The 53,688-nt window shown below is 71.6% G+C and carries 42 protein-coding genes and 1 tRNA gene; 17 read left to right on the forward strand and 26 right to left on the reverse strand.

Annotated features, from left to right (window positions below; all coding sequences use genetic code 11):
* Window positions 1-250: 250 nt before the first annotated feature.
* Together ispG and F0L46_RS05540 are read right to left on the reverse strand one after the other, a co-directional pair.
* On the reverse strand, window positions 251-1,525 hold the full coding sequence (gene ispG, locus F0L46_RS05535; RefSeq protein ID WP_240539882.1) for a flavodoxin-dependent (E)-4-hydroxy-3-methylbut-2-enyl-diphosphate synthase: 1,275 nt from the start codon (window positions 1,523-1,525) through the stop codon (window positions 251-253).
* Window positions 1,526-1,606: 81 nt separating this feature from the next.
* Window positions 1,607-2,110, reverse strand: a complete 504-nt coding sequence (locus tag F0L46_RS05540) for a Fur family transcriptional regulator (RefSeq protein ID WP_149816060.1) — start codon at window positions 2,108-2,110, stop codon at window positions 1,607-1,609.
* A gap of 125 nt (window positions 2,111-2,235) precedes the next feature.
* Here F0L46_RS05540 and F0L46_RS05545 point away from each other — a divergent pair, with 125 nt between their 5' ends.
* Window positions 2,236-3,021, forward strand: a complete 786-nt coding sequence (locus F0L46_RS05545) for a 3-hydroxybutyrate dehydrogenase (RefSeq protein ID WP_149816061.1) — start codon at window positions 2,236-2,238, stop codon at window positions 3,019-3,021.
* A gap of 376 nt (window positions 3,022-3,397) precedes the next feature.
* Window positions 3,398-4,435 carry a patatin-like phospholipase family protein gene (locus F0L46_RS05550; protein WP_240539883.1) on the forward strand — a complete coding sequence of 346 codons (1,038 nt, stop codon included), beginning with the start codon at window positions 3,398-3,400 and terminating at the stop codon, window positions 4,433-4,435.
* Window positions 4,436-4,612: 177 nt separating this feature from the next.
* Here F0L46_RS05550 and F0L46_RS05555 read toward each other — a convergent pair whose 3' ends face one another.
* Complete coding sequence (locus F0L46_RS05555; RefSeq protein ID WP_149816063.1) at window positions 4,613-5,500, reverse strand: peptidylprolyl isomerase; 888 nt, start codon at window positions 5,498-5,500, stop codon at window positions 4,613-4,615.
* A 322-nt stretch (window positions 5,501-5,822) separates the two neighbouring features.
* Between F0L46_RS05555 and secA the strand changes: the two genes are divergently transcribed.
* Window positions 5,823-8,642 (forward strand): preprotein translocase subunit SecA, encoded by a 2,820-nt coding sequence (gene secA, locus F0L46_RS05560; protein WP_149816064.1) that lies wholly within the window; start codon window positions 5,823-5,825, stop codon window positions 8,640-8,642.
* A gap of 263 nt (window positions 8,643-8,905) precedes the next feature.
* On the forward strand, window positions 8,906-10,105 hold the full coding sequence (locus tag F0L46_RS05565; RefSeq protein WP_149816065.1) for a GNAT family N-acetyltransferase: 1,200 nt from the start codon (window positions 8,906-8,908) through the stop codon (window positions 10,103-10,105).
* A 494-nt stretch (window positions 10,106-10,599) separates the two neighbouring features.
* Here the strand turns inward: F0L46_RS05565 and F0L46_RS05570 are convergent, their stop codons facing one another.
* From F0L46_RS05570 to F0L46_RS05600, 7 genes are all read right to left on the reverse strand, one after another.
* Complete coding sequence (locus F0L46_RS05570; RefSeq protein WP_149816066.1) at window positions 10,600-11,211, reverse strand: TetR/AcrR family transcriptional regulator; 612 nt, start codon at window positions 11,209-11,211, stop codon at window positions 10,600-10,602.
* A gap of 47 nt (window positions 11,212-11,258) precedes the next feature.
* Complete coding sequence (locus F0L46_RS05575) at window positions 11,259-14,390, reverse strand: efflux RND transporter permease subunit (protein WP_149816067.1); 3,132 nt, start codon at window positions 14,388-14,390, stop codon at window positions 11,259-11,261.
* Between the two features lie 11 nt (window positions 14,391-14,401).
* Window positions 14,402-15,478 carry an efflux RND transporter periplasmic adaptor subunit gene (locus F0L46_RS05580; protein WP_149816068.1) on the reverse strand — a complete coding sequence of 359 codons (1,077 nt, stop codon included), beginning with the start codon at window positions 15,476-15,478 and terminating at the stop codon, window positions 14,402-14,404.
* Between the two features lie 152 nt (window positions 15,479-15,630).
* A complete protein-coding gene (locus F0L46_RS05585; protein ID WP_149816069.1) occupies window positions 15,631-16,593 on the reverse strand; it encodes a pirin family protein in 963 nt (320 codons plus the stop codon).
* Between the two features lie 5 nt (window positions 16,594-16,598).
* Window positions 16,599-16,898, reverse strand: a complete 300-nt coding sequence (locus tag F0L46_RS05590) for a GNAT family N-acetyltransferase (RefSeq protein WP_149816070.1) — start codon at window positions 16,896-16,898, stop codon at window positions 16,599-16,601.
* A gap of 11 nt (window positions 16,899-16,909) precedes the next feature.
* Window positions 16,910-18,076: a YncE family protein gene (locus F0L46_RS05595; RefSeq protein WP_240539884.1), complete on the reverse strand. Its 1,167-nt coding sequence runs from the start codon at window positions 18,074-18,076 to the stop codon at window positions 16,910-16,912.
* 88 nt (window positions 18,077-18,164) lie between these two features.
* Entirely contained in the window at window positions 18,165-19,400 is a 1,236-nt protein-coding gene (locus F0L46_RS05600; RefSeq protein ID WP_149816071.1) for a multidrug effflux MFS transporter, read from the reverse strand.
* A 138-nt stretch (window positions 19,401-19,538) separates the two neighbouring features.
* Here F0L46_RS05600 and F0L46_RS05605 point away from each other — a divergent pair, with 138 nt between their 5' ends.
* Together F0L46_RS05605 and glpD are read left to right on the forward strand one after the other, a co-directional pair.
* Window positions 19,539-20,348: a DeoR/GlpR family DNA-binding transcription regulator gene (locus F0L46_RS05605; protein WP_149816072.1), complete on the forward strand. Its 810-nt coding sequence runs from the start codon at window positions 19,539-19,541 to the stop codon at window positions 20,346-20,348.
* A 161-nt stretch (window positions 20,349-20,509) separates the two neighbouring features.
* Window positions 20,510-22,054: a glycerol-3-phosphate dehydrogenase gene (glpD, locus tag F0L46_RS05610; RefSeq protein WP_149816073.1), complete on the forward strand. Its 1,545-nt coding sequence runs from the start codon at window positions 20,510-20,512 to the stop codon at window positions 22,052-22,054.
* Window positions 22,055-22,801: 747 nt separating this feature from the next.
* On the opposite strand, the gene F0L46_RS05615 is transcribed toward glpD, so the two are convergent.
* Complete coding sequence (locus F0L46_RS05615) at window positions 22,802-23,800, reverse strand: acyltransferase family protein (protein WP_188311866.1); 999 nt, start codon at window positions 23,798-23,800, stop codon at window positions 22,802-22,804.
* 761 nt (window positions 23,801-24,561) lie between these two features.
* On the opposite strand from F0L46_RS05615, the gene F0L46_RS26565 reads away from it, so the two are divergent.
* Window positions 24,562-24,903 (forward strand): hypothetical protein, encoded by a 342-nt coding sequence (locus F0L46_RS26565; protein ID WP_149816075.1) that lies wholly within the window; start codon window positions 24,562-24,564, stop codon window positions 24,901-24,903.
* Between the two features lie 135 nt (window positions 24,904-25,038).
* Here F0L46_RS26565 and F0L46_RS05625 read toward each other — a convergent pair.
* The 4 genes from F0L46_RS05625 to F0L46_RS05640 all read right to left on the reverse strand — a co-directional run bounded on the left by F0L46_RS05625 (window position 25,039) and on the right by F0L46_RS05640 (window position 29,007).
* Window positions 25,039-25,115 (reverse strand) — tRNA-Arg (locus tag F0L46_RS05625).
* Between the two features lie 42 nt (window positions 25,116-25,157).
* Window positions 25,158-26,624: a sensor histidine kinase gene (locus F0L46_RS05630; protein WP_149816076.1), complete on the reverse strand. Its 1,467-nt coding sequence runs from the start codon at window positions 26,622-26,624 to the stop codon at window positions 25,158-25,160.
* A 3-nt stretch (window positions 26,625-26,627) separates the two neighbouring features.
* Window positions 26,628-28,070: a dihydrolipoyl dehydrogenase family protein gene (locus tag F0L46_RS05635; RefSeq protein ID WP_149816077.1), complete on the reverse strand. Its 1,443-nt coding sequence runs from the start codon at window positions 28,068-28,070 to the stop codon at window positions 26,628-26,630.
* Window positions 28,071-28,170: 100 nt separating this feature from the next.
* Window positions 28,171-29,007 carry a TVP38/TMEM64 family protein gene (locus F0L46_RS05640; protein WP_149816078.1) on the reverse strand — a complete coding sequence of 279 codons (837 nt, stop codon included), beginning with the start codon at window positions 29,005-29,007 and terminating at the stop codon, window positions 28,171-28,173.
* 200 nt (window positions 29,008-29,207) lie between these two features.
* On the opposite strand from F0L46_RS05640, the gene rpmH reads away from it, so the two are divergent.
* The 7 genes from rpmH to argB all read left to right on the forward strand — a co-directional run bounded on the left by rpmH (window position 29,208) and on the right by argB (window position 34,517).
* Window positions 29,208-29,342, forward strand: a complete 135-nt coding sequence (gene rpmH, locus F0L46_RS05645) for a 50S ribosomal protein L34 (protein WP_149816079.1) — start codon at window positions 29,208-29,210, stop codon at window positions 29,340-29,342.
* Window positions 29,343-29,358: 16 nt separating this feature from the next.
* Window positions 29,359-29,784: a ribonuclease P protein component gene (rnpA, locus tag F0L46_RS05650; RefSeq protein WP_149816080.1), complete on the forward strand. Its 426-nt coding sequence runs from the start codon at window positions 29,359-29,361 to the stop codon at window positions 29,782-29,784.
* Window positions 29,777-31,603 (forward strand): membrane protein insertase YidC, encoded by a 1,827-nt coding sequence (gene yidC, locus F0L46_RS05655; protein WP_149816081.1) that lies wholly within the window; start codon window positions 29,777-29,779, stop codon window positions 31,601-31,603. Before rnpA ends, yidC begins: the two co-directional genes overlap by 8 nt.
* A gap of 268 nt (window positions 31,604-31,871) precedes the next feature.
* The gene (locus F0L46_RS05660) at window positions 31,872-32,528 is read left to right on the forward strand and encodes a CatB-related O-acetyltransferase (RefSeq protein ID WP_149816082.1); all 657 of its coding nucleotides are present in this window, start codon (window positions 31,872-31,874) and stop codon (window positions 32,526-32,528) included.
* Window positions 32,525-33,178: a ribosome biogenesis GTP-binding protein YihA/YsxC gene (yihA, locus tag F0L46_RS05665; RefSeq protein ID WP_149816083.1), complete on the forward strand. Its 654-nt coding sequence runs from the start codon at window positions 32,525-32,527 to the stop codon at window positions 33,176-33,178. The genes F0L46_RS05660 and yihA overlap by 4 nt, the downstream gene beginning before the upstream one ends.
* Window positions 33,175-33,546, forward strand: a complete 372-nt coding sequence (locus F0L46_RS05670) for a DUF423 domain-containing protein (RefSeq protein ID WP_149816084.1) — start codon at window positions 33,175-33,177, stop codon at window positions 33,544-33,546. Before yihA ends, F0L46_RS05670 begins: the two co-directional genes overlap by 4 nt.
* A 74-nt stretch (window positions 33,547-33,620) precedes the next feature.
* On the forward strand, window positions 33,621-34,517 hold the full coding sequence (gene argB / locus F0L46_RS05675) for an acetylglutamate kinase (RefSeq protein WP_149816085.1): 897 nt from the start codon (window positions 33,621-33,623) through the stop codon (window positions 34,515-34,517).
* A gap of 351 nt (window positions 34,518-34,868) precedes the next feature.
* Here argB and pobA read toward each other — a convergent pair whose 3' ends face one another.
* Window positions 34,869-36,041: a 4-hydroxybenzoate 3-monooxygenase gene (pobA, locus tag F0L46_RS05680; protein ID WP_149816086.1), complete on the reverse strand. Its 1,173-nt coding sequence runs from the start codon at window positions 36,039-36,041 to the stop codon at window positions 34,869-34,871.
* Between the two features lie 160 nt (window positions 36,042-36,201).
* Here pobA and F0L46_RS05685 point away from each other — a divergent pair, with 160 nt between their 5' ends.
* A complete protein-coding gene (locus F0L46_RS05685; protein ID WP_149816087.1) occupies window positions 36,202-37,314 on the forward strand; it encodes an SPL family radical SAM protein in 1,113 nt (370 codons plus the stop codon).
* 9 nt (window positions 37,315-37,323) lie between these two features.
* Here F0L46_RS05685 and F0L46_RS05690 read toward each other — a convergent pair whose 3' ends face one another.
* The 9 genes from F0L46_RS05690 to F0L46_RS05730 all read right to left on the reverse strand — a co-directional run bounded on the left by F0L46_RS05690 (window position 37,324) and on the right by F0L46_RS05730 (window position 47,868).
* On the reverse strand, window positions 37,324-38,538 hold the full coding sequence (locus F0L46_RS05690) for a hydroxysqualene dehydroxylase (RefSeq protein ID WP_149816088.1): 1,215 nt from the start codon (window positions 38,536-38,538) through the stop codon (window positions 37,324-37,326).
* Entirely contained in the window at window positions 38,535-40,208 is a 1,674-nt protein-coding gene (locus tag F0L46_RS05695; protein WP_149816089.1) for a squalene/phytoene synthase family protein, read from the reverse strand. Before F0L46_RS05695 ends, F0L46_RS05690 begins: the two co-directional genes overlap by 4 nt.
* A 294-nt stretch (window positions 40,209-40,502) precedes the next feature.
* Window positions 40,503-41,615: a glycosyltransferase family 2 protein gene (locus F0L46_RS05700; RefSeq protein ID WP_149816090.1), complete on the reverse strand. Its 1,113-nt coding sequence runs from the start codon at window positions 41,613-41,615 to the stop codon at window positions 40,503-40,505.
* Complete coding sequence (locus F0L46_RS05705) at window positions 41,612-42,427, reverse strand: lysophospholipid acyltransferase family protein (protein ID WP_149816091.1); 816 nt, start codon at window positions 42,425-42,427, stop codon at window positions 41,612-41,614. The genes F0L46_RS05700 and F0L46_RS05705 overlap by 4 nt, the downstream gene beginning before the upstream one ends.
* Before the next feature lie 226 nt (window positions 42,428-42,653).
* Window positions 42,654-44,189 (reverse strand): phytoene desaturase family protein, encoded by a 1,536-nt coding sequence (locus tag F0L46_RS05710; protein WP_149816092.1) that lies wholly within the window; start codon window positions 44,187-44,189, stop codon window positions 42,654-42,656.
* Between the two features lie 42 nt (window positions 44,190-44,231).
* A complete protein-coding gene (locus F0L46_RS05715) occupies window positions 44,232-44,648 on the reverse strand; it encodes a DUF2141 domain-containing protein (RefSeq protein ID WP_149816093.1) in 417 nt (138 codons plus the stop codon).
* A gap of 5 nt (window positions 44,649-44,653) precedes the next feature.
* Complete coding sequence (gene crtI / locus F0L46_RS05720; protein ID WP_149816094.1) at window positions 44,654-46,216, reverse strand: phytoene desaturase family protein; 1,563 nt, start codon at window positions 46,214-46,216, stop codon at window positions 44,654-44,656.
* A 278-nt stretch (window positions 46,217-46,494) separates the two neighbouring features.
* Window positions 46,495-46,845, reverse strand: coding sequence for an SPW repeat domain-containing protein (locus tag F0L46_RS05725; protein ID WP_210247609.1), 351 nt, complete (start codon window positions 46,843-46,845; stop codon window positions 46,495-46,497).
* A gap of 6 nt (window positions 46,846-46,851) precedes the next feature.
* Window positions 46,852-47,868 carry an alpha/beta fold hydrolase gene (locus tag F0L46_RS05730; RefSeq protein ID WP_149816095.1) on the reverse strand — a complete coding sequence of 339 codons (1,017 nt, stop codon included), beginning with the start codon at window positions 47,866-47,868 and terminating at the stop codon, window positions 46,852-46,854.
* A gap of 220 nt (window positions 47,869-48,088) precedes the next feature.
* On the opposite strand from F0L46_RS05730, the gene F0L46_RS05735 reads away from it, so the two are divergent.
* The gene (locus tag F0L46_RS05735; protein ID WP_149816096.1) at window positions 48,089-51,628 is read left to right on the forward strand and encodes a hybrid sensor histidine kinase/response regulator; all 3,540 of its coding nucleotides are present in this window, start codon (window positions 48,089-48,091) and stop codon (window positions 51,626-51,628) included.
* Window positions 51,629-52,121: 493 nt separating this feature from the next.
* Here the strand turns inward: F0L46_RS05735 and F0L46_RS05740 are convergent, their stop codons facing one another.
* The gene (locus F0L46_RS05740; protein WP_149816097.1) at window positions 52,122-52,589 is read right to left on the reverse strand and encodes a response regulator; all 468 of its coding nucleotides are present in this window, start codon (window positions 52,587-52,589) and stop codon (window positions 52,122-52,124) included.
* Window positions 52,590-52,773: 184 nt separating this feature from the next.
* On the opposite strand from F0L46_RS05740, the gene F0L46_RS05745 reads away from it, so the two are divergent.
* Window positions 52,774-53,616, forward strand: coding sequence for a universal stress protein (locus tag F0L46_RS05745; RefSeq protein WP_188311867.1), 843 nt, complete (start codon window positions 52,774-52,776; stop codon window positions 53,614-53,616).
* Window positions 53,617-53,688 lie beyond the last annotated feature (72 nt).

A 53,688-nucleotide genomic window follows, 5' to 3' on the forward strand; every position in this document is an offset into this window, starting at 1 on the left:
CGGCCGACCCACCACCCTCGTCCTGAGGCGGCCACGAAGTGGGCCTCGAAGGGCGCTCCAGAGATCGCCAGACGGCTGTGGCAGCGTCCTGCGTGCTTCGAGGCCCTGCTTTCGCAGGGCACCTCAGCATGAGGGGGACAGGAGCAAGCCCTTTCGGGTCAGCCTCTGAGGAGAGGGAGGCGGTGCCGCTTGAGCGCGTTTCAGGACGCAGCCGCTCGCGTCGGGTGCCCGGGATCGCGCTACGGGCGCCCTACTCAGCCGCCCGGGTCCCTGCCGTGCCGTAGCGGCGGTCGATGTAGTCCTGGACCATCGTCTTGAAGTCCGCCGCGATGGCAGGGCCGCGCAGGGTCGCGGCCTTACGGCCGTCGATGAAGACGGGAGCGCTGGGGGTTTCGCCCGTGCCGGGCAGCGAGATGCCGATATCGGCGTGCTTGGATTCCCCGGGCCCGTTCACGATGCAGCCCATGACGGCCACGTTGAGAGCCTCGACGCCGGGATAGGTGCGCTTCCATTCGGGCATGGAGGCGACGATCCAGTCCTGGATGTCGCGGGCGAGCTCCTGGAACACCGTCGAGGTGGTGCGCCCGCAGCCGGGGCAGGCGGCGACCAGCGGCACGAAGGTGCGAAAGCCCATGGTCTGGAGGAGTTCCTGCGCGGCGCGCACCTCCAGGGTCCGGTCGCCGCCGGGCTCGGGGGTGAGCGAGAAGCGGATCGTGTCGCCGATCCCTTCTTGGAGCAGGATGCCGAGCGCGGCCGAGGAGGCGACGAGCCCCTTCGAGCCCATGCCGGCCTCCGTGAGGCCGAGATGCAGCGCGTAGTCGGAGCGGCGCGCCAGGTCTCGATAGACGCCGATGAGGTCCTGGACGGAGGACACCTTCGTCGAGATGACGATCCGGTCGCGGCCGAGCCCGATCTCCTCGGCGCGGGCCGCCGAGAGCAGGGCCGACTGCACCATGGCCTCGCGGGTGATGGCGCGGGCGTCGAGGGGCGCCGCCGAGCGGGCGTTCTCGTCCATGAGGTGGGTGAGGAGCTCCCCGTCGAGGGAGCCCCAGTTCGCGCCGATGCGCACCGCCTTGCCGTGGCGGATCGCCTGCTCGACGATCATGCCGAACTGCCGGTCCTTCTTGTCCTTGAAGCCGACATTGCCGGGATTGATGCGGTACTTGGCGAGCGCCTCGGCGCAGGCCGGGTGGTCGGCCAGCAGCTTGTGGCCGATATAGTGGAAGTCGCCTACCAGCGGCACGTCGACGCCGAGGCGGTCGAGGCGCTCGCGGATCCTCGGCACCGCCGCCGCCGCCTCGTCCCGGTCCACCGTGATGCGCACGATCTCCGAGCCCGCGCGGGCGAGCGCCGCGGTCTGGGCCACGGTGGCGTCCACGTCCGCCGTGTCCGTGTTGGTCATCGACTGGACGACGATGGGCGCCCCGCCTCCCACGATCACGTGGCCCACGGCCACGGGCACCGTGCGGCGGCGCGGGAGGGGGCCGGCCTGGGGCTCGGCCGAGACGGGAACGATGGCGGTCATGGGTCTACCGATGGAAGGACGCATATTAGCTGAGGCCCCGCGGCGCGCCCGTCAAGCGCGGGCTGGGCGGCGGAGCCGGGATCAGGACGCCTCGCAATGGCTGCAGCGGCCGGCGATCTCCAGCACCTGGGTGCGCGGGGCGAAGCGCTCCCGAGCGAGGAGCCCACGCAGCGCCGCCGACAGGGGCTCGGAGGAGAGCTCGTCCACCCCGCCGCAGGTCTCGCAGATGAGGAAGGCCACGAGATCGCAGGGCCCGTGCCCGTGCGGGCAGGCCACGAAGGCGTTGCGGCTCGCGAGCCGGTGGGCGAGCCCCTGCTCCATGAGGAAGTCGAGCGCCCGGTAGATCGAGATGGGGGCGAGCGCCCGCTCCCCGTCCCGGCGCAGGGCCTCGACGAGGTCGTAGGCGCCGAGCGGCTTGTGCGTGGCGTAGAGGGCGGCGAGCACGTCCCGGCGGATGGGCGTGAGCCGCACGCCCCGCGCCCGGCACGCCGCCTCGGCCCGCGCCAAGGCCTCCCCAGCCCCCGAGGCCGCGGCCTCCGCGTGGGCGCAGGCGCCGTCGTGATGATGGTGGTGATGCGCGCTCATGGCCTCCTACATAACCCTTCGGGCTCGCCCGCACACCCCTGGAGGTGGTTCCCCGATCCTTTCGCCCCCTCCCGCCCGCGCGAAAATGCTCTAGAACGGGTGCCCTGCAACAACGGGATCCCATCATGAGCCTCAAGGGCAAGACCGCCGTCGTCACCGGCTCCACCAGCGGCATCGGGCTCGCCGTCGCCCGCGGCTTCGCGGCGGAGGGCGCGAACGTGCTCCTCAACGGCTTCGGCGACGCGGCCGAGATCGAGCGGACGCGCGCCGAGATCGAGACGTCGTTCGGCGTGCGGGCCGGCTATTCCGCCGCCAACATGCTCGACCCCGAGGCGATCGCCGGCATGATCCGGGGGGCCGAGGAGACCTTCGGCACCGTCGACATCCTCGTGAACAATGCCGGCATCCAGCATGTCTCGCCCGTCGAGGACTTTCCGGTCGAGAAGTGGGACCAGATCATCGGCATCAACCTGTCGTCCGCGTTCCACGCCACGCGCGCGGCGGTGCCGGGGATGAAGAGCCGGGGCTGGGGGCGGATCATCTGCACCGCCTCGGCCCACTCCCTCGTCGCCTCGCCCTTCAAGTCGGCCTATGTGGCGGCCAAGCACGGCATCGCGGGCTTCACGAAGACCGTGGCGCTCGAGCTCGCCACCCACGGCATCACCGTGAACTGCATCTCGCCGGGCTACGTCTGGACGCCGCTGGTCGAGCGCCAGATCCCCGACACGATGAAGGCGCGGGGCATGACGAAGGAGGAGGTGATCGAGAAGGTGCTCCTCCAGGCGCAGCCCACGAAGGAGTTCGTGACGGTCGAGCAGGTGGCGGCGCTCGCCGTGTTCCTGTGCTCTGACGCAGCCTCCCAGATCACGGGCGCCAACATGACCATGGACGGGGGCTGGACGGCGCAGTGACGCCCTTCGCCTCGCCGCGCTCCCTCTCCCCTTGTGGGTGATGGCGGTGGTTGGGCCGGAGATGTCGCCCGCCGATCGCTCGAGCCTCGTTCTGCTCGGCCTCCGCCGTCACCCCACCCCTAGCCCCTCCCCGCAAGGGGGAGGGGAACCCGTGGCGGCTCGTTCGAACGCTCGGGGCAGGCCGGACTGCGCGCGTGCCGCCGAGCGCCGCCGCGCTCCCTCCCCCCTTGCGGGGGAGGGTCGGGGTGGGGGGGACGGCGGTGACCCGGCCGGAGAGGTCGCGACCGAACGGATGCGATCCTTCCGGCACCGCCCCCGCCATCACCCCATGACCGCGGTCATTCGACCGCCAACCGAAGACCCACAGGAGCCCGCCATGCCGAACGCTCTCGCCGGCCCGAAGGCCGAGAAGACCGTGTGCCTGGCGCTCCAGGGCGGGGGCGCGCACGGGGCCTTCACCTGGGGCGTGCTCGACGCGATCCTGGAGGACGGGCGGCTCGCCATCGAGGCGATCACGGGGGCGAGCGCGGGCGCGATGAACGCCGTCGTGCTCGCTGAAGGGTTCATGGAGGGGGGCACGGAGGGCGCGCGGGGGCAGCTCGAGGCGTTCTGGCGTCGCATGGCGCTCGGCGGATCGCTGTCGCCGGCGCAGCGCAGCCTGTTCGGCGCGTTCCTCAACGCCTGGAGCCCGGACCGGCTCACGGGCCTGCCCTGGGGCGGCCTCCTGTCGCAGCTGTCGAGCCCCTACGACTTCAACCCGCTCAACATCAACCCCTTACGCGACGCGGTGGCCGACCTCGTCGACTTCGACAAGGTGCGGGCCTGCCAGGCCGTGAAGCTCTTCGTCGCGGCGACGAACGTGTTCACGGGCAAGATCCGCATCTTCGAGAACGCCGAACTCACCCCCGACCACGTCATGGCGTCCGCCTGCCTGCCCACCGTGTTCCAGGCCGTGACGATCGACGGCGAGCCCTATTGGGACGGCGGCTACATGGGCAACCCGGCGATCTACCCCGTGATCTACGGGGCCGACGCCCTCGACGTGGTGCTGGTGCAGATCAACCCCGTCGAGCGCCGCATGGTCCCGCGCAACGCCCAGGAGATCCAGGGCCGCCTCAACGAGATCACCTTCAACGGGGGGCTCCTGCGCGAATTGCGCGCCATCGACTTCGTGAGCCGGCTCGTGGAGGAGGGACGGCTCTCGCCCGCCGACTACAAGCGGCTGCGCCTGCACCGCATCGACGGCGAGGGCGTCCTCGACGACGTCACCGCCGCCTCGCGCCTCACGCCGGCCTGGAGCTTCCTGGAAGATCTGCGCGACCGGGGCCGCGCCACCGCGAAGGCGTGGCTCGCGTCGCATTACGACGCCATCGGCAAGAGCGGCACGCTGGATCTAAAGGCGGCCTATTCATAGCGGCGCGCCATCCCCCCTCCCCCTTGCGGGGAGGGGTTGGGGTGGGGGTCGCAAAGTCGGAGCTGGCGGGCAGGTGGGGAGAACGCAGGGCCGTACAAGCTTAATCCTGGACCGACGGCGGATGGCGTCCCGACCCCCACCCCTGACCCCTCCCCGCAAGGGGGAGGGGGATAGGCGTTACTTCTTCTCGGGCGCGGGCGTCGCCGCCGGCTGGTCGAGGCGCTCGACTTTCGCCTCCTGGCGCAGGCGCAGGATCACGTCCTGCTGGGCCTTGCGGGCGAGGTAGGTGTCGATCTGCTCCTTCATCTCGTCGAAGGACGGGATGGGCTTGGTGCGCTTCTCCTCGACCTTGATGACGTGCCAGCCGAACTGCGACTTGACGGGCTCGGAGATCTTGCCGGGCTCCAGCTTGAAGGCGGCCTCGGCGAAGGGCGCCACCATGCGCTCCTTCGTGAAGAAGCCGAGATCGCCGCCCTCGGTCTTGGACCCGGGATCCTTCGAGAGGTCGGCGGCCACCTTGGCGAAGTCCTCGCCGCCGCGGACGCGGGCCAGCGCCTTCTTGGCCTCGTCCTCATTCTCCACGAGGATGTGGCGGGCGCGAACCTCCTCCTCGGGGGCCATGCCCTTCACGGCGTCGTCGTAGAGCTTGCGCGCGGCCTCGGGCGTCGTGGCCTTCTTCACCTCGGACTCGAGATAGTCGTCGAGGAGGAGCTTGTCGCGGAAATAGGCGAGGCGGCGGGCGAAGTCGGGGCCCTCCGCCGTCTTGGCCGATTCCGCGACGCGGGCGCCGATCTTGAGGTCCACGAGATAGCTGATGAGCAGGTCGCGCTTCTGCGCCTCGCTCACGCCCGGCAGCGACAAAGCCGGATCGGCTTCGGCGACGGCGAGGTCGGCCTCGGTGATCGGCTGGCCGTTGACGCGGGCCACCACCGTGTCGGGGGAGGCGGGCTTGGCCGCCGGCGCGGCTCCCTGCGCCGGGGCGGCGCCCTGCTGGGCGAGGGCGAGGGAGGGCAGCGCCAGGGCGAGCGCGAGCGCGCTGGCGCGGGCGAGGACGAGCGATCGCATGGGGACTCCTTGCAGGCGATAGGGTTCGGGCGCCTTGAGCGTCGTGGGCGCGGTGCGTCGGGTCGCGAACCCTTAGGCAGGCTTCCCGTTCCTTGGCAAGCGGGCGTTGCGCCGCGCGCCGCGACCCGCCTGCCCCGTGGAGATGGTCGGGCCGCCGGCCCGTTGCAAGGCGGGCGGGGAACGGGCCGGCGGCCCGCCGCGTTGCGGGGGCGACCGGAATTTCGGGTCGCGTCCTTTCGGATGCACAGGCCCGTATTTAAGTCTATAAGGCGCGGCGAACGCCCCCTCCGCTCATTCTGAAGCTGGACTACAGGTTCCCCCAATGCTCGGTGCACTTGCCAAGAAGATCTTCGGTTCGGCCAACGACCGTCGGCTGAAAACCTATCGGCCGAAGGTCGAGGCCATCAACGCGCTCGAGCCCGAGCTCCAGCGGCTGTCCGACGACGAGCTGCGGGCCCGCACCGCCGCCTTCAAGGAGCAGGTCGCGGCCGGCGCCACCCTCGACGACATCTTGGTGCCCGCCTTCGCCACCGTGCGCGAGGGCGCCCGCCGGGCGCTCGGCCAGCGCCACTTCGACGTCCAGCTCATCGGCGGCATGGTGCTCCACGAGGGCGCCATCGCCGAGATGCGCACGGGCGAGGGCAAGACCCTCGTCGCCACGCTCGCGGTCTATCTCAACGCGCTCGCCGGCCGCGGCGTCCACGTGGTCACCGTGAACGACTACCTCGCCCGCCGCGACGCGGAATGGATGGGGCAGGTCTACCGCTTCCTCGGCCTCACCGTCGGCATCATCGTCCACGGCCTCGACGACGTGGAGCGCCAGGCGGCCTATGCCTGCGACATCACGTACGGCACGAACAACGAGTACGGCTTCGACTATCTGCGCGACAACATGAAGTACGATGTCGACCAGATGGTGCAGCGCGGGCACGCCTACGCGATCGTGGACGAGGTCGACTCGATCCTCGTCGACGAGGCGCGCACGCCCCTCATCATCTCTGGGCCCATCGACGACCGCTCGGACCTCTACACCGCCATCGACCGCCTGATCCCGGATCTCGCCCGGACGGACTACGACCTCGACGAGAAGCAGCGCACCGTGGCGCTGACCGAGACCGGCAACGAGCGCATCGAGGAGCTCCTGGAGGGCGCGGGCCTCCTCAAGGAGGGGACCCTCTACGATGCGCAGAACGCGACGCTGGTCCACCACGTCAACCAGGCGCTGCGCGCCCACACCCTCTTCCAGCGCGACAAGGATTACATCGTCCGCAACGACGAGGTGGTGATCATCGACGAGTTCACCGGCCGCATGATGCCGGGCCGCCGCTATTCGGAAGGCCTGCACCAGGCGCTGGAGGCCAAGGAGCGGGTGACGATCCAGCCCGAGAACCAGACCCTCGCCTCGATCACCTTCCAGAACTATTTCCGCCTCTACGACAAGCTCGCCGGCATGACGGGCACGGCGGCCACCGAGGCCGACGAGTTCGCCGACATCTACAACCTCGAGGTCGTCGAGGTGCCCACCAACCGCCCCGTGGCCCGCCTCGACGAGGACGACGAGGTCTACCGGACGGTGGAGGAGAAGTACCAGGCGATCATCAAGGACATCGAGACCTCCTCGGCGAAGGGCCAGCCGACGCTGGTGGGCACCACGTCGATCGAGAAGTCCGAGCTGCTCGCGAAGCTCCTGAGCCAGCACGGCTTCACGCAGATCGACTTCGGCGACCCGCAGGCGCTCCAGCCCGTCTACAAGGCGGCGCGCGAGGGCAAGCCGCAGAAGCACTTCGCGGTGCTCAACGCCCGCTTCCACGAGCAGGAAGCCTTCATCGTGGCGGAGGCGGGCGTGCCTGGCGCCATCACGATCGCCACCAACATGGCCGGCCGCGGCACCGACATCAAGCTCGGCGGCAACCTCGAGATGCGCCTGGAGCAGGAATGCGCCGGCCTGGAGGGCGACGCCCGCAGCCGCCGCGAGGCGGAGATCGTGGCCGAGATCGAGAGGTTCAAGGAGCGGGCGCTCGGCGCCGGCGGCCTCTACGTGATGGGCACGGAGCGCCACGAATCGCGGCGCATCGACAACCAGCTGCGCGGCCGCTCGGGCCGACAGGGCGACCCCGGACGCTCGAAGTTCTTCCTGTCCCTGCAGGACGACCTCATGCGCATCTTCGGCTCCGACCGCATGGACGGCATGCTGACGAAGCTCGGCCTCCAGGAGGGCGAGGCCATCGTCCACCCCTGGATCAACAAGGCGATCGAGCGGGCGCAGGCCAAGGTCGAGGCACGCAACTTCGACATGCGCAAGAACATCTTGAAGTACGACAACGTGATGAACGACCAGCGCAAGGTCGTCTTCGAGCAGCGCAAGGACTTCATGCGCCAGGAGAGCGTGCGCGAGACGGTGGACGAGATGCGCCACGGCGTCGTCGACGATCTCGTGGCCGACCACATCCCGGCCGACGCCTATCCCGAGCAGTGGGACGCGGCGGGCCTCAAGGAGGCGGTGGCCGGCGTCCTCAACCTCGACCTGCCCGTGGACCAGTGGGCCAAGGAGGAGGGCATCGCCGACGAGGAGATGCGCGAGCGCCTGCGCCAGGCGGCCGACGAGGCCTATGCGGCCCGCATCGAGAAGAACTCGGCCGAGGTCATGACCTATGTCGAGAAGCAGGTGCTCCTCCAGAGCCTCGACCATCTGTGGCGCGAGCACCTCGTGACCCTGGACCACCTGCGCCAGGTGATCGGCTGGCGCGGCTATGCCCAGCGCGACCCGCTCAACGAGTACAAGTCCGAGGCCTTCCAGCTCTTCGAGAGCCTCATCGGCCGCCTGCGCGAGCAGGTGACGGGCCAGATGATGCGCATCGAGGTGGTGTTCCAGCAGCCCGAGCCCGAGCTGCCGGACATGTTCGGCCAGCACCTCGATCCCGTCACGGGCGAGAACGAGTTCGACTCGGGCGGCTCCACTGGCATCGGCTCGCCCTCGGGGCTGGGCCTCGCCATGCTCCCCGGCGGCCTGCCCGCCGCCGACGCGCTGCTCGCCGACCGCGACCCGAGCGACCCGGCGAGCTGGGGCAAGGTGAACCGCAACGAGCCCTGCCCGTGCGGCTCGGGCAAGAAGTACAAGCATTGCCACGGCGCGTTCGCCTGATGGCAGCCGGCGGGGCCGGGGCGGACGTCCTGGCCACGCTGCGCCCTCGATGATGCCGTGCGGGTCGCCTGCGGGCGCCCGCCGGCACGGCAGGTCACAGCCGGAACGGGCAGCCTCGTTGCGAGACCCCATGCGTCCCTGGGACCGATAGCCTCCAACCAAACCCTCTCGTACTGCCGCCCTGGGCGCTCAGGAATCGCCGCAACGGAACCTTAGGCCGCACCCGCTAAGCGTGGGGCATCGTTTCCGGAGCGTTGCCGCCCATGACCGCCGTGCTGGACCTCATCGCGGACCGCGACGTCGCCGCGCCGCGCCGCGCGGCCCCGGACCTCGCCGTCGAATTGCACCGCATCGGCGACCTCGACGCGGTCGAGCCGCATTGGCGGGCGCTCTTCGTCGAGGCGATCGAGCCCAATCCCTTCCTCGGCCCCGATTTCCTGCGCCCGCTCGGACGCCTTCGCGCCGGGCGCATCCAGGTGGCGCTCGTCTGGCGCGGAAGCGGCGCGGGCCGGCGCCTTGCGGCGCTCCTGCCCTTCACGGTCGAGCCCGGCCTGCCGCTGATCCGCCCTCCCCTGCTGCGGGGCCTCGCCGATCCGTTCGTGGTGAACGCGACGCCGCTCGTCGGGGCGGACGGCACGGCGGCCGTGATCGAGCGCCTGCTCGCCGAGCTGTCGCGCCGCTTCCCCCGCGCGGTCCTCGTCATGGAGCCGCTGCGGCTGCATGGCCCCGTCGCGGCGGGCATCGCGGCGGCGGGCCGGCCGACGCTGCTGGCGCGCTCGCACGAGCGGGCGGCGATCCGGGCGGGCCTGCCGTCGGGTGCCTATCTGGAGGCGCGCGTCCCGGGCAAGCGGGTGCGCGAGTTGCGGCGCTGCGAGAAGCGCCTGAGCGAGGCCGGCACGGTCGAGACGCGCACCCTGTGGGGTCCCGCGGCGGCGCCCGCGGTCAACGCCTTCCTCGCCATCGAGGCGGCGGGGTGGAAGGGGCGCCAGGGGACCGCGCTCGCCTCCAAGCCGGCGGTGCTCGCCTTCGCCCGCGAGGCCCTGTCGGGCACGGCGCCGATGGCGGCGGCGGACCTCATGCGGGTCGACGGCAAGCCCATCGCCGCCGCGCTGCACCTCGTGGCGGGGGACGAGGCGGTGGCGTTCAAGTGCGCCTACGACGAGACCTGGAGCCGGGCGTCGCCGGGTGCCCTCCTCGACGTCCACACCCTTCTCATGACCCTCGACGGCGGGCAGGTCTCGCTCATGGATTCCGGCGCGCTGCCGGGCCACCCCGTGGAGGGGCTATGGCGGGAGCGCGTCGCGTTCGGGCGGCTCCTCGTCGACCTGCGCCGCGACTCGACCCCTGCGGCGCTGGAACGGGTCTCGGCCCGCCTCGACCGGATCGACGGCCTTGTCTCCGAGGTGAAGGCTCGCCTGCGCCGCGCCCTCGGCCGCAAGGCCACGGCCCTGCGCTCGGCTTAAGCGGCCGGCACGGGCCGACCGGCCTTCCCGCCCCCTCATGCTGAGGAGCGCTCGAAGAGCGCGTCTCGAAGCACGCACCACGCTGCCACAGCTCCGCTGAGACCTCTGGAGCGCCCTTCGAGGCCCTGCCCCGCAGGGCACCTCAGAGGCTGGCTCATAAGTACGGCCCACCCTCCGTCCTCGTCCTGAGGTGCCCGCCGCAGGCGGGCCTCGAAGGGCGCTCCAGGGATCTCCCTCCGGCTCACGCGGGTGGTGCGTGCTTCGAGGCTCGCTCCGCTCGCGCCTCAGCATGAGGGGGACAGGTGCGAACCCTTTCGGGTCAGGCTCTGAGGTGCCCCGCGACGCGGGGCCTTGAAGGGCGCTCCAGGGATCACAGGACGGCCGTGGCAGCGTGGTGCGTGCTTCGAGACGCCTGCCCGGCGCAGGCTCCTCAGCATGAGGGGGACAGGAGCAATCCCTTCCCGTTCAGACCCCTGGCATGAAGCCAGGGGCGCTCAGGCCCCGGCCCGGTGCCCCAGGGCGCGCAGGACGAAGTCGATCTGCTGGTCGAGGGTGGGCTCCGGCTCGCCGGCGCATTCCACCAGCATGCGGGGGTGGAAGAACCTGAGAAGGGCGAGCTGGGCGCAGCGGGAGCCGAGCCTCGCGTCGCGGACGGCGAACTCGCCCGAGGCGATGCCGTCGGCGACCACGCGCTCGAAGATCGCGCTCTTGCGCTCGATATGGCCGTGGACGACGTGCCAGCTCTCGGAGAGGGCCGCGTCCACCATCTCGTGCATGCGCAGCTCCTCCGTGTAGAGGGCCGCGTTCATGCCGTGCATGGTCCGCACCATGTCGCGCAGGCGCTCGGCGGCGGGCCCCTTGCGCGCCGCGATCGCCGCGATGGCGCCTTCGACCTCCCGCATCAGCCGCTCGGCCACGGCCTCGTTGATCGCCTTCTTCGAGTCGAAGAAGCGGTACACGTTGGCCGGGCTCATCTTGAGCGCCTTGGCGATGTCGGCGACCGTGGTCTTCTGGTAGCCGATTTGGCGAAAGAATCGCTCCGCCGTCTCGACGATCCGAGTCCGGGTGCAGGGTTCGGCGATGTCGGCGGGCACGTCGAGGGTCATGGCATCAGCTTGAGGCCGGAGCCTCCTCCGCGTCAACGTTCAGGGGCCTACTCGGCCGCGATGGCGAGCGGGCGCGGGAGGGGCTCCATCGCCGGCATGTCGGGCATGGGCGCCTCCCCGCGCTCGTCGAGCCTGCGCCGGAACCACAGGGCGTAGAGCGCGGGCAGGAACAGGAGCGTCAGGAAGGTCGCGACGAACAGCCCGCCCATGATCGTGTAGGCCATGGGCCCCCAGAAGGCGGAGCCGGCGAGCGGGATCATGGCGAGGATCGCGGCGAGCGCCGTGAGCACCACGGGCCTGGCCCGGCGCACGGTCGCCTCGACGATGGCCTCGCGCCGGGTGAGGCCGTGCGCCACGTCGGTCTCGATCTGGTCCACGAGGATCACGGCGTTGCGCATGATCATCCCTGCGAGCGCGATGAGGCCGAGCAGCGCCACGAAGCCGAAGGGCTTGCCCGAAAGGTTGAGCGCGAGCGACGCCCCGATCAATCCCAAGGGTGCGGTCAGGAACACGAGGATGAGGCGCGAGAAGCTCTGGAGCTGGATCATCAGCAGGGTGAGCATCACGCCGATCATCAGGGGGAAGAGCGCGAAGATGGAGGCGTTGCCCTTGGACGATTCCTCCACCGCACCGCCGATCTCCAGCCGGTAGCCCGGGGCGAGGTTCTTCGCCAACGGCTGGAGCGCCGGCCAGATCTGGGCCGTCACGTCGGGCGGCTGCACGCCGTCCACCACGTCGGCCCGCACCGTGATCGACATGTCCCGGTTGCGCCGCCAGAGGATCGGCTCCTCGTGGGCGTACTCAATGCGCCCGACCTGGGAGAGGGGCACGGCAAGCCCGTTCCGCGACAGGATCGTGAGCTCGCCGATGCGCCCGAGATCGAGGCGCTCGCCCGGCACCGCGCGGGCCACCACGTCGACGCGCTCCGTCCGCTCCCGCACGCTCGTCACCGTGACGCCGGAGATGAGCGTCTGGAGGGTCTGCGCCACCGTCGAGGGGTCGAGGCCGAGGGCACGGGCGCGCTCCTGGTCGACGACCACGCGCACGGAGGGCGTCATCTCGTTCCAGTCGAAATGCGGATCGACGGCGTTGGGATTGGCGCGCACCACCTCGCGGACCTGGCCCGCGATCTCGCGCACCTTCATCGGATCGGGCCCGACCACCCGGAACTGCACGGGGAAGCCCACGGGCGGGCCGAAATTGAACCGGTCGACGCGCACCCGCGCCTCGGCGAGGGCGCCGTTGGCGACCGCCGTCTCGAGGCGCGCCTTGATGCGCTCGCGGGCCGCGACGTCCCGGGCCACGATCACGGTCTCGGCGAAGGCCTCGTTGGGCAGCTGCGGGTTGAGGCCGAGCCAGAACCGGGGCGAGCCCTGGCCGATATAGGTGGAATAGGTCTCGATGTCGGGATCGTCGCGCAGGAGCCGCTCGGCCTTGCGGGCGGCCTCGTCCGTGACGCCGATGGCGGTGCCCTCGGGGAGACGCAGCTGGAAGAACAGCTCGGGCCGCTCCGAGAGGGGGAAGAACTGCTGCTGCACCCGGCCGAAGGCCACGATCGAGCCGGCGAAGATGCCGATCGTGGCGAGGATGGTCAGGCCGCGGCGGTTCACGCAAGCGCGCACCACCGCGCGCAGGATCCGGTAGGTGCGGGTCTCGTAGACGGCGTGCGGGTCGGCGTGGCCGTGCGCCGCCATGGATTTCGGCAAGAGCTTCACCCCGAGATAGGGCGTGAAGATCACCGCCACGAACCAGGACGCCACGAGCGCGATCGCCACCACCCAGAAGATGCCGCCCGCATATTCGCCCACCGCGGAGTTCGCGAAGCCGATGGGCAGGAAGCCCGCGGCCGTCACGAGGGTGCCGGTGAGCATGGGAAAGGCGGTGGAGGTCCAGGCGAAGGCGGCGGCGCGCGGCCGGTCCCAGCCCTGCTCCATCTTCACCACCATCATCTCGACGGCGATGATGGCGTCGTCCACGAGAAGCCCCAGGGCGATGATGAGGGCGCCCAGCGTGATCCGATGCAGGTCGATGCCGAGCACGCTCATGACCGCGAAGGTGATGGCGAGCACCAGGGGCACGGAGAGCGCCACCACGATGCCCGTGCGCCAGCCGAGCGAGAGGAAGGAGACCGCGAGCACGATGGCCAGCGCCTCCAGGAAGGAATGCTCGAACTCGGCGATCGCCCCGTCGACCACCTTGGGCTGGTCGGCGATCTGCTCGAGTTCGAACCCTTGCGGGACGGAGGCCGTGAACTCGTCCACGGCCGCCTTCACCTCCCGCCCGAAGGAGAGGATGTTGGCGCCCTTGGCCATGACGACGCCCACCGCGAGCGCGGGCTCGCCGCGCTGGCGCACGAGGAACTCGGCCGGATCCTTGAAGCCCCGGGTGATCGTGGCGATGTCGCCCAGGCGGAACACCCGGCCGTTCGCCTCCACGGGCGTCTCGGCCACGGCGCGCTCGCCGTCGAGGGCGCCCGTGATGCGCAACGGGATGCGTTGCGCCCCGCTCTGCACCGTGCCGGCGGGCGCGACCGCGTTCTGGCGGGCGAGCGAATCGAACAGGGCCTGGGGCGGGATGCCGAGCGTCGCGAGCTTGGCGTGGCTGAACTCGACAAAGATGCGCTCGTCCTGCACGCCGTAGAGGGTCACCTTGGTGACGGCGGGCACCTTCAGGAGGCGCTGGCGCAGGGCCTCCGCGACGCGCTTCTTCTGCGCCGCGTCGGCGCCGGGCGCCGTGATCATGTAGAGGAGCGAGTCGACGTCGCCGAACTCGTCGTTGATGTTGGGCCCGCTCACGTCGCGGGGCAGGTCGCCCTTCACGTCGCCGATCTTCTTGCGCAGCTGGTAGAAGAGCTGCGGCACCTCCCTGGCGGGCGTGTTGTCGCGGAAGCCCACGTTCATCGCCGTGAAGCCGGGCTTGGTATAGGTCACGACCTTGTCGAACCAGGGCAGCTCCTGGAGCCGCTTCTCGATCCGGTCCGCCACCTGGTCCTGCATCTCCTGCGCGGTCGCGCCGGGCCAGGAGGCGGTGACGATCACGTTCTTGATCGTGAAGTTCGGGTCTTCCGCGCGGCCCAGGCCCCTGAAGGAGACGAAGCCCGCGACCGCGACGGCGAGGATGAGGAACAGGACGAGGGGCTGATGCCGGACCGCCCATTCGGAGAGGTTGAACCGCTTCATGGGTCGGGCTCCTAGAACTCGAGCGCCTGGACGATGCGCACGCGCTGGCCCGCATCGAGCTTCTGCACGCCAAGCGTCACGACCCGGTCGCCGGGATTGAGCCCGGTCCGCACGAGGACGTCGCGGGACTCGTAGGCCGCCACCTCGACGGGGCGCAGCGCGGGCCGCCCGTCGGCGTCGACCACCCACATGGCGGGCCCGCCGCCCCCGTTGAACAGGGCCGAAAGCGGCAGGCGCGCGATGCGGTCGCCGCCCTTCTCGCGCAGGGTGACCGTGGCGCTCATGCCGAGCTGCACGCGATCGTCCGCGCCGGGGAGCGCGAAGCGGGCCAGATAGGTGCGGGTCGCGGGATCGGCGGAGGCCGAGAGCTCGCGCAAGCGGGCCTCGTAGCGGTGATCGGGGCTCGACCAGAGGGTCAGCGAGGCCTCCGCCTCCCGCAACTGGCCGATGCCGGCCTCGGGGATCGCGACGACCGCCTCCTTCTCGGCCGAGCCCGCCACCCGTGCCGTGGCCTGCCCCGCGGCCACCACCTGGCCCGGCTCGGCGAGCACCGCCGTCACGACGCCGTCGGCGTCGGCCCGCAGGATCGCGTAGGAGAGGGCGTTGCGGGCAAGCGAGAGGGCGCGCTCGGCCCGGGCGGTGCGCCCGCGCGCCTCCTCGGTGGCGGCGGTCTGGCGCTCATAGGCCGCCGCCGTCGACCAGCCCTGACCGCGCAGCGCCTGCAGGCGCCCGAGCTCGGCCACGGCCTGGGTGAGCGCGGCCTCGGCGGCCCTGCCCTCGGCCTCAGCCTGCTCGACCTGGAGGCGCAGGTCCGTCGCGTCGAGGACCATCAGGGGCTGGCCCGCCGTCACGGCGTCGCCCGCGTTCACGAGGCGGCGGGCGACCTTGCCCGGCACCCGGAAGCCGAGATCCGTCTCGACGCGCGGGCGGATGGTGGCCACGAAGGTGCGCTCCTGGACCCGCGCCTCGAAGGCGACCTCCTGGACCAGGACGGGGCGGTCGGGCTTGGCGGCCTCCTTCGGCTTCTCCTGGCAGGCGGCCAGAAGGGCGGCGAGGGAGAGACCGAGCAGGAGGGGACGGGAATGCATGGCGCGCCTCGGACGATTCACGCTCCGCGGGGGAGCGCTCGTCCGGGGAGGATAGCGGACGAGTGATGAATTTCAATTATCATCACTCATCAGCTTGAGCCTGCCGCGGCGGCCATGTGCGCCGGAGCACACCCGCCACCCTGCGGCTTTCCTCAGGGATAGTGGACGCCGCCCGTCGCGCGCCGGGGCTTGTCCTTCGTCTCGGGCAGGGGGATGAACTCCTCCACGTCACCGGGCACGGTGTCGAAGCGGCCCTTCGCCCATTCCTCCTTGGCCTGCTCGATGCGCTCGGGCCGGGACGAGACGAAGTTCCACCAGATGTAGCGCGGCCCCTCCATGGGGGCGCCGCCGAACAGCATGAACCGCGCCTCGCCCTTCGCCCGCACTACGATCTGGTCGCCGGGCCTGAGGACCAGAAGCTGGCCCGGCTCGAAGGACTGGCCGGCCACCTCGATCTCGCCCGCGATCGTGTAGAGCGCGCGCTCCTCGTAAGCGGGCTCGACCGGCAGCCGCGCTCCCGCCGCGAGCTGCACGTCCGCGTAGAGCGTCTCGGAGGGGGTGGCCAGGGGCGAGCGGGTGCCGAAGGCCGAGCCCGCGATGAGGCGTGCCTTGATCCCGTCCACCTCGACGACGGGCAGCTCGCCCGCGCCGTGATGCACGAAGGCGGGATCGGTCTCCTCCTGGTCCTGCGGCAGGGCCATCCAGCTCTGGATCCCGAACAGGCGCTGCCCCGATTGCCTCCGCGCCGGGCTCGTGCGCTCGGAATGCACGATGCCGCGCCCAGCCCGCATCCAGTTGAGGGCACCGGGCTCGATCGCCTTCTCGGTGCCGAGGCTGTCGCGGTGCAGGATCTCGCCCTCGAACAGGTAGGTCAGGGTCGCGAGGTTGATGTGCGGGTGGGGCCGCACGTCGATGCCCTGGTCGGTGAGGAACTCCGCCGGGCCCATCTGGTCGAAGAAGATGAAGGGGCCGACCATCTGGCGTTTGACGGACGGCAGCGCGCGGCGCACCTCCATCTCGCCGAGGTCGACGGCGCGGGGCACGATCAGCATCTCGATCGCGTCGGCGCTCTCCCGGTCGCCGGGGGTCGGATCGGGGCAGGGAGTCCAGCTCATGGCGTCTACCTCAGGATGTCGGACCATTCGGGATGGCGGTCGAACTGCCCCTTGGCGAAGGGGCAGAGCGGCATGATGCCTTTGCCGGCCGCGCGGGCGTCCTCGACGGCGCGGCGCACGAGGATCGCCCCGATCCCGCGCCCCCGCAGCGCGTCGGGCACGCTCGTGTGGTCGATGATGAGCAGATGCTCGCCCGCCCGGGAATAGGTCATCTCGGCCTCCATCCCCTCGACCCGGATGGCGTAGCGGCCCTTGGAAGGGCTCTCCTCGTGGCGGATCTCGGCGGGCGCGGCGTCGTCCGGCATGGATGGATCTCCTAGCGCGGGCTCATGCGGGCCGAGGCGGGGTGGCCCGAGACCTTGAAGCGCTTGCCCGTGTCCACGACGTCCTGCCCCTCGACGCGAAAGATCGAGAAGTCGCTGTCGAGATAGTTGCCCACGTAGAGATAGCGCCCGTCGGGCGTGAACAGGACCGCCTCGGGCAGCCCGCCCACCTCGATCGACCGCACCCGCGTCACCTGCTTGCCCGCGATCTTGAGCACCTCGATGGTGCCCTTCGAGTTGTAGAAGTAGGCCTTCCTCGACGCGTTGGAGCCGCGCAGGATCGCCGCCACGGCGAGGTCGCCCTGGGGGCTGATCGCGAGCCCCTCCGGGCCGTCGCCGACCACCACCCGATCGACGATGCGGGGCGGCTGGGCCTCGAGATCGACGACGCTCACCGTGTCGACGCTGCCGTCGGACGCGCCCGCATTGCCGTTGTCGGCGGTGAGCGCGAGCCGGCCGTCGGGGCTCACCGCCACGTTGTAGGGCCAGGGGCCGGTGGGCAGGTCGAGCTTGTTGTAGGTGACCTTGCCGCCGTTCACCTCGAGCACGGAGACCTTGCCGGCCGGGAACTTGACCGCGAGCGCACGCTTGCCGTCGGGGGTGAAGGTGACGTGCGCCACCTGGTCGCCCATCGCCACCGTATCGGTGACCCGCACCTGCATGCCGTCGATGGAGAGCACCGAGATCGAGTTGTCGGCCCGGTTCGCCACGAGCGCGAGCGTCCCGTCCGGGCTGATGCTGAGCCCCGAGGGCTGCTTGCCGGCCCGGATCGTCTCGACGAGCTTCGGCGGGCTCGCCGTCATGTCGATGACGTGAATCCGATCGTCGGGCACCTGCTTGAGCGCCTCCCCGTCCTTGATCACGTCCACGGAGTCCGCCACGAGGGCGAGGGTGCCGGCGGGGTTGATCGCGAGGTTCACGGGCGGGCCCGCGACGGAGTTCTTGAGCGGCAGCGTCGCCACGACGCGCGGGTTCTCGGGCTCGGCGAGATCGACGATCAGCACCGTGTCGCGGCCCGGCGCCGACAGGACCGTCTTGCCCTCCTCGTCCCAGATCAGCTTCTCGTCGTTGCCCACGATCATGAACGGGGCCGCCTGGACCCGCTCCGCCCCGGCCAGGGCGGCGCCCAGCGCCAGCAGCCCGACACACACGTTCCTCATCGTGATTCTCCCCTCGTTCCGTCCTGCCGTTGCGTGATCCTGGCAGACCCCCGCCGCTTGGCAAGCGCCGGGCTTGCGCAGAGCGGGCCTAGAACAGCCGGCCTCGCTCCGTGACCGACAGGATCGCGAGGGTGAGGAGGGAGAGCAGGATGTACCCCGTCGCGAGGGGGATCAGCGTGCCGTCATAGGCTTGGCCGATCGCGTAGCCCACGGTCGCCCCCACCAGGGTCGACACCGACCCGATCACGGACGCCGCGGTGCCGGCGAGATGCCCCTGCGGCTCCATCGCGAGCGCGTTGAAGTTCGAGAACACCATCCCGATGAGGAACATCATCCCGCCGAGCAGCAGCATGAAGGGCGGGAACGAGAGGTGCCCGGTCCAGGCGAGCAGCGCCATCGCCGTCGAGAGGAGGGCGAACAGCGCCACGGCGCCGTGCGACAGGCGCCGCATGCCGTAGTGCCCGACGAGGCGCGAGTTGAGGAAGGACGACGCCGACATGGCAAGCGCGACGCAGGCGAAGGCGAGCGAGAAATAGGCGCCCAGGCCGAAGATCCCCGTGAAGATCTGCTGCGAGGAGACCAGGAACCCGAACATCGAGCCGAACATGGTGCCGCCGGCGAGCGCGTAGCCGAGCGTGCGCCCCGTGCCCAGAACCTCGGCATAGGCGGCGACGACCTGTCGGGGCGAGATCGAGCGCCGCTCGCCCGGGGGCAGCGTCTCGGGCAGGCGCGCCGCGACCCAGGCCAGCATGACGATTCCGTAGAGGGTCAGGAAGGCGAAGATGGCGCGCCAGGACGCGAACAGGATGATGAACTGCCCGACCGAGGGCGCGAGCACCGGCACGGCCATGAACACCGTCATGGCAAGCGACATCACGCTCGCCATGTTGCGCCCGGCATAGCAGTCGCGCACCACCGACGTGGTGACCACCCGCGGCGCCGCGGAGGCGAGGCCCTGGACGAGGCGCCCGAGGAGCAGCAGCCCGAAGCTCGGGGCGGCGGCGCAGAGCAGGGCCGCCGCGACATAGACCGCGAGCCCCGCGATGAGCACCGACCGGCGCCCGAACCGGTCAGACACCGAGCCGATGAGGAGCTGGCCCGTCCCGAAGCCCACGAGATAGGCCGAGAGCACCACCTGTCGGGTGTTCTCGTCCTGCACGCCGAGCGCGATGCCGATCTGCGCGAGCGCCGGCAGCATGATGTCGATGGCCAGCGCGTTGAGGGCCATCAGCCCCGCGATCATCCCGACGAACTCGCGAAAGCCCATCGGATCGTGGCGGCGTTCCGCCGGAGCGGCGTCGCTGGTGGGGCTGCGTGCGTCCATGGCCCTCGTGTTGTCGCCGGATCCCCGCCGGGGGGCAATCGGGCGCGGCGCATGCCAGCCCTGCACGGCGCCGGCTGCGCCCTTCGCTTCTCTTTCGTTTTCTGCCAGATTGAGGCGAAGACGAAAGATCGGCCGTTCATGGACATCCAGGTCAGCGCCCGCCAACGCGAGATCATCGGCCTTGCCCGCACGCAGGGGCGCGTCGGAGTGGACGAGCTCGCCGCGCGCTTCGGCGTGTCGCCGCAGACCATCCGCAAGGATCTCAACGAGCTGTGCGAGCGGCGGCTCCTGTCGCGCATCCACGGCGGCGCGGTGGTCTCGTCGGGCGTGGAGAACGTCGCCTACGAGGCGCGGCGCTTCATCGCCCAGGAGGAGAAGCGCTCCATCGGGGCGGCCGCCGCGCGCCTCATCCCGAACAACGCCTCGCTCCTCATCAATATCGGCACCACCACCGAGGAGGTGGCCCGGCACCTCGGCGAGCACGAGGGCCTGCTCGTGATCACCAACAACCTCAACGTCGCCACCGCCCTCTACCGGCATCCGAGCATCGAGGTGGTGATGACGGGCGGGCCCGTGCGGCGCTCCGACGGGGCCGTGGTGGGCGCGGCGGCGGTGGAGCTCGTGCGCCAGTTCAAGGTCGACTATGCCGTGATCGGCACCTCGGCCCTCGACGAGGACGGCTCGCTCCTCGACTTCGACCCCCGGGAGGTGCGGGTCTCGCGCGCCATCATCGAGAACGCGCGCCAGGTGATCCTCGTCGCCGACCGGCTCAAGATCGAGCGCTCGGCCCCGGTGCGGATCGGCCACCTGTCGGAGGTCGACGTGTTCGTGACCGACGCCCTCCCCTCCCCGCCCCTGCGGGCGCTCTGCGCGGAGCTCGGCGTGCGCCTCGTCGAGGTGGGCGGCCGCGACGTGCACCCCGACCCGGCGGGCGAGCCCGTCGCGTGAGCCGGGTGGCTCGCGCCGGGGGATGCGGCCCCTGAGGCGAACCCTGAGGATCGCGGCGGCTTTCTGCTTGTGATCGCTTCGGCGCGCACTTAGCTTATATCCGCAAGCGAAACGAAACCCGACGCGGCGTCCGGAGCCCGCGGGACGCCAGGAGAGCCCCTTTGGCAGCGAGCCCCCACCTCTTCGACCTCGCCGTGATCGGCGGCGGGATCAACGGCACGGGCATCGCGCGCGACGCGACCGGACGGGGCGCGTCCGTGGTCCTGTTCGAGCGCGACGACCTCGCCAGCGCGACCTCCTCGTCCTCGACGAAGCTCATCCATGGCGGCCTGCGCTACCTGGAGCACTACAAGTTCCGCCTCGTGCGCGAGGCCCTGATGGAGCGCGAGGTGCTGTGGAGCCTCGCCCCGCACATCGTCTGGCCGATGCGCTTCGTGCTGCCCCACCACCGGGGCCTGCGGCCGGGCTGGCTCCTGCGCATCGGGCTGCTGCTCTACGACCATATCGGCGGGCGCAAGCGCCTGCCGGGCACGGCGCTCCTCGACCTCACCCACGATCCAGCCGGCAAGCCCCTGAAGCCCGGCTTCGTGCGCGGCTTCGAATATTCCGATTGCTGGGTCGAGGATGCGCGCCTCGTGGTGCTCAACGCCCGCGACGCGGCCGAGCGCGGCGCCTCGATCCGCACCCGCACGGCGGTGGTCTCGGCCGAGCGCCTGCCCGACCGCTGGCGGCTCGTCTCCGAGACCGCCGACGGGATCCGCGAGACCGTGGAGGCGCGCGTCCTCGTCAACGCGGCCGGCCCCTGGGTCGGCCAGGTCCTGAGCGGCGTGGCGCGGGCGAACGCGCCCGCGGCCGTGCGCCTCGTCCAGGGCAGCCACATCGTGGTGCGCCGCCTGTTCGACCACGACAAGGCGTACTTCTTCCAGAACGCGGACGGCCGGATCATCTTCGCCATCCCCTACGAGCGCGACTTCTGCCTCATCGGCACCACCGACCGGGACTACAAGGGCGACCCCGCCCACGTGGAGGCGAGCCCGGAGGAGATCGACTATCTCTGCGCCGCGGCGAGCGAGTATTTCCTCAAGCCCATCACCCGCGACGACGTGGTGTGGACCTATTCCGGGGTGCGCCCGCTCTACGACGACGGCGCCTCGAAGGCCCAGGAAGCCACCCGCGACTACGTGCTGAGCCTCGACACCACCGGCGGCGCGACGATGCTGTCCGTGTTCGGCGGCAAGATCACCACGTTCCGCCGGCTCGCCGAGGCCGCGCTCGAGCGGCTGCGTGGCCACCTCGCCGCGGCCGACCGCCCGGCCTGGACCGGCACCGCGGCCCTGCCCGGCGGCGACTTCCCGGCCGACGGATACCCGGCCCTCGTGGCGCAGATCATGAGGGAGTATCCCTTCCTCGCGCCCGCCCACGCGGCGCGCCTGGTCCGCGCCTACGGCACCTGGACCCGGCGGCTCCTCGGCGACGCCAAGTCCGCCGCCGATCTGGGTCAGCTGTTCGGCGCCGACCTCACCGAGGCGGAGGTGCGCCACCTGATGCGCGAGGAATGGGCCCGCACCGCCAAGGACGTGCTCTGGCGGCGCACCAAGCTCGGCCTGCGCGTCACCCCCGACCAGGCCGCAGCCCTCGACGCCTTCATGGCGGCAGAAGCCGAGCGGACGGCGCCCGAGAGCGCGAGCGGGGGACAAGCGGCGTAGCGCTCGACCGCGGCGGCGCCTGCGTCGGGGGTGAGGGTCCGGTCTCAGCATGTCGGCGAGGGGACGGCGAACTGGTGCGACACGCGCTCCGCTTCGGCCGCCACGTCCTCGCCATCGCCCCCTCGACGAGGCTGAGCGGCACGACATGTCGCTCCTCATCGGGCGCGCGGGGCAGCGCCCCGAGGAGGCGTCCTCATCGCCTTGACGCGCGGTGTGCGCCGGGATCGGGATCCGCGCGCGTCAGCCGAAGGGCCCGGCCCGAGGCGCAAGCATAGGCGCGAGCGGCCGTGAACGGAGGCATGGGGAAGTACAGGGGCGGGATCCCCGAGAGAACGAGCAGGGCCTCGCACACCGCGACGCCCGTGCACACGACCTCCACCAGCCGATGCGTCCGGGACCGACGGCCCCGCGGCACGCGCAGGCGCACCGGTAACCGCGAGCCCCGAGCCATGAGCAGGATCGCGAGCCAGGCGACCGGCCCGGTGACGAGGATGGGGATCGCCATCGACCCGATCGGGAGGCCGATGCTGGCGGCCCAGGTCGGATAGGTGAACCGCGCATAAAGGCGACCGCGAAGGCTGAGGGCTACGGCTTGGCGGTGTGATGCGCGAGCGACGTCGCCGGCGCGCTCCCGGCCTGGATGTCGGAGGCTGAGGCGCTTGTGGCTTGGCGCGACGCGGACATCCGTGTTCGCGACCTTCGCGGCCATCCAGGGCGGGGCTCCGGCGCCGGCCCTCGACGCCTTGATCACATCACTGCCGGCTCCGGTTTGGCCTGACCAGACCTGAGCGGGCGGCGCGTGAGGATCGTCCGCGCCGGGACCTCGAACAGCCGGAAGACGGCGTAGGAAACGGCGACCAGCGCCACGACGAAAGCGACGCTCCACCCGACGCTCTCGTGGAGAATGACGCCCTTCTGCCGGAACCACTCGATGCCGATCGTGTGTAGCAGGTAGACGGCATAGGAGGCGTCGCCGAGGCGCATCGCCCACCGGTTCTGCATGTCCGCTCCAATGCGTGCGAGCCATACGGCTGCGCCGACGATGCTGGCCGGGACCATATAGCTGATCACATGAGACCACGAATCGGGGGGAGGCGGTTCGGACAGGCAGATCACCGCGCCGATGCCCATGACGAGCGGCAGCACGAGCCATAGCATCGGACGCTCCACGGCGGGCCGCTTCATCGACCGTGTGGCATAAAACAGCGCGATCCCGAGCACGAAATGAAGATTGTAGAGGTGCCCGAGATAGAGCGCCCAGACGTTCCGCGTCCCGGAGACCTGCAGAACGGCGACCAGCGCGACCAGCAGTCCGGCCACGAACAGCGGCGCGCGCCGGCCGACGAGGGCCATGGCACCCGCGAAGAGCAGGTAGAACCACATCTCGAGAACGAGCGTCCACCCGACGCCGAGGGTCGGCTGCCAGGTCCCCCGCGCGTCGAGATGGGGCACGAAGGCGAGGCTCAGCGCAACGTCCCGCCAGTCGTGCCAGGCCCAGCCGCCAAACAGCCAGACCATCAGGAACGTCGAGGCCCAGTAGAGCGGAGCGATGCGCGCCAGGCGGCGCCAGAGGAACACGGCGGGCGATTGATGGGCGAAGCCGCTCATCAGGAAGCCTGAGATCACGAAGAAGATCGCGACGCCCTTGAAGTCGGTGCCGTGCGGCAGGCCGTAGGTGAACCCCAGATGGTAGACCACCACGGCCAGGGCCGCGTAGCCGCGCAATAGCTGCAGATTACCGATCATTCGCCGTCCTGTGGAGGAGCGGGCGAGACACCACGCGGTCCCCGTCAAGTCAACGGTCGGACGATCCCGCATCGGCCTAGCAGCCTCCCATGAACCCCGCCCACAAGCCGCTCCAGGCCTTCCGGTTCGAGGCCGGACCCGCTGAGGCCCGCAGGGTCCCAGCAGGACCCCGACGCTCAGGCCGCGAACACCTGCGCCACGCCCCGCACCGGGCCGAGCCGGCGAAGCCGATGCCCTAGGGCAAATGGGACGGCCAGCCGCGCTGGAAATCGCGGCCTGGACACGGGCCACGGAGCCGCGCGAGCGGCGATCGAGAGGGCGAGGTCGACCGTGGATGGATCGAGCCCTGCGCCGAAGTCGCGGCCGACCTGAGAGGCTGGCTCGTGAGGACGGCCTACCCTCCCCCTCGTCCTGAGGTGCCCGCCGGAGGCGGGGCTCGAAGGGCGCCCCAGGGATCTCCGGACAGCTGTGGCGAGGTGCTGCGTGCTTCGAGACGCCCGCTGCGCGGGCTCCTCAGCATGAGGGGGACAGGAGCGAACCCTTTTGGGGGCAGGCTCTCAGGCCGCTCTCCAACGTGAGCCTCGGGCACTGGGCGCCTCTGGCGCTGGGCGCCCTCGACTAGGTGCCCGGCCCCGCCGCGCAGCGGCTCGTCGTAGCCGTGCTCGACCATATCAAGGCCAGCGACGCCTGGGGGACTGACCGCCCCTGACAACAACCACTCCGCATTCCTCCAAGCCGCCCCCGGAAGACCGGGGCAGACCATGACGGCGACCAACGATGACCCGCGCGCGTTTGCAATCCTGGGCGTGATCGAGGGAGCTCCCCGCGCCACCGACGCGCTCGACCACGGGGTCGCCGACGCGCAAGTCGACGAGCCTGCAGCCGAGCGAGACCGGCTGCTCGCGAAGTTCGCCGGCGTTCGCCATGGGAGAGCCGCGCTGCCGGCTGTGGCCCGCGTGCTCGTAGGGCTAGAGGAGCGCGACCCGATCGGGTCCGAGGGGCAGCAAGCTCTCCGCCTCGTGGTCCTGCGCCGGGTGGCGGAGGTGGGCGGCCAAGCGTCTTGGACGCTAGGGAGATGTCAGGCGCGGGGCCTTTGTGCTTAGCGGGAGGGTGTCGCGCCACGAGGCCGGGGTAGCGGCCGGCGGGTGAGGCCGCGGGCTGTTACCCTGAACGTTACCCTGGCATCCAGGTGCCGCATAGGCTCGGGTAACGAACGTGACCTAAGTGCTTGAGAAGAATGGCGCGCCCGAAAGGATTCGAACCTCTGACCCCCAGATTCGTAGTCTGGTGCTCTATCCAGCTGAGCTACGGGCGCGTGTCTCGTTGGCGGCGGGGCCGCCCGGACAGAGCGCGTGACTTAAAGGGTCGATGCGCGCTTGGCAACCCCCTTTTCGAGGTTCGCGGCGCCCGTGGTACGGTCGGGGATGACGACGCGGAAATGGGCGCCCGGCCCCGTGTCGTCGAGACTGATGGTGCCGCCGTGGGCGCGCACGATCTCGGCGCAGATGGCGAGGCCTAGGCCCGTGCCGCCGGGGCGGGCGGCGCCCTGGAAGGCCTCGAAGAGATGCGCCCGGCTGCGATTGGCGAGGCCCGGCCCGTTGTCGGCCACGCGGATGGTCACGGCGCCGTCGGCACGGCGTGCGCTCACCAGGATCATGGGCGGACCGCCCTGGGCGCCCCCTTGGGCCAGCGCCTGCACGGCGTTGCGCACGAGGTTGACGAGCACGCGGGAGAGCTGGCCCGAATCGACGTCGATCGTGAGGTCGGCGGGGATGTCGAGGCGCAGCGTGATCCCGGCCCCCGGCGCGAGGTCCACGAGGTCGGGCAGCTCCTCGGCGATCTCGGCGAGCCGCACGGGCCCGCGCCGCGGCAGGGGCTCCCCCGCCCGGCCATAGGCGAGCGTCGCCTCGCAGAAGTCGATGGCGCGCTGGAGCGTCGCCACGAGGCGCGGCGCCGTGCGCTGGACGAGGGGGTCGGTGAGCGTGCCGAGGCGATCGGTGAGGAGCTGGGCCGTGGTGAGCATGTTGCGCAGGTCGTGGTTGACCTTGCTCACCGCGAGGCCGAGATCGGCGAGGCGCCGCTTCTGGCGCAGCTCCCCCGCGAGCGCGGTCTCCATGCGCTCCAGCGCCCGCTCGGCGAGCCCGATCTCGTCGCGCCGCCCGGACGGGTCGATGATGCGCCCCCCATCCTCCGGGTTCTCGGCGAAGGCCGCGACGTTGCCGGCCAGCCGCCGCACCGGCCGCACGATCACCCGGTGGAGCGCCAGGAAGACGAGCCCCGCCGTGATCCCCGAGATCACGAGGGACAGGATGAGGATGTTGACGGAAAAGCGCAGCATCGCGGCCCGCAGCGGCTCCTCCTCGAGCACGATCTCGACGAAGTCCGCCCCGTCGACGCCCTCGCCCACCACGCGGATGGGCTGGCCCGCGGGGGCGAGCAGGGTCGCGAAGGCATCGCGGATGAGAACGAGGCTCCCGGCGCCCCGCAGGTCCACCACGCGGCCCACCTCCGGCGGCATGGGGTCGAGGCTGAGGAGCCGCCGGGTGCCGCCGCCGCGCACCGCCACTGCCCGCGCCCCCACGCCCTCCAGCAGGCGCATCTCGAGCCCCTCGGGCAGGCGCGAATCGGGGGCCGCGTCGAGCACCAGGGCCGCCACCTGCGCCGCCGCGAGGCGGTCGCGCAGCCAGCCGGCGCGAAAATTCGCCACGGAGGGCACGTAGATGAGGATCTCGGCCAGCATCACGAAGGCGACCGTGAGGACGAGCAGGCGCGCCGAGAGGCCGAAGCCCACCGATCCCTCACCCTCGCGCCCGACCCCGTCCATGGCTCACCCCAGCCAGCGCAGCGCGCCCGCGAGCCCCCGCAGCAGGCCGCTGCGGGACGCGGGCTTCAGGTCCTCCACCGCCGCCCGCTTCGAGATCTCGGAGAGGGTCGGATAGGGGAAGACGAGGTTGGCGATGTCGCTCACGGTGCCGTTGCGGCGCATGGCGAGCATCCAGGGCACGATGAGGTCGCCCGCGCCCGCCGCCGCGATGGAGCAGCCCAGGATGCGCCCGCCGCGCCCGACGAGCACCTTCACGTGGCCTTGGGTCCGGCGCTCCGCCTGGGCGCGGTCGTTCTCGGCCACGGGCCAGCGCAGGATGCGCACGCTCCCATGCCGTGCCCGCGCCTCCTCCTCGGTGAGGCCCACGGCGGCGAGCTCGGGATCCGTGTAGGTGACCCGCGGCATGACCCGGTTGTCGACGGAGGCCGGCAGGCGAAAGAGCGCGCGGCGGACCACGATGCCGGCGTGGTAATTGGCGGCGTGGGTGAAGCGCAGGCCCTCCGTGCCGCCCCCGGCGCAGTCGCCGACGGCGTAGACGCGCCGGTTGGAGGTGCGCAGGCCCCCGTCGACCCGGATCGCGCCCCGCTCCACCGCGATGCCCGCCTCCTCGAGGCCCAGCCCCTCGACGGTGGGGCTGCGGCCCGTGGCGAGCAGGAGATGCGAGCCCTCGACCGTCTCGGGGGCCTCGCCCGGCCCGCCCGCGAGCGTCACCTCGATCGCGCCCGCCTTGCCCCCGATCCGCTGGATCGCGACCCCGGTGCGCAGCTCGACGCCCTCGGACACGAGGGCCCGGCCCACCACCGCCGCCATCTCGGGATCGTCCCGCTGCAGGAGCCGGCCCGCCTCCAGGATCACCACCTCGGCGCCGAGCCGGCGCATGGCCTGGCCGAGCTCGGCCCCGATCGGCCCGCCGCCCACGATGATCAGGCGACGGGGGCGGACGTCGAGGTCGAAGACGGTCTCGTTGGTGAGGTAGGGCACCGTGTCGAGGCCGGGGATCGGCGGGACGGCGGGGCGCGATCCCGTGGCGAGCACGAAGCGGCGCGCCTGGATCCGGATGTCTCCCGCCTCGACGGTGCGGGCGTCGACGAAGCGGGCCTCGGCCTTGATCACCTTCACGCCCATGGCGGTGAAGCGCTCGGCCGAATCGTTGGGGGCGATGCTCGCGATCACGCCGCGCACATGGGCCCGCACCCGGGCGAAATCCACGACGGGCTCGGGCACGTCGATGCCGAAGGCGGCCGCCTCGCGGATGGCCTGGGCGCGGTGGCCCGCCGCGAGCAGCGCCTTGGAGGGCACGCAGCCCGCGTTGAGGCAGTCGCCGCCCATGCGGTCGCGCTCGACGAGCACCACGGGCACGCCGAAGGCGGCGGCGATGGCTGCGACCGACAGCCCGCCGGAGCCGGCGCCGATCACGCACAGGTCCGGCTTGAGAAGGTCGGCCATCGGGTCCCCCGCTTTGCTCTGCCCCGAAGGGATTAGGCCCTCCGGAGCCGGGCGTCGAGAGCGGCGGGGGGACGCAAGCGCGAGCGGCGCGTCCCCTGCCCTATTCCTCGTCGTCCGGCGGCCTGACCCCGGCGAGCCCCAGCCGCCGGCGAAACAGGATGGGGAGGAGGGAGAGCACGCTGATGATCGCGACCGCCGCCATGAGCTGCGGGGTCAGGAGGTCGGAGATCGCAAGGCTCGGCCCGCAGGAGGCGTGCCCCGCCGCCTGGCAGGCCGCCTGGTCGAGGCGCTCCTCGGACATCATCCGGTCGAGCCCCTCCCCCGCGAAGGCGAAGGCAAAGGTGACGGGGATGATGCCGAGGAAGGTGGCGGCGGCGAAGTTCGACAGGCGCGCCCCGACGAGGGCCGGGGCGAGGTTGTTGACCCAGAACGGGATCACGGGCAGCAGCCGCAGGATCAGGAGATAGGAGAAGGCGTCGCGGCGGAACGCCTTGAGGAAGCGGGTGAGCCGGGGCCCGGCCCGCTTCACGATCGCCTCGCCCACCGACGTGCGGGCGGCGAGGAAGATGAGGACGGCACCCGTCGTCGCCGAGACCACGGCGAGCGCGCCGCCGGCGAGCCACCCGAACAGGAACCCGCCCATCACCGAGAGCCACCAGGCGCCCGGCAGGGAGAGGGACACGAAGAGGACGTAGACGCCGGCATAGCCCAGCGCGGTCAGAAGGGGGCGCTCGGCCACGAACCCGCGCAGCTGGTCGCGCCGGTCCATGAGGCCCTCGATCCCGATCGATTCGTGCAGGCCCGTGGCGAGGATCGCGGCCGCCAAGAGGGCGATCCCGACCACGGGAAGGAGGCGCAGCAGCCAGCGCCGGCGCCGCGGCGCGGGGGCCTCGGCGGCCTGCGGAAGGGGGGGATCTCGGGGGGCGTCCTGGGTCACGGGGCGGGGCTGATCCTTGGGCGGCGAGGCCGCTCCTGATCGGGATGACGTTGACTTATCACAGAGGTTCCGCCATAAGCCGCGCAACGGAGCGGCGCCCCCGGCGGGCGCTGCCCCTATTTGTGCAGCCAACCATTCGGGAGTAGCGGCGGCGAGGCATCGGGCCCGCGCCGGCCTCCCATGCGACCGGAGCCAAGGCCGTGAAGAGGACCTATCAACCGAGCAAGCTCGTGCGCAAGCGCCGCCACGGCTTCCGTGCCCGCATGGCCACCGTCGGCGGCCGCAAGGTCATCGCGGCGCGCCGCCGTCACGGCCGCAAGCGCCTGTCGGCCTGATCGGACGCCGCGACCGATGCGCGACCCCTCGTCGCGCGCGCCGTCGGTCGGGCGCCTGACCAAACGTCCGGACTTCCTGGCGGCGGCCTCGGGCCGCCGCTTTCATACCGAGCGCATGACCGTGCAAGGCCGCGTGCGGACCGGGGCCGACGCCGTCGGGCTCCGGGTCGGCCTCACGGTGACCCGCAAGGTCGGCCATGCGACCGAGCGCAACCGCATCAAGCGGCGCCTGCGAGAGGCCGTGAAGCAGGCCCTGGCGGCCTTCGCGGACCGTCCCATGGATCTCGTGGTGATCGCCCGGCGCCCGGCCCTTGCGGCGGATTACACCGTCTTGGTTGACGATCTCGCCCGGGCACTCCACGTCACGTCGAAGCCGAGGGCCCCCGCCCCGGCCGCGCCGCGCCCCCCCACCGCCTCTCACCACGGAACGCCTCATGCGTGAGGATAACAAGAACCTGCTTCTCGCCATCGTGATGTCGGTGGTCGTGCTGCTCGGCTGGCAGTACTTCTTCTCGCCGCCGCCGCAGCGCACGCAGGTGCCCCAAGCGGGCCAGACCACGAGCGCGCCGGTTCCGGGCGCGCCGAGCCCCAGCGAGGCGGGCGGTCCCTCCCAGCCCGTGCCGGGCACCCTGCCCACCGCGACCGGCGCGCCGGTCGCCGAGACCCGCGAGGCCGCGCTCCAGCGCAGCGCCCGGATCGCGATCGACACCCCCACGAAGCGCGGCTCGATCTCGCTGCGCGGCGCGCGCATCGACGACGTGGTGCTCAAGAACTACACCGAGACCGTCGACCGCCGCAGTCCGAACATCGTGCTGTTCTCGCCGTCCGGCAGCCCCAACCCCTATTACGCCGAATTCGGCTGGGTGGCGGCCGGCAACGTGCCCGGGGGCGTGCCCACCTTCGAGACCGTCTGGACCGCCGACCGGCAGACCCTCACCCCCGGCAACCCCGTCACCCTCACCTACGACAACAGCGGGGGGGTGATCTTCCGCCGGGTGATCGGCATCGACGACAAGTCGATGTTCACGATCAACGACACGGTGGAGAACCGGACCGGCGAGCCGCTCTCGCTCTATCCCTTCGGCCTCGTCTCCCGCCACGGCCGCCCCACCACGCTCGGCTACTACGTCCTCCACGAGGGCCTGACCGGCGTGCTCGGCGACCAGGGCCTGCAGGAATACACCTACGCCAAGCTCGACAAGGAGGCGGTGCTGCCGGCTACGGGCGCGCGCACCAAGGCCTGGACGGGCGTGACCGGCGGCTTCCTCGGCATCACGGACAAGTACTGGGCCGCGGCCGTCGTGCCCGAGCAGACGACGCCCTACCAGGGCAGCTTCACCGTGCGCCAGGACGGCGGCCGGGAGATCTACCAGGCCAACACGCTCGGCGACGCCCGCACCGTCGCCCCCGGCGCCACGGCGGAGTCGACCAAGCGGCTCTTCGCGGGCGCCAAGGAGGTCAAGATCGTCGACAGCTACCGCACGTCGCTCGGCATCAAGAACTTCGACCTCCTGATCGACTGGGGCTGGTTCTACTTCATCACCAAGCCCCTGTTCTACGTCCTGGACTACTTCTACCACCTGTTCGGCAATTTCGGCGTGTCGATCCTCATCGTCACGGTGATGCTGAAGCTGCTCTTCCTGCCGCTTGCCAACAAGTCCTACGCCTCCATGGCGAAGATGAAGGCCGTGCAGCCGGAGATGGTGTCGATCCGCGAGCGCTACGCGGACGACAAGATGAAGCAGCAGCAGGCGCTGATGGAGCTCTACAAGAAGGAGAAGATCAACCCGGTCGCCGGCTGCTGGCCGGTCCTGATCCAGATCCCGGTGTTCTTCGCCCTCTATAAGGTGCTCTTCGTCACCATCGAGATGCGGCACGCGCCGTTCTTCGGTTGGATCCAGGACCTCGCCGCGCCGGATCCGACCTCGCTCTTCAACCTGTTCGGCTGGCTGCCCTACTCGGTGCCCGCCTTCCTCATGATCGGCGTGTGGCCGATCATCATGGGCATCACGATGTGGCTGCAGATGAAGATGAACCCGGCCCCGCCGGACCCGATCCAGGCCCAGGTCTTCGCCTGGATGCCGGTGATCTTCACCTTCATGCTGGCCTCGTTCCCGGCGGGCCTCGTCATCTACTGGGCCTGGAACAACTTCCTCTCGATCTCGCAGCAATATGTGATCATGCGGCGAAACGGGGTGAAGGTTGAGCTCTGGGACAACCTGCGCAGCACCTTCGCCCGCAAAGCGCCCGCCAAGGGGTGAGCGCTCCCTCCCCTGTCCCATGAGGAGAGGGATGCACGAAGTGCCAGGACGTGAGGGGTTGGACGCTGATCACTAGATCGCCAACCCCCTCATGCTGAGGAGCGCTCGAAGAGCGCGTCTCGAAGCACGCAACACATGCGTGAGCCGGAGGGAGATCCCTGGAGCGCCCTTCGAGGCCCACCTCCGGTGGGCGCCTCAGGACGAGGGTGGAGGGTTGGATCGGCCCAGGCAACGCCCACCCCCGGCAAACGGAACCACGGAGACACCCATGCCCGTGCCCGACCCCTACGACCGCCAGCCCATCAAGGTCTGGAAGGGCACCGCCTTCCTCAAGGCCGTCGTCGACCACCCCCTCATCGAGGTGGGCGACTACAGCTATTACGACGACGCGCGCGGCCCCGAGCACTTCGTGGGGCGCTGCGTGCGCTACCACTTCGAGTTCGTCGGCGACCGCCTGATCATCGGCCGCTTCGTCGCCATCGCGACGGGGGTGCAGTTCATCATGAACGGCGCCAACCACCCCATGGGCGGCTTCTCGACCTACCCCTTCGACATGCTGGGCTTCACCGACGTCCCGGAGCTCACCGCCGGCGACCTCACGATCCGCGGTGACACGGTGATCGGCAACGATGTCTGGATCGGCCGCGAGGCGGTGATCCTGCCCGGCGTGCGCGTCGGCGACGGCGCCATCGTCGGCACCCGGGCCGTGGTGGGCCGCGACGTGCCGCCCTACGCGTTGGTGGTCGGCAACCCGGCCCGCGTGGTGCGCCGCCGCTTCGACGACGACACGATCGCGGCGCTGCTTGCCATCGCCTGGTGGAACTGGCCGCCCGAGGCCGTCGTCACCCATCTCGACGCGATCCGCGGGGCGGATCTCGCGGCCCTGCGGGCCGCAGGGCAGGCGATCAAGGGAGGAACCGCATGAGCGACCAGGACCCCGATTACGTCGAGATCGGCCGCAAGCTTTTTGCGGGCGAGGCGGAGTTCTTCTGGGCCTCGGCCAAGGCTGGCGACCTGCCGCCCATGCGCGGGATGGAGATCGCGTTCGCGGGGCGCTCGAATGTCGGCAAGTCGAGCCTCATCAACGCGCTCACCAACCGCAACGCCCTGGCCCGCACCTCGCACACGCCCGGCCGCACCCAGCAGCTCAACTTCTTCGACGTCGCCAAGGGCCGCTTCACCCTCGTCGACATGCCGGGCTACGGCTACGCCGCCGTGTCGAAGGAGAAGGTCCAGGCCTGGACGCAGGCCATCCACGACTACCTGCGCGGCCGCACGAACCTCGCCCGCGTCTACGTGCTCGTGGACGCCCGGCACGGCCTCAAGGCCATCGACGGCGACGTGCTCGACACCCTCGATTCCTCGGCCGTGTCCTATCAGCTCGTGCTCACGAAGATCGACGAGCTGAAGCCCGGCGAGGCCGAGCGCCGCGTCGCCCAGGCCCTGGAGGCCATCAAGAAGCGCGCCGCCGCCTTCCCCGAGATCCTCCCCACCTCGAGCCGCACGGGCGAGGGCATGGCGGAGCTGCGGGCGGGCGTGGCGCGGCTCCTCACCGAGCGCGGAGCGCTCGCGTGAGCGGCGCGGACCGCGCGCTGACGGCCCTGGCGGGGGTCGCCGGGGTGCTCGGCGTCGCGCTCTCGGCGCGCGCGGCCCATGCCGAGGGCGGCGGATCCCTCGACGTCGCGGCCCGCTTCCTCCTCATCCACGCGGCGGCGCTCCTCGGCCTCGCGGCGCTCATCGGCGGGGGTGCCCTCCACCCGAGGCTGGGGCGCATCGCGGCCTGGGTGCTCGTCGCGGGGCTCGCGCTGTTTTGCGGCGATCTCTCGATGCGGGTGTTTCGGGGCGTCGCGCTGTTCCCCTTCGCGGCGCCCGCGGGCGGCATCGGGCTCATGGCGGGCTGGGCCATGACGGCGCTCGCGGCGCTGGTGCGCCCGCGCCGTTAAGCGCTTCCGGTCGCGCGCCCCATCGGCTAGAACGCCGCCCGACGCCTATCCGCCGATCGCATCAAGGGATGCCCATGACCGACCCGCTGCCGAACGCGCATGTGCGCGCCGAGATCCTCGTCCAGGCCCTGCCGCACATGCAGCGCTACGACGAGCAGGTCGTGGTCATCAAGTATGGCGGCCATGCCATGGGCGACCAGGCGGCGGCGGAGGACTTCGCCGAGGACGTGGTGCTCCTGGAGCAGTCGGGCCTCAAGCCCATCGTGGTCCATGGCGGCGGGCCGCAGATCGGCAAGATGCTCAACCGGCTCGGCATCAAGTCCGAGTTCCAGGCGGGGCTCAGGGTCACCGACGAGGCCACCGTCGAGGTGGTCGAGATGGTGCTGGCGGGCTCCATCAACAAGCAGATCGTGGGCTGGATCGGCGCCGAGGGCGGCAAGGCCGTGGGCCTGTGCGGCAAGGACGGCAACATGGTGACGGCCCGCAAGGCCACCCGCACCGTGGTCGACCCCGATTCGCGCATCGAGCAGGCGATCGATCTCGGCTTCGTGGGCGAGCCGGAGCATGTCGACCGCTCGATCCTCGACGCGGTGCTGAAAGCCGAGCTCATCCCCGTCCTCGCCCCCGTGGCGGTGGGCTCGGACGGGCGCACCTACAACGTCAACGCCGACACCTTCGCGGGCGCCATCGCCGGCGCCATGAACGCCAAGCGCCTCCTGCTCCTCACCGACGTGCCCGGCGTCCTCGACAAGACCAAGACCCTGATCCCCGAGCTCACGGTCGACGCCTGCCGCCGCCTCATCGCCGACGGCACCATCACGGACGGCATGATCCCGAAGATCGAGACCTGCATCTACGCCCTGGAGCAGGGCGTCGAGGCCGTGGTCATCCTCGACGGCAAGGTGCCCCACGCGGTGCTCCTCGAGCTGTTCACCGACCACGGCGCCGGCACGCTGATCCGCCGGGGGTAGCTCCCCTCTCCCAGGGGGAGAGGGATGCACGACGTCTCCCGGGTAACGGCCCTCCCCTCTCCCATAGGGAGAGGGATGCACGACGTGCCAGGGGGTGAGGGGGTACGACGCGGATCCAGTTATATCCCGCCCCGCTGATCCCACCCTCACCCTGAGGTGCGAGCGGAGCGAGCCTCGAACGGCGCTCCAGGGATCACAGGACGGCTGTGGCAGCGCGGTGCGTGCTTCGAGACGCCTGCTGGCGCAGGCTCCTCAGCATGAGGGGGTTGGGAGATTCCTGGTTCGGGGTGGTACCCCCTCACCCCCGGCACTTCGTGCGTCCCTCTCCGCCTGGGAGAGGGGAGTCCCCGCTCACTCCAGCGGCAGGCCCACATAGTTCTCCGCCAGCGTCGTGGCAGCGGCGCGGGAGCCTGTCACGTAGTCGAGCTCGGCAATCTGGCGGCGCTCGTCGAAGGGGCTGGCGTCGTCGAAGCGGTGGAGCATCTGGGTCATCCACCAGGAGAAGCGCTGGACCTTCCAGATCCGGCGCAGGCAGGTGTCCGAATAGGCGTCGAGCGCGTCGCCGCCCCGCCCGCCATAGAAGGCTTCCAGCGCCCGGGCCAGCACCGCGACGTCCGCCACCGCGAGGTTCATGCCCTTGGCGCCCGTGGGCGGCACGATGTGGGCGGAGTCGCCCGCGAGGAAGAGGCGGCCGTAGCGCATGGGCTCGGCCACGAAGCTGCGCATGGCCGTGACGCCGCGCTGGATCAGCGGCCCCTCGTTGAGCCGCCACCCCTCCCCGCCCGCAAGCCGCCGGTGCAGCTCCTCCCAGATCCGCTCGTCGGGCCACAGCGCCAGGTCCTCGTCGGGGGCGCATTGCAGGTAGAGGCGGCTCACCTCGGGCGAGCGCATGGAAAGGAGCGCGAAGCCGTTGGGGTGGTTGGCGTAGATCAGCTCCTCGGTGGCCGGCGGGGCTTTTGCCAGGATCCCGAGCCAGGCGAAGGGATAGACCCGGTCGTAGAGCCGGATCACGCCCCCGGGGATCGCGGGCCGGCAGATGCCGTGGAAGCCGTCGCAGCCCGCGATCACGTCGCAGACGAGCTCGTCCGAGACGCCCCCGGCCGTGTAGGTGATCCGAGGCCGGTCGGTGTCGAGGTCGTGGACGGCGGCGTCGGAGGCCTCGAACACGATGCGCCCGCCCGCCGCGAGCCGCGCCTTGATGAGGTCGCGCACCACCTCGTGCTGGCCATAGACCGTGACCGACTTGCCCGTGAGGTCGGCGAAGTCGATGCGGTGGCCCCTGCCCTCGAACTTCAGCTCGATCCCGTGATGGACGAGGCCCTCCCGCCGGAGCCGATCGCCGACGCCCGCGTCGACGAGAAGCCGCGCGACCCAGTCCTCCAGCACGCCGGCCCGGATCCGCTCCTCCACGTAAGCGCGGCTTCGCGCCTCGATCACCACGGATTCGATGCCGGCGAGGTGCAGGAGATGGGAGAGCAGGAGGCCGGCTGGACCGGCGCCGACGATGCCGACCTGGGTGCGCATGCGGCCACTCCGGGGATGCGCCGCCGGGGGTGCGGCGCGAGATCATTCGTACACGAACTATCTAACGCCCCGTTTCCCCTTTCAAGCCGCGCGCCTCCCGCCGCCTGCGACAAAGGCCCGCCCGGGCGATCCCGGGGCGGCGCCCGGCCGTTGCCCCTCCATGTCCGAACCCCAGCTCACCGCGCGGGCCGAGCCCGCCCGCGCCCGCAACGCGCCCAAGCTCTGGAAGCCCAAGCGCCTCCTCGTCACGCCCGCGGCGCTGGCGTGGGGGCACGGGCGTGGGATCGTCGAGCAGGCCGAGCGGGAGGGCATCCCCGTCACGCGCCTCAAGGTGAACCGCCTGTCCGACCTCACGGGCGAGGACGCGCGGCGCACCTATGTCAAGGCGAAGTCGACGCTCGCCGTCGTGGTGGCGCCGCCGACGAAGCTGCGCCTCCAGCCGATCCCGCCCAGCGCCGACTGGCGCGTCGACCTCGCCGAGGGCTGCCCGGCCCATTGCCAGTACTGCTACCTCGCGGGCTCCCTGAGCGGCCCGCCGGTGACGCGGGCCTATGCCAACCTGCCGGAGATCCTGGAGAACCTGTCGGCCTATGCCGGGCGCGGCGCCGTCACCTCGCGCTCGGAGGCGCGGGCGCACGAGGGCACCACCTTCGAGGCCTCGTGCTACACCGATCCCCTCGGCATCGAGCACCTGATCGGCTCGCTTGCCGCGGCCATCGAGCATTTCGGCCGCTGGGACGCCCCCGTGCAGCTGCGCTTCACCACGAAGTTCGATGCCGTCGAGCCTCTGCTCGACCTCGACCATCGCCGGCGCACCCGGGCGCGGTTCTCCGTCAACGCCGCGCCGGTCGTCGCCCGCTTCGAGGGCGGGACGGCGGGGCTCGACGCGCGCCTTGCCGCCATGGCGGCCATGGCCCGCGCCGGCTATCCCGTGGGGCTCACGGTGGCGCCGATCATGGCGGTGGAGGGCTGGCGCGACCTCTATGCCGACCTTATCGAGCGCGCCCGCGCGGCCCTCGCCGGCATCCCCGATCTCGACCTCACGGCGGAGCTTATCACTCACCGCTTCACCCCAGGCTCCAAGCAGGTCCTCCTCGACTGGTACCCCGCGACCAACCTCGACCTCGACGAGACCACCCGCGCCCGCAAGACCACGAAATTCGGCTCGCTGAAGTTCGTCTACACGCCCGACGTGATGAAGGAGATGCGCGGCTTCTTCATGGAGAGGCTCGCCGACCGGCTGCCGGAGGCGCGGGTGCTATATTGGACGTGAGCTCCCGCCCTACCCCACCAGCCGTGCCGCGCGCTCGCCCGACATCACCGCGCTCTCGATCGTCGCGGGCAGATCCCCCAACCAGTCCCCCGCGAGGGCGAGGTTGGCGAGCGGGCGCTCCGGAGGCAGCGGCATGGGGCCGGCCGCCTGGCGGATGGTGGCGCGCTTTTCCTTGACGACGCGGGCCTCGGCGAGGCGCACCAGGGGCACGCCGGCGGCCGCGAAGGCGGGGGCGATCTCGGACCAGATCTGGGCGAGCAGCCCATCGGGGTCCCGCTCCGCCGCGTCGCCCGCCGCCGATACGGTGACCGAGACGTGGTCGTGGCGGGCGAGCGCCCATTGCGAGAGCGCGCCGCGCAGGCCGACGAAGCGCGGCAGCGCCGGGCCGCGCACCTGGAAATGGGCGTTGACGATGGGCTCGAAGGCGTCCGGCACCGTGAGATGCGGCAGGAGCCGCTTAATCTCGGCGGGCGGCAGGGCGAGCACCACGCGGTCCTGAGGGCCAAGGGATACGCGCTCCGCCCCGAAGACGAGGGCCGCGGCGCGCCCGTTCTCGACCGCCAACGCCCGCAGGCGCGCACCCGTGCGGATCTCGGCGCCGAGGCGGCGGAGCGCGTCGACCGCCGGGGTGATGAGGTCGGGCCCAAGGCCGTCGCGCGCGACAAGGAGTCGGGCGCCGCCGGGCATCGCGACCCGGCGCAGGGCCCGGCCGAGGCGGCGGGACGAGGCCACCGCCACGGGGGTGTTGAGCACCGCCACCGTGAGTGGCTCGACGAGGCTGTCCATGATCGGGCGCGGGCCGATGGCGGCGAGGATCGAGCGGTCTGGCAAGGGCAGCGCCATGGCGCCGAGCCGCACCACGTCGCGAAGCCCCAAGCCCTCCGGGCGCAGCGAGCCCTTCAGCCAGCTCAACGGCGAGAGGCCCACCCGGGCGAGGCGTCCGTTGCGGGCGTCGAACACGGGCAGCCCGTCCGCTTCCGGCTCGATCCAGCGCTCCCGGGCGCCCACCGAGCCCAGCAGGGCGAGCGCCCGGCGGTTGGCGGTGAGGAGGACATGGGTGCCGTTGTCATGGTGGAAGCCGTCGGCGGGGGTGACGGTGCGGGCGCGCCCGCCTGCCTGGCCGGTCGCCTCGTGCAGCACCACGGCGCGCCCGGCCCGCACGGCGGCGAGGGCCGCCGCGAGGCCCGCCACGCCGCCGCCAACCACGTGAACCCGTCCGCTCACGGTTGGCCCCGCAGCGCGAGCGTCACGAGGCGCAGGCGGTCGCGCCGGTTCGGACGCGGCCGCGGGCCGCGGCGCTCGAAGCCGCGCCGCATCATGTGGCCGAGCACGATGCGATAGCCCTCCATCATGAGGATCGCGGGCTTGAGCGCCCGGCGGTCGAGGCCAGCAAGCAGCCGGTCGGCCTCGGCGAAACCCGCCTCCGCCTCGTCGGCCAGCGCCCGGCACACGGCCGCGAAGCGCGGGTCTTGCACCATGCAGGTGGCGGGCCCGTCGGGGATGCCGGCCTCGAGGAGGCGGTCGAGCGGCACGTAGACGCGCTCGATCGCGGCGTCCTCGTCCACGTCCCGCAGGATGTTGACGAGCTGGAGCGTGCGCCCGAGCGAGAGCGCGAAGGCATGGGCCTGCGTCGCGCCGAAGATCCGGATCGAGAGGGCCCCCACGGCGCCCGCCACCTGGCGGCAATAGAGGTCGAGCCCCGCCGCGTCGGCGATGCGCACGCGCTCGGCCGCGTCCGCCGCCATGCCGTCGAGGAGGAGGTGGAACTCCGCCGGGTCGAGCCCGAAGGCCCGGGTGGCGGCCTGGAGCTCGCGGCCCACGGGGGTGAGCGGCGCGCCCGCCAGCCGGTCGATCTCCCGGCGCCAGTCCTCGATGGCCGCGCGGCGCTCGGGGGCGGGCGCGGCGGCATCGGCCACGTCGTCGATGAGGCGGCAGAAGGCGTAGACCGCGTGGATGGCCCGCCGCCGCTCACCCTTCAGGGAGGCCATGCCGAGGCGGAACGAGCTCCCCGAGCCGGCGACGATGCGCCGGCACACGGCCGCGTCGCTCGTGAAGCCGAGGTGCGCCAGGGCGGGCGCGGCGCGGGCGAAGGCACGGGCGAAATCCGCCTTGGCGAGGTCGACGCGGCCCGTCACGGGGTCCTCGCGCCTCAGGCGCCGCGCCAGCAGCCGGCCCGTCGCGATCGTCGCCACGCTCTCGGCGGCGAGGCGGCGGCTGCGCAGCGACCGGGGCAGCGCCTCGGCAGTGTCGAGGAGCGTGTCGACCCGGTCGAGGACGGCGTCGAGGACGCGGCGGCGCGCGGGGCCGTTGCCGGGCGCGAAGAACGCCTCCTCCCCGCCCGCAAGCGCCATCCAGGGCTCGGGAACATAGACCCGGCCGATCCTCTCGCGGTCTTTGACGAGATCCTGGAGGTGGTTGAGGATCTGGAGCGCGGTGCACAGTGCGTCCGCCGGCCCCTGCGCGGCCTCGTCCTCGCGATGGAGGGCGAGGAGGAAGCGGCCCGCGGGATCGGCCGAGCGGGTGCAATAGTCGATGAGCTCGGCGAAGCCCGCGTAGCGGGGCTTCACGGCGTCCTGGCGGAAGGCGTCGAGCATGAGCCGGGCCTGGGCGGCGCCGCAGCCGTGGCGCCGGTCGGCCTCGGCGAGCGCCCGGGCGAGCGGCACGGCGGGGTCGGCGGCGTCGAGGGCCGCCTCGAAGGCATGGAGCCGCCGCAGCTTCTCCTCCGGCGCGAGACCGGGAGCGTCGGCGATGTCGTCGGCGGCGCGAACGTACCGATAGAAGGCGAGCACGACCGCGCGATGCGCCGGCGCGATCAGGCGCGAGGCGACGGGAAAGCTCTCGTCCCGGTGGGTCTTCGTCGCGCCGGGCAGCGTCGCGGCGATGTCGGTATTCATGGTCTCGTCCAGCCTCAAGCCCTTTGTAGCCAAGGCAAAGCGCGCGGTCACCTGCGGCGTGTGCACCTATCCCGCCCGTTCCGGCGGTGCCGAGATGCGGGCTCCTATCCGTCGTTCTCGTCCTGGGGTGCGGGCGGAGCAAGCTTCGACAGGCGCTCCAGGGATCACAGGACGGCTGTGGAGGCGTGGTGCGTGCTTCGAGGCTCCACTTCGCTGCGCACCTCAGCATGAGGGAGGAACGGAGCACGGCCGTCGCGAGCCGGTCTTTCGGGATCGAGCGCATATCGGCAGGCTCTAACCCGCCGGATAAAGGCGCCCCTTCCAGCCGGCGGGCCGGCCGCGGCGGTTGCGCGCGAGCGCGGTCCACTGGATCGCGAGCCCCGTGAGCACCGTGGCCGGGTGGAGCGGGATCGACCAGGGGTTCTCGCGGGTCGCGAGCGTCACGGCGGCGCGCAGGCCCAAGGAGAGCGCGAGCGCGGCCCAGGCGGGCACCGAGGTGCCGCCGGACGCGATCACCAGGGGGAGGGGCAGGACGTGGCCGCCAAACAGCAGCACGGTCCAGACCGGCAGGGCGCGAGGCGTCGCCATGGCCTCGTGGGCGTTCTTGGCGAAGCCGGCCCAGGCCTCGCCGAAGCCGCGATACATCCGGCATGTGGCGAGCCGCGCCCCCGCCACCACGTCCGTGCGCCGCCCGCTCTCGCGGAAGACCCGCGCGAGCTGCAGGCCGTCATGGATGCGGGTGCGGATCGCCTCGTGCCCGCCGACCGCGGCGTAGGCCTCCCGCTCGGCGAGCAGCATCTGGCCGCAGGCGGCGCCGAGGCTCGGGTCGGGGCGCGTGCGCATGAGCGGCACGGGGAGGTAGCCCAGCATCAGGAGGTTGATCGAGGGCACGGTGAGGAGCTCGCCGGGGCTGCGCATGATCTGGCGCGGCACGGCGCTCACCAGCGGCGTCCCGGCGGCGACGGCATGGGAGACCAGGGCGGCGGCGGCGCCGGGCTCGAGCCGCACGTCCGCGTCGACGAAGAGGAGATGCGTACCCCGCGCGGCCTGGGCCAGCCGGAAGCAGGCATGGACCTTGCCGGTCCAGCCCTCGGGCAGGGGCGGCGCCCCCTCCAGGCGCACGCGCGGGTCGCGGGCGGCGAGCTCCGCCACGATCGCCGGCGTGCTGTCGGTGGAGCCGTCGTCCATCACCACCACCTCGACGGCGACGCCCGTGGAGCGCAAGGCGGCCTCGACGGCGGCGCCGATATTGCCCTCCTCGTTGCGGGCGGGGATGAGGATCGAGACCAGCGTCCCGTCGGGGAGGCGCCGGATCGCCGGACTGCGCATGGCGATGAGGTTCACGGCGCCCAGACACGCCGGCAGGGCGGCGAGGACGAGGGCCGCGAGCGCGAGCCAGGCGATCATGGCCGTCCCCCATGGGATGGGTCGAAGCGCTCGCCCCGGGCGCGGGCGCGCAGGCGCTTCCAGGTGTCGTAGATGCCACCCACCCCGGCCTCCCCCGACAGCACCGTCTCGAAGCGCGCGGGATCGCGGGAGCGGACGTCCTCGCTCAAGTGGTCGAGGGTGCCGGTCAGGGCCGCCTCAAGGCGGGTGCGCCGGGCCGGGCGGTCGAGGGCGAGGAGGTCGGCACCGCGGATCGGCGCCCCGAAGGCGAGGAACGCCTCGCCGCCGCGTTCCTCCCAGAAGCCGTACTCGATGGCGAGCGGCACGAAGAGGGCGTCGGGGTTGAGCTCGGGCAGGCGCGCGATGCCGGCCTTCAGGCCGACCGGCCGCTCGCGCACGTCGCTGAAGCGCCCCTGGGCGGCAAGCCAGATGGCGCGGTTCGGCTTCGACAGGATGTCGGCGCTGGCGGCGAGGAAATGCGCCGCCCCCGCCGCGCTCTCCAGGTCGACCCCATAGGCGCCGATGCGGCCGAAGAAGCCGTATTTCGCCATCATGGCGGCGTCGATGGGGGCGTAGCTCTCGTGATGGGGCAGGAACGTGTCGGCCCCGAGCACGTAGACGGCCCCGTCCCACCAGGCCGGATGGTTCGAATAGACCACCACGGGCCCCTCCCCGGCCGTCAGCCCCAGCCGCCCCCAGCGGGCGAGCCGCATGGCGTTCATGTGGCGCACGAAGAAGCGGCGGAAATAGAAGACGAAGAAGCGGACGAGAGCCGGATTGCGCCGCGCCGTGGGCCGCCGGTCGAGGGGCAGGCGCGCGGCGAGCCCGCCCATGCCTCTCCCCGCCGGACTGGGAGAGGGCCGCGCCTGCGCAATGGCAGGCGCGGCAAGCGGAGCGTCAGCGGAGCGGGGGTGAGGGGGTGTTTCCGGGTGAGGCTCCATCCTGAGACGCCCCCTCACCCTCGGGCTGCCGCCCTCGCTTCGGGCCCCGGCAAGGGGGCCCGAAGCCCTCTCCCCGCACGGCGGGGAGAGGAGACCGTCTCCCGCGACGCGGGAGACCTCACGACGCGTCCCGCAGCACCTGCGCGCCGCCCGCGTCCTGGTCGAGGGCGTCGGCGGCGATCCAGCCGGACATCATGACCATCGGCATGCCGGGCCCCGGATGGGCCGCGCCGCCGGCCAGATACAGGCCGCGCACCTGGCGGGAGCGGTTGCCGGGCTTGAAGGCGCCGAGGAACTTGCCGTGGCTGGCAAGCCCGTAGATGGCGCCGTTGAGCACCTTGTAGCGGTCGTGGATGTCCTGGGGCGTGAGGTGGCGCTCGACGACGATGCGCTCCTCCAGGTCCTCCAGGCCCGCCGTCCGCTTGAGCTTGTCGACGATCTTCTGCCGGTAGGGCGCGAACATCTTCGACCAGTCGTGGTGCGGGCGGAGATACGGCGTGTGGACGAGGACGTAGAGCGCCTCGCCGCCTTCGGGCGCCACGCTCGGGTCCGTGACGGCGGGCGCTGCCAGGTAGGCCGTCGGGTCGGGGGCCGGCTCGCCCTTGTTGTAGATGTACTCGAACTCCTCCTCGGGATCGCGGGAGAAGACGAAGTCGTGGTGGGCGAGGTGGTCGTACTTCTCCTTGAGGCCAAGATAGAGGACCACGCCCGAGCAGGCCGGCTCGTAGCCCTTGCGCTCCATGCGCGCCCCCACCTCGCCGCCGATCAGCTCCTTGTAGGTGCGGATCGAGTCCATGTTGGAGACCACCGAGTCATAGGCCTCGACCCCCGTGTCGAGGCGTACGCCGCGCACGGCGCCGTTCTCGATCTCGATGCCCTTCACGTCGACGCCCGTGCGGATGTCGGCGCCGAGCTCGCCCGCGAGCTTCGCCAGCGCCTCCGCCACCGCCCGCGTGCCGCCCATCGGATACCAGACCCCGTCCGCCGCCTGCATATGGGCGATGGAGCAGAGCACGGCCGGGGAGGCGTAGGGGTTCGAGCCCACATACTGGGTGAAGTGGTCGAGCATCTGGGCGAGGCGGTCGTCCTTCACCTTGCCGCGAATGGTGCCCGCCACCGAGGCGCCCATGCGAAGCGAGATCACGTCGCGCATGGTGGAGGGGCTGAAGTTCGCCTTGATGTCGATGGTGTCGAACAGGTCCTCGACGGGCTTCCAGAAGAAGAACTTGTCCGAGACGCCGTGGAGATGCGCCGCGATCTCCTGGAAGCGCTTGTAGCCCTCGCCCGCGCCCTTGCCCGGCGCGAAGCGGTCCATCTCGGCGGACATCGTCGGGATGTCCTCCATGAGGTCGATCCGCGAGCCGTCGTCGAAGAAGCAGCGCCATTGCGGGTCGAGCCGCACGAGGTCGAGATAGTCCGCGATGTTGCGGTTCGCCTCGCCGAAGATGCGGAACAGCACCCGGGGCACGGTGAGGATGGTGGGGCCCATGTCGAAGCGGAAGCCGCCCTCGTGCAGGACGGCGGCCTTGCCGCCCACCCACGCGTTCTTGTCGTAGAGGGTCACCTTGTGCCCCCGCGCGCCGAGCACGCATGCCGCCGCGAGCCCGCCGAGGCCGCCGCCGATCACCGCTACGTTCCGTCCGTCACCCGCCACGACGCCGCTCCTTGGTCACTGTCACCCTTGGGCACTCTAGTCCTATCCCCCGAACCGCGCGAGGCGGACGGGTATGGTGGTCGCGGGCTCGTCGACCCTGACCTGGGCCCGCGCGAAGGTCGGGATCGCGATCCGCCCGACATCGTTGGAAAAACCGTAGGGCTCGCTCGGGATGCCGATGACGTTCCGGTCGAGCTGCCCGTTGCCGTTCACGTCCTGATAGACGGCGACCGCGATGGGGCCCGCCGGCACGTTGCGGAACGTGAACCGCATGGTGCCGGGCCTGGCCGGGCGCGAGTCGCCCAGGGGGCAGGCCGCGGGGTCCAGCGCCGTCCGGCACAAGCCGACATAGACCTGCCCCTCCGCCGACGCGACGCCCGTCACCTGCACCGTCACCGTGGAGGCCCAGGCGGCTGGCGCCATGAGCGCCAGGAGGGCGGCGAGGGCAGGCCCGCGCATGGCGCTCACGACTCGGCCGCGGCCGGCGCGACCGCCGGGCGGCGGAAGCGGAAGAGCGGCTGGCGCGTGCGGCGCCGGGCCTCGAGATCCTCCTGGAGGAGCCGCGTGGTGATCCGCGCGCCCTCGAAGATCACGGGCAGCCCGGAGCCCGGATGCGTGCCCCCGCCGACCAGATAGACGCCGCCGCCGAAGCGGTTGTGCGGGCGGAAATAGAGCATCTGGCCGAGATCGTGCGACAGGTTGAAGGTCGCGCCCTCGTTGACCCCGAACTCGTCGCGCCAGTCGATTGGCGAGACGATGCGCTCGTAGCGCACCCGGGATTCGAGGTTCTTGAGCCCTAGCGTCTCCAGGCGCCGGTAGGCCAGCGCCCGGTAGCGGGCCGATTCCGTGGTCCAGTCCGTGGCGCCGCGCAGGTTCGGCACCGGGACGAGGACATAGAGCGCCGTGTGGCCCTTGGGCGCCATGGTCGGGTCGGTGGCGCCCGCGTGCTGGACGTAGAAGGAGGGGTTGTCGGGGAGGATGCCCTCCCCGATCTCGCGGATGTTGCGCTCGTAGTCCTGCGCCAGCACGATCGTGTGGTGCTGGAGGTCGCCGACGTCGCCCTCGATGCCGAGATACATCATGAAGGTCGAGCAGGAGAGGCGCGCCTTGTCGATCTTGGCGTCGGGCCAGCGCCGGCGCTGCGCCTCCGGGATCAGGCGGCGCACCGCATGGCCGAAATCGCCGTTGATCACCACCGCGTCCGCCGCGTGCCGGTCGCCGCCCGCGATCACGCCCACCGCCTGGTCGCCCTCGTAGAGCACCCGGTCGACGGGGGTGTTGAGGTGGATCGTGACGCCCATGCGCTCGGCGAGCCGCGCCATGGCCTCCGACACCGCGCCGCAGCCGCCCATGGGGTGAAAGACGCCGTGCTCGTATTCGAGGAAGCTCAGGATCGTGAAGAGGCTCGGGCACTGGAAGGGCGACATGCCCAGATATTTCGTCTGGAACGAGAACGACAGGCGCACCCGCGGATCGGCGAAGTAGCGCCGCAGGTCCTCGTCCACGGAGGAGAGCGGGCGCAGGTGCGAGAGCGCCGCGATCATGGCGGGCGACATCACGCTGTGCGGCTTGCAGAAATCCTGCTGGAGCACGGGCTCGAACTTCGCGAGCTTCGCCCGGTTGTCGGCAAGGAAGCGGCGCACGTTGCGGGCGTCGGCGGGGGCGATCTTCGCCACCTCGGCCTCGAGCCGCTCGACGTTCGGGGTGGCGAGGAGCTCGCCCGCGCCCTCGAAGATCAGGTGGTACTGCGGATCGAGCTTTTTCAGCTCGACATGGTCCTCCAGCCGCTCGCCGCAGGCGGCGAAGATCTCCGACAGGATGCGGGGATAGAGGAAGAAGGTGGGACCGATGTCGAACTTGTAGCCGCCGGGCGCCGTAACGGTCTTGGTGCGCCCGCCGACCGCCGCGTCCCGCTCGTAGAGATCGACCCGCGCGCCGGCCTGGGCCAGCATCAACGCCGTCGCGAGACCTCCCGGACCGGCGCCGACGATGGCGATGCGGTTGCCGGCGAGCGTGGTGGACGTCATGGGCGAGCCTTCCCTCTTCGTATCGTTGGCCTCGTCGGATCGCGCGGCGTGACCGCGCGCTCCGTCGGGCTCCTCATACGCTCCGGAGAGGCGAAAGGATCACCCGGCGAGGGCTGCGGGGCGCAGGAGCCCCGCCTCCTGTTGTAGCGCGTGATTGCCCGTGCGGAAGCCCCGTGCGGAGCCGCAACACAGGATTTAGGGGCCGGAGGGGGGCGGCAAATCGCGCGATTCCCGAGGCGGAGCGCCGGTTCTGCGGCGCTAGGTCGCGACCGGAGCGCTCAGCGCCCGGCGGGCTTCGTCCGCGTCACGAGGCTCGCCACGACGGAGAAGCCGCCGAAGGCGAGGTAGGACCAGTGGACCCGGTCGGCGAAGCCGAAAAGCCACGGCGCCGCCATGAGAAAAAGGCCGCCCGCCCCGTCGACCGCGAGGTGGGCCGGCACCGAGAGGACCGGGATCACGCCCCATTCGTAGTCCGTGGCGAAGCTGTAGGCGAAGGCCGCGACGCCGAAGAACATCAGGAGGAAGCCCTCCGTCCCGCCCGCGAAGCCGAGCGCCCACGGCGTCGCGAAGGCGAGCGCGCCCCAGACATAGTCGATGATGCCGTGCACCCGGGTGGGAAGGAAGCGCATCGCGGCCTATCCGGCGTGGGCGGGCGACGGGGCGTCGCGGCGCGCCGCCGTCGCGGGCGCGGCCTCGTGCGGGCGCGGGCCCCTGGCGAGCGCCGCGATCCCCTCGGCGATCTCTGGGGTCGCGAAGTGGTGGATCATGTGGCCGAGGCCCGGCAGGAGCCGGTAGGTGCTGCCGGGGATCGCCCGGTGCATGACGGCCGACTGCTCGCCCGTGGTGACGATGCGGTCCTCGCCTCCCGCCATGATGAGCGTCGGCACCCGGATCTCGTGGTAGCGGCCCGCGAACTCGGCGGCGCCCGGGATCATGAAGGCCGTGTCCTCGGCGGCGGCGCGGATCTGGATCGGGCGGTAGGCGAGCGGATGCGGGTACTCGCGCCGGAACGGGGCCGGCACCTCCTGGGGCTCGAAGATCCGGTGCAGCAGGAGCGGCTCGAACGCCGCCGACAGCGAGGGGCCGACCGTGTAGCGGAAAAGGTCGCCGGGGCCTGGGATGGCGGCGAGCGAGAACAGGGCCACGTCGGTGCGCGGCGTCGGGAAGAAATAGCCCGAGAGCAGCACCAGCGCGCCGAGCGCCTCGGGCCGCGTCACGGCGAGCACGGCCGCCGTGAGCGCGCCCCAGGAATGGCCGACGACCACCGGGCGCTCCACGCCGAGCATGCGTAGCGCGTCCGCCACGAGGGCGGCCTGGGCCCGCGCCGTCCACATCGTCAGCCGCGGGCGGCTGGTATGGCCGAAGCCGGGCCGGTCGAGGACGATCACCCGGTGATCCCGGGCCAGCGCGTCGAGAAGGCCGCTCGACTCGATGTCCTCGATCGTGGCGCCGTTGCCGTGCAGGATCACCACGGGCGGCGCGGCCGGGTCGCCGCGCTCCAGCACGTGCAGGCGCACGCCGTCGACGCGCAGGAAGCGGCCCTTGGGCGGGTTGGCCCGCTCGGCCGCCTTCGCCTGGGCCCGGCGCCAGAGCGCCACAGCCGCGAGGGCGGCGCCGGCCGCGAGGGCCGCGGTCGTACGACGGCTGGTCATGGCATCTCCTTGTGGTCAGGCTGACCAACGGAGCCCGCAGCAAGGGGTTCCGGGAGAGGACCGCCCGAAACGCCGCAGGATTTCAGCTAGAGGATGCGCTTGAGATCGGCTGCGCCATCCGGATCGCTGGGACCCGAAACGCCGCAGGATTTCACCCGACCTTTCCCAAGACCCGCCGGGTTCGCTAAGGTCAGGGCCGGTTTCGTGCGCGGGTGGCGTCATGGTCGCGGGCTGGACGGTCGTCCTCTCGGCCCTTCTCTATCTCTGCTTCCTCTTCACCGTCGCCCATTGGGGCGACCGGTCGGGGCGCGGGCTCATGGCGGGGCGCGGGCGCGCCACGATCTACGCCCTCGCGCTCGCGGTCTATTGCACGTCCTGGACGTTCTTCGGCTCGGTGGGCCTCGCGGCGCGCTCGGGGCTCGACTTCCTGACGATCTATATCGGCCCGATCCTCGTGGTGGGCTTCGGGCACGCCCTCGTGGCGCGCGTGGTGCGCATCGCGAAATCCCAGAACATCACCTCGATCGCCGACTTCGTGGCGGCGCGCTACGGCAAGAGCGAGCGGGTCGCGGCGGTGGTGAGCCTCATCGCGGTCATGGGGGCGGTGCCCTACATCGCCCTCCAGCTCAAGGCGGTGGCGGCGTCGCTCGGCGTGTTCCTCACCGCCACCGACGGGCGGATCATCACCACCATGCCCGTCTTCGGCGACCTCGCCCTCGTGGTGGCGATCGTGCTCGCGGGCTTCGCGGTGGCCTTCGGCACCCGGCACACCGACGCCACCGAGCACCAGGACGGCCTCATGGTCGCCATCTCGCTGGAATCGGTGGTGAAGCTCGTCGCGTTCCTGCTGGTGGGCTTCTACGTCCTGGCCTGGATGGCGGGAGCCGAGAGCGGGATCCTGGAGCGCATCGACGCCCGCGCCGTCATGCGCCAGATCGTGGACCAGACCTCGGAATTCGGCACCTTCCTGACGCTCACCCTGCTCGCCGCCTTCGCGGCCCTGCTCCTGCCGCGCCAGTTCCACATGGCGGTGGTCGAGAACCGCTCCATCGACGACGTGCGCCGCATCGCGTGGCTGTTCCCGCTCTATCTCGTCCTCATCAACGTCTTCGTCGTGCCACTCGCGGTGGCGGGGTCGGCGGTCTTCGCCGAGGGGCAGATCGACCGGGACATGACTGTGCTAGCCCTGCCGCTCCATGCGGGCGCGGGGTGGATCGCGCTCGCGGCCTTCCTCGGCGGGCTCTCGGCCGCCACCGCCATGGTGATCGTGGAATCGGTGGCGGTCGCCATCATGATCTCGAACCACCTCGTGATGCCGCTCCTCCTGCGGCGCGGCCTTGCGGCGAACGCCGCCGTCGGCGCGCGGGACGCCGCGCCGAGCGACCTCGGCCATGTCGTGCTGGGCGTGCGCCGGGTCGCGATCGCCGTGGTGCTGCTGCTGGCCTACGCCTATTACCGGGTGGCGGGCGACGCCGCGCTCGCGGCGATCGGGCTTCTGTCCTTCGCGGCCATCGCGCAGATCGCCCCGGCCTTCCTCGGCGCCCTGTTCTGGAGCCGGGGCACGGCGCGGGGCGCGACCGCGGGGCTGGTGGTGGGCTTCCTGGTCTGGGCCTACACGCTCCTCCTGCCGAGCGTCGCCTGGGATCACGCCACCTGGTCCGACTTCATGGCGGGGGGGCCGTTCGGGCTCGCCTTCCTGAAGCCCACCTCGCTGCTCGGCGTCGAGCTGCCCCAGCTCACCCACGGCGTGGTCTGGAGCCTTGCCCTCAACGCCCTCGCCTTCGTGACGCTCTCGCTCACGCGGCCCGCCAACAACCTGGAGCGCCTCCAGGCCGCCGCCTTCATCGGCGACGACGCCCCCGCCATCGCCCCCTCCTTCCGCCTCTTCCGGGCGAGCGTCGCGGTGGGGGATCTGCGGGCCACCGTGGCGCGCTATCTCGGCGAGGAGCGCACCAACCGCTCGTTCGAGAGCTTCGCGACGAGCCGGGGCCTCGCCCTGTCGCCGAAGGCCGAGGCCGACATCCACCTCCTGCGCTATGCCGAGCACCTGCTCGCCTCGGCCATCGGCGCGGCCTCCTCGCGGCTCGCCCTGTCGCTGCTGCTCAGCCGGCGCAACGTCTCGACCAAGGCGGCCCTGAAGCTCCTCGACGACGCCTCGGCCGCGATCCAGTATTCCCGCGACCTGCTCCAGCACGCCCTCGACCATGCCCGCCAGGGCATCACGGTTCTCGACCGGGACCTGCACCTGCTCGCCTGGAACCGCGCCTTCATCGACCTCTACGAGCTGCCGCCCGAGCTCGTGCGGGTCGGCGTCGGCCTCGACGAGATCATCCGCTTCAACGCCGAGCGCGGGTCCTACGGGCCGGGCGAGGCGAGCGAGCTCGCCGCCGCCCGGGTGGAAAGCTTCATCCACGACCGCGAGCCCGTGCGCATCCGCCTGCACCCCGCCGCCCGGACCATCGAGGTGCGCACCAACACGCTGCCAGGCGGGGGCTACGTCACCACCTACACCGACGTCACAGACATCGTGGCCGAGGAGGAGGCCCGCGAGCGCGCCAACGAGGAGCTGGAGCGCCGGGTCCGCGAGCGCACCGAGGAGCTGACCCTCCTCAACGCCGCGCTCACCCGCGCCAAGGCCGAGGCGGACGAGGCGAACGTCTCCAAGACGCGCTTCCTCGCGGCGGCGAGCCACGACATCCTCCAGCCTCTCAACGCCGCCCGCCTCTACGCCACCTCGCTCGTCGAGCGCGACCGGGGCACGGGCGACGCCGCGCTCGCCGAGAACGTGGACGCCTCGCTCGACGCCGTGGAGGAGATCCTCACCACGCTCCTCGACATCTCGCGGATGGACACGGGCGCCCTCAAGCCGCAATGGTCGAGCTTCCGCCTCGACGAGATGTTCCGCCAGCTCCAGCGCGAGTTCGAGCCCGTGGCGCGGGAGAAGGGCCTGCGGCTGCGCTTCGTCACGCCCTCGCTCACCATCCGCTCGGACCGGCGCCTGCTGCGCCGCCTCCTCCAGAACCTCGTCTCCAACGCCATCAAGTACACGCCCTCGGGCAAGGTGCTCGTGGGCGCGCGCCGGCGCGGGGGCACGCTTCGCCTGGAGGTGCGCGACACGGGGCTCGGCATCCCGCCCTCGAAGCAGCGCCTGGTGTTCCGCGAGTTCCAGCGCCTCGACCAGGGGGCGCGGGTGGCCCGGGGCCTAGGCCTCGGCCTCTCCATCGTGGAGCGCATCGCCCGGGTGCTCGCCCATCCGCTCGCCCTCGCCTCGCAGCCCGGACGGGGCTCCACCTTCTCGGTCGAGATGCCGGTGACGGCGCCCGTGGCGGCCCGCGCCGTGAAGGACGAGGGCCGCTCCGGGGTCATGGCGCCGCTCGCCGGCCTCACCGTGCTCGCCATCGACAACGAGCCCGCCATCCTCGACGGGATGCGCACGCTGCTGACGGGCTGGGGCTGCACGGTGGCGACCGCCTCATCGGCCGCGGAGGCCTGCGCCGAGATCGCCGGGGGTCCCGTCCCCGCGGTCCTCATCGCCGACTACCACCTCGACGAGGGCGCCAACGGCCTCGACGCCATCGCCGCCGTGCGGGCCGCCATGGGGGGCGGCGTGCCCGCCGTGCTCCTGACCGCCGACCGCACCCCCGCCGTGCGCGAGGAGGCTTCCGCGCGGGGCGTCCACGTGCTGAACAAGCCCCTCAAGCCCGCCGCCCTGCGGGCGCTGCTGGCGCAATGGCGGGCGACCCGCATGGCGGCCGAGTGAGGGGGGCGCGGAGGCCGCTGATCCGACCCTCCCCCCCGTCCTGAGAGGCTGGCCCATAAGTGCGGCCGACCCACCACCCTCGTCCTGAGAGGCTGGCTCATAAGTACGGCCCACCCTCCGTCCTCGTCCTGAGGTGTGAGCGGAGCGAGCCTCGAAGGGCGTTCCAGGGATCTCCGAACGGCCGTGGCAGAGGTCGTGCGTGCTTCGAGGCTCGCTCCGCTCGCACCTCAGCATGAGGACAAGAGCATCCCCTTTTGGGTCAGCCTCTGAGGTGCGACCCCGGACTCGATCCGGGGGAGCCTCGAAGGGCGCTCCAGGGATCACAGGACGGCCGTGGCAGCGGGGTGCGTGCTTCGAGACGCCCGCCGGCGCGGGCTCCCGGGCATGAGGGGCGATCCCTGGATTCCCGTGGTACCCCCTCACCCGGGGCACTTCGTGCATCCCTCTCCCCATGGAGAAGGGGAGGTCCGGCAGGCGGTCCGCCCCGTCCGCCTCAGCTCGGGCTCGGATCCGGAGCGACGTCCACCGTATCCCCCTCCCCCTCCGCGGGCGGCGGGACGGCGGCGAGGCCGGGCGCCCGGCGGACCGCCGCGGCGGCCGGGCGGCTCGCGAGGAGGAGGCGCACGGCCTGGACCACCTGGAGCGGGAGATAGGGCTTGTCGAAATACACGCTCGCGGGCACGCGCCGGGGCACGCCGGGCGCGTAGGCCGAGGCGTAGATCACGGGGCGGTCGGGGTAGAGGCCGCGGAAGGCGATCGCCACGTCCCACCCGTTCGCGCCGCCGCCGAGGAGGATGTCGGTGAAGAGGAGGTCGATCTCGGGATGGGCCGCCATCCGCTCGATCGCGTCGGGCGCCGACGTCGCCTCGATCACGACGAAACCCGAATCGCGCAGCTCCCCCGCGATCAGCTCGCGCAGCAGGGGCTCGTCCTCGACGACCAGGATGCAGGCTTCGGCCATGTCGCTCGCTTCGTGCGCCGCAGGGCTTTCCGTTCGGTCAGGGCCTTTAGCTCAAATTGTCAGTGTCGACAAACCGACAATTCGACGGAGCACCCTTCCATCCACGGGCGTTGACCCGGCGCAAGGCGGGAGCGCACCCTGCGGGGCAGGCTCGGACCCCCGCTCGGCCGATGGAGGGATCGCCATGGCGTTCAAGGACCTGCTGTTGTCGCTCACGAGCTATCCGGATCCCAGCGCCCCCGCCGCGATCGCCGCCGGCGTGGGCTATGCCGCCCTGCTGGAGGCGCGAATCACGGCCGTGACCTTCGAGATCGAGATCCCCATGCCGATGGGCTTCTACGCCGACCGGCTCGTGGACCTCAGCGGCCTCATCGCGACGGAACGCCAGAAGAGCGCCACGCAGGCCCGCGAGCTCGTGGCCGCCTTCGAGGCGGAGGCCGCGGCGCGCGGGCTGGCGCACGAGGCCCGGGTGGCGCCGGCCAACACCGTGCAGACGCCCGCCCTCATCCGCGACCACGCCCGGCTCAGCGACCTCGCCATCCTGCCGCTGGGGCCCACCCCCGATTTCCGCAACATCGTGGCCGAGACCGTGATCTTCGAGGCGGGCCGGCCCGTGCTCGTGGTGCCCGAGGCGGCGGGGCGGGCGCCGGCCCTCGATCACGTCGTGCTCGCCTGGGATTTCGGCCGCCCCGCCGCGCGGGCGCTCGCCGACGCCCTGCCCCTCCTGCGCCGGGCGGGCCGCGTGGAGGTGGTCGCGGTGGAGACCGGCGGCCCCGCCGCCTCGAGCCGCACGGGCGACGACCTCCTGCGCCACATCGCCCACCACGGCGTGGCCGGCACCTTCACGACGATCCCGATGGGAGATCGGACGGTGGCCGAGGCCTTGAGCGGGCATGCGCTCGCGGCCGGGGCCGATCTCCTGGTCATGGGCGCCTACGGCCATTCGCGCCTGCGCGACTTCATGCTCGGCGGCGCCACGAAAGCCATGCTCGCCGCCCCGCCGCTGCCGCTGTTTCTGTCCCATTGAGGGGATTGGAGGGGCGCCGCCACCCTTGGCCTACCGCATGGAGGCCGGGGTGCTCCCCTCTCCCATGGGGAG

Source organism: Salinarimonas soli (assembly GCF_008386575.1).
GTDB lineage: Bacteria > Pseudomonadota > Alphaproteobacteria > Rhizobiales > Beijerinckiaceae > Salinarimonas_A > Salinarimonas_A soli.

Coding starts and splice junctions, on each gene's coding strand:
- ispG (WP_240539882.1), bottom strand. CDS start 1,525: ATGACCGCCATCGTTCCCGTCTCGGCCGAGCCCCAGGCCGGCCCCCTC.
- F0L46_RS05540 (WP_149816060.1), bottom strand. CDS start 2,110: ATGAGCGCGCATCACCACCATCATCACGACGGCGCCTGCGCCCACGCG.
- F0L46_RS05545 (WP_149816061.1), top strand. CDS start 2,236: ATGAGCCTCAAGGGCAAGACCGCCGTCGTCACCGGCTCCACCAGCGGC.
- F0L46_RS05550 (WP_240539883.1), top strand. CDS start 3,398: ATGCCGAACGCTCTCGCCGGCCCGAAGGCCGAGAAGACCGTGTGCCTG.
- F0L46_RS05555 (WP_149816063.1), bottom strand. CDS start 5,500: ATGCGATCGCTCGTCCTCGCCCGCGCCAGCGCGCTCGCGCTCGCCCTG.
- secA (WP_149816064.1), top strand. CDS start 5,823: ATGCTCGGTGCACTTGCCAAGAAGATCTTCGGTTCGGCCAACGACCGT.
- F0L46_RS05565 (WP_149816065.1), top strand. CDS start 8,906: ATGACCGCCGTGCTGGACCTCATCGCGGACCGCGACGTCGCCGCGCCG.
- F0L46_RS05570 (WP_149816066.1), bottom strand. CDS start 11,211: ATGACCCTCGACGTGCCCGCCGACATCGCCGAACCCTGCACCCGGACT.
- F0L46_RS05575 (WP_149816067.1), bottom strand. CDS start 14,390: ATGAAGCGGTTCAACCTCTCCGAATGGGCGGTCCGGCATCAGCCCCTC.
- F0L46_RS05580 (WP_149816068.1), bottom strand. CDS start 15,478: ATGCATTCCCGTCCCCTCCTGCTCGGTCTCTCCCTCGCCGCCCTTCTG.
- F0L46_RS05585 (WP_149816069.1), bottom strand. CDS start 16,593: ATGAGCTGGACTCCCTGCCCCGATCCGACCCCCGGCGACCGGGAGAGC.
- F0L46_RS05590 (WP_149816070.1), bottom strand. CDS start 16,898: ATGCCGGACGACGCCGCGCCCGCCGAGATCCGCCACGAGGAGAGCCCT.
- F0L46_RS05595 (WP_240539884.1), bottom strand. CDS start 18,076: ATGAGGAACGTGTGTGTCGGGCTGCTGGCGCTGGGCGCCGCCCTGGCC.
- F0L46_RS05600 (WP_149816071.1), bottom strand. CDS start 19,400: ATGGACGCACGCAGCCCCACCAGCGACGCCGCTCCGGCGGAACGCCGC.
- F0L46_RS05605 (WP_149816072.1), top strand. CDS start 19,539: ATGGACATCCAGGTCAGCGCCCGCCAACGCGAGATCATCGGCCTTGCC.
- F0L46_RS05615 (WP_188311866.1), bottom strand. CDS start 23,800: ATGATCGGTAATCTGCAGCTATTGCGCGGCTACGCGGCCCTGGCCGTG.
- F0L46_RS26565 (WP_149816075.1), top strand. CDS start 24,562: ATGACGGCGACCAACGATGACCCGCGCGCGTTTGCAATCCTGGGCGTG.
- F0L46_RS05630 (WP_149816076.1), bottom strand. CDS start 26,624: ATGGACGGGGTCGGGCGCGAGGGTGAGGGATCGGTGGGCTTCGGCCTC.
- F0L46_RS05635 (WP_149816077.1), bottom strand. CDS start 28,070: ATGGCCGACCTTCTCAAGCCGGACCTGTGCGTGATCGGCGCCGGCTCC.
- rnpA (WP_149816080.1), top strand. CDS start 29,359: ATGCGCGACCCCTCGTCGCGCGCGCCGTCGGTCGGGCGCCTGACCAAA.
- yidC (WP_149816081.1), top strand. CDS start 29,777: ATGCGTGAGGATAACAAGAACCTGCTTCTCGCCATCGTGATGTCGGTG.
- F0L46_RS05660 (WP_149816082.1), top strand. CDS start 31,872: ATGCCCGTGCCCGACCCCTACGACCGCCAGCCCATCAAGGTCTGGAAG.
- yihA (WP_149816083.1), top strand. CDS start 32,525: ATGAGCGACCAGGACCCCGATTACGTCGAGATCGGCCGCAAGCTTTTT.
- argB (WP_149816085.1), top strand. CDS start 33,621: ATGACCGACCCGCTGCCGAACGCGCATGTGCGCGCCGAGATCCTCGTC.
- pobA (WP_149816086.1), bottom strand. CDS start 36,041: ATGCGCACCCAGGTCGGCATCGTCGGCGCCGGTCCAGCCGGCCTCCTG.
- F0L46_RS05685 (WP_149816087.1), top strand. CDS start 36,202: ATGTCCGAACCCCAGCTCACCGCGCGGGCCGAGCCCGCCCGCGCCCGC.
- F0L46_RS05695 (WP_149816089.1), bottom strand. CDS start 40,208: ATGAATACCGACATCGCCGCGACGCTGCCCGGCGCGACGAAGACCCAC.
- F0L46_RS05700 (WP_149816090.1), bottom strand. CDS start 41,615: ATGATCGCCTGGCTCGCGCTCGCGGCCCTCGTCCTCGCCGCCCTGCCG.
- F0L46_RS05705 (WP_149816091.1), bottom strand. CDS start 42,427: ATGGGCGGGCTCGCCGCGCGCCTGCCCCTCGACCGGCGGCCCACGGCG.
- F0L46_RS05715 (WP_149816093.1), bottom strand. CDS start 44,648: ATGCGCGGGCCTGCCCTCGCCGCCCTCCTGGCGCTCATGGCGCCAGCC.
- crtI (WP_149816094.1), bottom strand. CDS start 46,216: ATGACGTCCACCACGCTCGCCGGCAACCGCATCGCCATCGTCGGCGCC.
- F0L46_RS05725 (WP_210247609.1), bottom strand. CDS start 46,845: ATGCGCTTCCTTCCCACCCGGGTGCACGGCATCATCGACTATGTCTGG.
- F0L46_RS05730 (WP_149816095.1), bottom strand. CDS start 47,868: ATGACCAGCCGTCGTACGACCGCGGCCCTCGCGGCCGGCGCCGCCCTC.
- F0L46_RS05735 (WP_149816096.1), top strand. CDS start 48,089: ATGGTCGCGGGCTGGACGGTCGTCCTCTCGGCCCTTCTCTATCTCTGC.
- F0L46_RS05740 (WP_149816097.1), bottom strand. CDS start 52,589: ATGGCCGAAGCCTGCATCCTGGTCGTCGAGGACGAGCCCCTGCTGCGC.
- F0L46_RS05745 (WP_188311867.1), top strand. CDS start 52,774: ATGGCGTTCAAGGACCTGCTGTTGTCGCTCACGAGCTATCCGGATCCC.